Source organism: Neisseria sp. HMSC075C10 (assembly GCF_001815615.1).
Lineage (GTDB): Bacteria > Pseudomonadota > Gammaproteobacteria > Burkholderiales > Neisseriaceae > Neisseria > Neisseria subflava_A.
In genome coordinates, this window is sequence record NZ_KV821264.1 from 71,742 (window position 1) to 129,412 (window position 57,671).

Genomic DNA, 57,671 nt, shown 5'->3' on the forward strand with positions numbered 1-57,671 from the left:
CAGGGTGTCGTCAACGGCAACAGTGTCGCCAACTTTGATTTCAACGGCAATAACGTCTACGTTAGAGTGACCGCCGATATCTGGTACAACAACTTGTACGGTAGCACCACCGGCAGGAGCGGCTGCAGGCGCAGCAGCAGGAGCTTCTGCTGCAGGGGCCGGAGCGGCATCAGCAGCGGCAGCACCGGTTTCAACGGTCAAAATAACGCCGCCTTCAGAGATTTTATCGCCAACTTTAACTTTAACTTCTTTCACGACGCCGGCTGCATCAGCAGGTACGTCCATAGTGGCTTTGTCGGTTTCCAAAGTAATCAGGGTGTCGTCAACGGCAATAGTGTCGCCTACTTTAACTTCTACGGCGATGATGTCGACGTTTTCATGACCGCCGATATCAGGGACTTTGATTTCTACGATACTCATTTGAGTTCCTTTAATATTTTCAGTTTGATGCCATCTAAAAACTGTTTCACACGGCATCGGTACAGTTTGTTCAAACCATTCAAGCATTTGGTTTTCAGACGGCCTGATGTCTGAATGAAGCAAACAGGCCGTCTGAAACATCAATTAGCGTTTCCAGCTAGGAGCTGAATCGGCTTTGATGCCATATTTTTCAATAGCTTGTTGAACGGTTTCTTTGCTGACTTTGCCTTGTTCGGCCAATGCGCTCAATGCAGCAACGGCAACGTTGTAGCGGTCAACTTCAAAGAAGCTGCGCAGGTTGGCACGGCTGTCGGAGCGACCGAAGCCGTCAGTACCCAAGACGTGGTAGTCGTTAGGGATGTAGGCACGGATGCGGTCAGCATAGCTGCGGATGTAGTCGGTAGCGGCAATAACCGGACCGTCATGACCTTGCAGTTGAGAAGTAACAAACGGTACTTTTGCAGTTTCCAATGGGTTCAGACGATTGAAGCGTTCCACTTCGATGGCATCGCGGTGCAGCTGGTTGAATGATGGGCAAGACCAGATGTCTGCTTCTACGCCGAAGTCGGCTTTCAACAATTCGGCACCGGCAATTACTTCTTGCAGGATAGTACCGGAACCCATCAATTGAACTTTCTTGTCGCCTTTGCCGCTGGCTTTCAGCAGATACATACCTTTCAGGATGTTTTCTTCTGCGCCTTCAGGCATGTCCGGGTGAGCGTAGTTCTCGTTCATTAGGGTGATGTAGTAGAACACGTCTTCGTTATTGGCATACATACGGCGCAGACCGTCTTGAACGATAACGGCTACTTCGTATTGGAATGTTGGATCGTAAGAAACACAATTTGGAATCAAATCTGCTTGAATATGGCTGTGGCCGTCTTCGTGTTGCAGACCTTCACCATTCAGCGTTGTACGGCCGGCAGTACCACCCAACAGGAAGCCGCGTGCGTGCATATCGCCGGCAGCCCATGCCAAGTCGCCGATACGTTGGAAACCGAACATAGAGTAGTAGATGTAGAAAGGAATCATCGCAAAGTTGCTGTTGGCGTAGCTGGTTGCAGCCGCGATCCAGTCAGCCATTGCGCCTGGCTCGTTAATACCTTCTTGCAAGATTTGACCGTCGACGGATTCTTTGTAGAACATCAGTTGGTCTTTATCTTGAGGGGTGTATTGTTGGCCTTTAGGGTTCCAAATGCCGTATTGGCGGAACATACCTTCCATACCGAAAGTACGGCTTTCGTCAGGAACGATAGGTACAACGCGTTTGCCGATTTTTTTGTCTTTCAGCAAAGTAGACAGGATGCGTACGAAAGCCATGGTGGTGGAGAATTCACGGTCACCGCTGGATTTCAGTTGGGCATCAAATGCTGACAGTTCAGGCACTTCCAGAACGTCTTGGGTAGGGTTGCGTTGAGGCAGGTAGCCACCCAAAGATTCGCGACGTGCGTGCAGGTATTTGTATTCTTCGCTGTCAGGAGCAAAAGTCAGGTAAGGCAGGTCGCCACTGTCGATTTGCTCGTCAGTTACAGGAATGTCAAAGCGGTCACGGAATTGTTTCAGAGACGCTTTGTCCATTTTTTTGGCTTGGTGGGCAACGTTTTGACCTTCGCCGGATGCACCCATACCGTAACCTTTAATGGTTTTTGCCAAGATTACAGTAGGTTTGCCGTTAGCGTGATTCGCAGCGCGGTCGTAAGCGTTGTAGACTTTTTGAGGGTCATGACCACCGCGGTTCAATGCCCAAATTTCGTCATCAGTCATATCGGCGACCAATGCTTTCAGTTCAGGTGTATTGAAGAAGTGTTCGCGAACGTATGCACCGTCTTTGGATTTGTAAGTTTGGTAGTCACCGTCCAAGCACTCTTCCATACGTTTGCGCAGGATGCCATCTTTGTCTTTTGCCAAGAGGCGGTCCCAACGACGACCCCAGACGACTTTCACAACATTCCAGCCGGCGCCGGCAAAGTTGCCTTCCAGCTCTTGAATGATTTTGCCGTTACCGCGTACTGGGCCGTCCAAACGTTGCAGGTTACAGTTGATGACGAATACCAAGTTGTCCAAGCCTTCGCGTGAAGCCAGAGCAATAGCACCTTGGCTTTCAGGTTCGTCCATTTCACCGTCGCCACAGAATACCCATACTTTACGGCCTTTGGTTTTAGCCAGACCGCGAGATTCCAAGTATTTCAGGAAGCGTGCTTGGTAAATTGCCATCAATGGGCCAAGACCCATAGATACGGTTGGGAATTGCCAGAAGTCAGGCAACAGGTGAGGGTGAGGGTAAGAAGGCAGACCTTTACCGCCAACTTCTTGACGGAAGTTGTTCAGCTGGTCTTCAGTCAGACGGCCTTCAACAAACGCACGTGCGTAGATACCAGGGGCTACGTGGCCTTGGAAGAATACCAGATCGCCTTCTTCGCCTTCGCCTTTAGCTTTCCAGAAGTGGTTGAAGCCGACTTCGTACATAGTGGCGGCTGATTGGAAAGATGCAATATGTCCACCCAATTCCAAATCTTTTTTACCTGCGCGCAAAACGATAGCGGCAGCGTTCCAACGAACGAATGCACGGATGCGGTGTTCGATGTTTTGGTCGCCAGGGATGCCTTTTTCGTCTTCTACGGAAACGGTGTTCAAATATGGAGTAGTGGTGCCGTGAGGCATACGGATGCCTTTGTCACGGCTGTATTTGACCAAACTTTCCAGCAGGTATTGGGCGCGTTCGCTACCTTCATATTCTAAAACAGAGCTTAACGCGTCTAACCATTCTTTGGTTTCAATTGGGTCAACATCGTGTAATTGGGTGGACATAATATCTATCCTTGTGTTGAGTGTTTTTCAATGACGGAGTATTACTCCGATATTTTCGTTTGCGAACAGATGTGAGTTTAAAACGAAAATTCCTAGAGTTAAATTCGAAAAAAGTTTTAATTACTGAAATATTATCAATACGTTATAACCGTTGATAAAAAATCAGAAAGAATTGAACTTTTTACAAACCAGCTAACCTGCAAATGCTATCAGTAATTGGGCAAACTGGCAAATTGTGCTGTAGATATTGATAGGATTTAGAGGTTGAAATTAAGATTTTTTAAAAGAGTTATGTAGCTTGTTTTTAAATCGAGATATTGAGTGGATACAGTAAAAAAGCATCAGATATTTGAGAAAGTTTATTCGAATACGAAAAATATTTTTCAAATTTTGTTGTAAATAGAAAATTAAATTTAGATTATCTGGTTTTTTACAAAGAGAATAGGCCGTCTGAAGACTCTAAAGAGATTAAGGAGAAATGGGATTTGAAGATGGCGATTGTTGAGGAAGGGTAAATGAAAAAAATGACATGTACAGGCTACTTTAGCGCTGACATGTCATTTATGTAGGAAGTTAGAATTTCAGACGGCCTCTAATTATCAGTAGAGCCTTTTTGAGAGAATTGCTTCCATTGAGTCAGAAGCTCTTTGAGAACGTCTTGCTGTTCATGTCCATGTTGGATGGCTTCTTGCAACCAGAAGCAAGCATTGTTGATGTCTTTTTTTACACCCATGCCGTGATAATACAGGCAGGCAAGATTATATTGAGCCATCGTGTCTCTTTGTTTGGCCGCTGCTTCAAACCATTTTGCAGCTTGGGCGTAGTCGACAGGTACGCCTTGTCCGCAGTAATACATCATACCTAGATTGGTTTGGGATTTACTGTGTCCACGTTCTGCGGACTGATGGTATAACTCCAGTGCTTCAGCGTAATTCTGTTTGCGTTTTAAGCCATAGTGCGCTGCAAATGCCAGCTTGTACAGACGCTCGGCTTCCTGACGTTGGAGGGCGATTTCTTTGGTTAGCTCATAGTTTTGCTGGTTATTCAATGCGCTGTCAGACAGAAGTTTTTGGTAAGCGGCAAGATTACCTAAATCAGCCGAGCGTTGATAATATTGGCGTGCGGTGTCAGCATCAACTGCTCGTCCCAATCCGTAGCGATAGATATCACCTAAAAGGCGCAAACCTTCCGGATCATTTTGATCAGCAGCAAATTTAGCGTGCTGATAGGCCTTCTGAGGGTCTCGTTCGGTGTTTTTGCCTAGCAGATAGATTTCGGCAAGTGCTACATTCGCATTGCTGTCACCTTGTGCGGCAGCTTTTTCAAACCATTCCAATGCTTCAGCAGGATTTGATGCGGCTAAGAGTTCCGCAAGAGAAGTTTGCGCTGGAACAATGTCGTAATCGGCGGCAATACGTAAATGTTCGATTGCTTTTTCAGGATTTTGTGCGACACCTTGCCCCAATTTGTATTGGAGACCGAGTTGCCAGTGTGCTGCAATAAATCCCTGTGCAGCGGATTGCTGATAGAGTTTATGGGAATATTCCAAATCAGAAGAGCTGGAATATTGGTAATGTTGGGCTAAGAAGTATTGCGCCTGAGGATTTTGCTGTTCGGCAGCTTTCAATGCCCATTTGACTGCTTCTTGGTCATTGCCATTATCTGCATATAAACGCATGAGGCGTAGTTGTGCTGGGGCTAATCCTTCTTCAGCAAGCTCTTGATAGGCTGCAATGAGTTTTTCTATTTCTATTCCATTATTTTCTTGTAACTGGAGAAGATTATAGCGGGCGTATGGATGACCAGCTCTTGCAGCTTGCTTTAAATATTCAACTGCAATTGCTAAATCTTGCGCATTTTCGTGGTGTTCGATCAGGTATCCTGCTAGCTGAAATGCGGCCTCAATATGCCCGGCTTCTGCTGCCTCGCAGAGCAATGGGATGGCTCGTGCAAAGTCAGGAGGGTCTTGAGTGATTAATTTTTCTGCTAGAAGAAAAGATTCTTCATATTGTTGAGCATTCATCGGTTTGCTTTTATATTTTGCGAAGGATTAAGAATAAAATAATCGGCCGACAGAGTGCGGCCGTTATGATTTTGTAATTTTGAGGTTATTTACAAAAACAGACAACCGTATTTGTATTTTTATGCTTAGAATAATGGAATAAATCATTCCGTACTGCGTAAATACAACAGAAGGATATGATTAAAGTGGGTTGAGAAAATACTTCTGTTGTTTATTTAGTTTAAATTATTCGCCGTCCGGTTTCTTACGCCACAAAACAAGTAATTTGCCAATATGTTGCACCAGTTGAGCACCCAGTGTTTCACACAGGGCATTGCAAATTTCAATACGTTCAGCGCGATCATCGCCAAAAACACGGACTTTAATCAATTCATGTGCTGTCAATGCGGCATCGGTTTCTTTGATGACTGAGTCGGTCAAGCCTTGTTGGCCAACCATAACGACAGGATGGAGGTGATGTGCTTGGGCTTTCAAGGCCAAAATTTCTTTGGTGCTTAATTTGTTGTCGCTCATATTAATAAGTATCCAATTCAAAAGAATAATGGCTATATTGTACGCGATTTAGAACATTTACGGGGGAAATAACGTACAATGCTGATTTTAACTTAAGCATTTCAAATCAAGATGGCTGTACGCTCAAAATCTTCAAAAGCATGGCTGCATGAGCACGTCAACGATCATTATGTCCATATGGCACAAAAGGACGGATATCGTGCCAGAGCGGCTTATAAATTATTGGAAATCAATCAAAAAGACAAATTAATCAAGCTAGGTACGGTTTTGGCGGATTTGGGCAGCGCGCCGGGAAGTTGGTCACAGGTGGCGGCCAAGCTGGTCGGTAAAACAGGAGCAGTGTTTGCTTTGGATATTTTGCCGATGGATGCTATTGAAGGTGTGTCGTTTATTCAGGGCGACTTTAGGGAAGATGCTGTTTTAGAGCAGTTTGAAGCCTTATTGGATAATCGTCCGTTAGACCTTGTAATCTGTGATATGGCACCCAATATGTCAGGCAATGCCGTAACAGACCAGGCACGCAGTTTTTACCTGTGTGAACTGGCTTTGGATTTTGCCTCGCAGCATTTGAAACCCGGAGGCAGTTTTTTGGTGAAGGTGTTTCAAGGCGCGGGCTATCAGGAATATACGGCGGCAATGCGCGAAATTTTTGCCAGTGTACAAACTAGAAAGCCGGATGCTTCCCGCAATCGTTCCAGTGAGATTTACCTATTAGGCAAAAATAAACGCTGACAATGTAGGGTGGGTGCTTTAAAATTCTTTCCCTTGATTTTATTTATTTTGTAACCATGGAGCCTGTTCAGTGGGGAATACCATTAAAAACATATTAGTCTGGGTAGTGGGTGGTGCTATGCTTTTAGCAGCATTCAATGCACTCAGCGATAAGCAGGAAGATAAACAGCAAATCGAATATTCTCAATTTATTCAGCAAGTTAATAGTGGCGAAGTATCCAATGTCAATATTGAAGGATCTGTTGTCAGCGGCTATCTGATTAAAGGTGAGCGCACCGATAAAACTGCCTTCTATACCAATGCGCCTTTGGATGACAACTTGGTTAAAACACTGTTGGACAACAAAGTACGCGTCAAAGTGACTCCGGAAGAAAAACCAAGTATGCTGGCCAGTCTGTTTTACAGCCTGCTGCCTGTTTTGTTGTTGATCGGTGCATGGTTCTACTTCATGCGCATGCAAAGCGGCGGTGGCGGTAAAGGCGGCGCCTTCTCTTTTGGTAAAAGCCGTGCTCGTTTGTTGGATAAAGATTCCAATAAAGTGACTTTTGCCGATGTTGCCGGTTGTGATGAGGCAAAAGAAGAAGTACAAGAAATCGTAGATTATTTAAAAGCCCCCAATCGTTACCAAAGCCTAGGTGGTCGTGTACCTCGCGGTATTTTGTTGGCCGGTAGCCCTGGTACGGGTAAAACATTGCTGGCTAAAGCGATTGCCGGTGAGGCCGGTGTGCCATTCTTCAGTATTTCAGGTTCTGACTTCGTAGAAATGTTTGTCGGTGTCGGTGCGAGCCGTGTCCGCGATATGTTCGAGCAGGCCAAGAAAAACGCGCCATGTATCATCTTTATCGATGAAATTGATGCGGTTGGCCGTCAGCGTGGTGCTGGTTTGGGTGGTGGTAATGATGAGCGTGAGCAAACATTGAACCAATTGTTGGTTGAAATGGATGGTTTTGAAAGTAACCAAACCGTTATTGTGATCGCAGCAACCAACCGTCCTGATGTACTTGACCCCGCGTTGCAGCGTCCGGGCCGTTTTGACCGTCAAGTCGTTGTTCCATTGCCTGATATCCGTGGCCGTGAGCAAATCTTGAAAGTACACGCTAAAAAAGTACCTTTGGATGCATCCGTAGATTTGACTTCTTTAGCACGCGGTACCCCTGGTTTTTCAGGTGCGGATTTGGCAAACTTGGTCAATGAAGCAGCTTTGTTTGCCGGTCGTCGTAATAAAGTTAAAGTCGATCAAAGCGACTTTGAAGATGCTAAAGACAAAATCTACATGGGTCCGGAACGTCGCAGCATGGTGATGCACGAAGATGAAAAACGTGCGACAGCCTATCATGAGGCCGGTCATGCAATCGTAGCGGAAAGCCTGCCGTTTACCGATCCGGTTCACAAAGTAACAATTATGCCTCGCGGCCGTGCATTGGGTTTGACTTGGCAGCTGCCTGAGCGTGACCGCATCAGTATGTACAAAGACCAAATGCTGAGCCAGCTCTCAATCTTGTTTGGTGGCCGTATTGCTGAAGATATTTTTGTCGGCCGTATTTCTACCGGTGCATCTAACGACTTTGAGCGTGCAACTCAAATGGCACGCGAGATGGTAACGCGTTATGGTATGAGCGACAAAATGGGTGTGATGGTTTATGCTGAGAACGAAGGTGAGGTATTCTTGGGTCGCAGCGTAACTCGTTCTCAAAATATTTCCGAGAAAACCCAACAAGATATCGATGCAGAAATCCGCCGTATTTTGGATGAGCAATACCAAGTGGCTTACAAAATCTTGGATGAAAATCGCGATAAGATGGAAACCATGTGCAAAGCACTGATGGATTGGGAAACTATCGATCGAGATCAAGTTTTGGAAATTATGGCCGGTAAACAGCCTAGTCCGCCTAAAGATTACAGCCACAATGTCCGTGATGACAAAGTAGAAGAGCCTAAAGCGCCTGAAGCGCCTGTTGCTGAAGCTGCTGAACCTGTTGAGCAAAATGAGGTTCAGAATGCTGAGTCAGTAGAAGCAGACAAAACAGATAAATCTGTATAAGGCTTGAAACAGAAAACGGTAGCTTTTAAGCTACCGTTTTTATTTTGAGGATAATCTAAAGGCCGTCTGAAAAGCTTCAGACGGCCTGATTTTATTTGGTTAATTACAAAACAGTCAAAGCAGCTTCGTAGTCAGGCTCGTTCGCAATTTCAGATACCAGCTCAGCGTGGAGAACTTGGTTTTGCTCATTCAAAACCACCACTGCGCGGGCAGTCAGGCCGCGTAATGGGCTTTCTGTCAGTGTAACACCGTAATCGTTAGAAAAGCTGCTGCGGAATGTAGAAAGTGTCACTACATTTTCTAAACCTTCTGCGCCGCAGAAACGGGCTTGTGCGAACGGTAAATCGGCAGAAATGCACAAGACGACGGTATTGTCCAAAGAAGAGGCGCGTTTGTTGAAAGTGCGGACGGACTGGGCGCATACGCCGGTGTCAATGCTAGGGAAAATATTCAGCACTTTGCGTTTGCCTGCAAAGTCAGCCAATGATTTCTCAGATAGGTCTGCTGCTACCAATGTGAAATCAGGTGCAACTTGGCCGATGGCAGGCAAATTGCCGTTTGTAGAAATAGGAGAGCCTTGGAAAGTAACTTGAGCCATGATTCAGTCCTTGTGTCAGGGGGAAAATAGGATAGGCAGGATTTTAGTAATGACGGCGACGGAAATAGAACATGCCTTCGCTGTCAATTTCTAAAATATAGCGGCCGTTTTGGACGGCAGCATAACCGCTTTTGCCTTCGGTATAAGGCTGCAAAGCAGCGTGTGAAATCAGATAGTCGGTCAGTTGGCCGCCGTCTTGGGCAATATTGTCCACCATTTTTGCAAAGGCAGTGTGGCAAACTCCGTTGGCTGACCAGCCGGCTGAAACGCCTTTTTCATTTTTTTCCATGCATTGGCCGCTGATGACTTCTAAGTCGGTAGGGTGCTTACCAATCAGATTGATAACACCGCCCTCTATGCCGTTAATCGGATAGGTGCGTTGTTTCTTACCTTCTTTCGTTTCGCCTTCTTGAGCTGTACCTAAATTCAAACCGGCTATGGCTTGTTCATCGATATATTTAACTTTGAAGGTAGGCTTGGGCGCTTTGCCTGAAGCAATATCATTGGCTGTAGTATCTTCAGATTTACCGCCGCAGGCAGCCAATGAAAGGCTGAGCAAGATAAGGGGGAAGGTTTTTTTCATATGAGAAACCCTAGAAAACGATTATATTTCAAATGATAAACGATATTATGGCCGTCTGAAATTTTCAGACAGCCTTACTATTATTATTTCAACGGACGAATACCTACCGCATCGCGTACTTTATCCAACAATTCGCGTGCTTCTTTACGCGCTTTGTGTGCGCCGGCCTGCAAAATGTCTTCAATTTGAGAGGGTTTGGCTGTTAACTCGTTGTAACGCTCGCGCGGTTCTGCGAGCTCGGCATTGATTTTTGCGCCCAAGAGTTTCTTGGCTTCACCCCAAGCAAGGCCTTCGGCCAGCATTTGCGTGAACTCGGCAGTTTCAGACGGCGTGGAGAAGGCTTTGTAGATTTCAAACAAAGGACTTTCATCAGGCTGTTTCGGCTCTCCGGGCTCTTTCATGTTGGTGATGATTTTGTTGACCGATTTTTGGGTTTTCTTGTCGTTTTCCCAAAGCGGAATGGTATTGCCGTAGGATTTGGACATTTTGCGTCCGTCCAAGCCGACCAAGAGTTCGACGTTTTCGTCGATTTTTACTTCTGGCAGGGTGAAGAGCTCTTGGAAGCGGTGGTTGAAGCGACCGGCAATATCACGTGCCATTTCAACGTGTTGGATTTGGTCGCGACCGACTGGAACTTCATGGGCATTGAACATCAGGATGTCGGCAGTCATGAGGATAGGGTAGCTGTACAGGCCCATTTCCACGCCATGATCCGGATCTTCCTGACCGTTTTCGGTATTTGCCTGTACTGCAGCTTTATAAGCGTGAGCGCGGTTCATCAGGCCTTTTGCAGTGATACAGGTCAGAATCCAGTTCAACTCCATCACCTCGGGAATATCGCTTTGACGATAGAAAGTGGTCTGTTCCGGATTGAGTCCGCAGGCAAGCCATGTGGCGGCAACAGCTTGAGTAGATTGATGAATCATTTCTGGTTCATGACATTTGATGATGCCGTGATAGTCGGCCAAAAAGAGGAATGATTCGGTATTGGAATCTTGCGCCGCGCGGATGGCCGGGCGGATGGCACCGACGTAGTTGCCCAAGTGTGGAATACCTGTTGTGGTAACGCCTGTTAAAACTCGTTTTTTGCTCATGAAAGTATCCTTCGGCACAAAGGCCGTCTGAAAATAAATATGGTGCCGATTATACCTGATTATTCTTGATTTTTCAGACGGCCTTTTGAGTAAAGAGTAGATAGATAATAAAAGTTATACACATAAAATCATAAAAATAAAACGTTATAAAACAATAATATATTAAAAATTGTTGATTAATGGGGTAAATGGCTCTTGAGTTATCCACATTTGCGCTTATATAGACTCTAACAGAATATATTTGAAGAGGAACGTAAAATGAGATTTGATAAATTGACTGCCAAATTTCAGCAAGCTTTGCAAGAAGGTCAAAGTTTGGCTTTGGCTGCGGACAGTAGCTACCTTGAGGCCGGCTTTATCTTAAAAGCGTTGCTTGACGATCAAAACAGTGGTGCCGCTGCGTTACTTGCTCATGCAGGTGTGAATGTGCCTCAAGTAAAACAACGTTTGCAGCAACATTTGAGCAGCTTGCCAAAAGTATCCGGTCAAAGTGGCGATATTATGCCTAGCCGTGAGCTGCAAGCTGTATTGAACTTGATGGACAAGGCTGCAACCAAACGTGGCGATGCCTATATCGCCAGCGAACTTTTCCTGCTGGCTTTGGTTCAGCAGAATGATGCGGCCGGCAAAATCTTGAAAGAAGCTGGTGCGACCGAACAAAATATCAATGCCGCAATTGATGCGGTACGAGGAGGACAAAACGTGAACGATGCGAATGCTGAAGACCAACGCGATGCTCTGAAAAAATACACGCTCGATCTGACCCAGCGCGCCCGCGACGGCAAACTTGACCCCGTTATCGGCCGCGATGATGAGATTCGTCGTGCAATTCAGGTATTGCAACGCCGTACAAAAAACAACCCTGTGCTGATTGGTGAGCCTGGTGTGGGTAAAACCGCTATTGTTGAAGGCTTGGCGCAACGCATTGTCAACGGCGAAGTGCCTGAATCCCTGCGCAACAAACGCCTGCTGGTTTTGGATTTGGCGGCATTGATTGCCGGCGCGAAATACCGCGGCGAATTTGAAGAACGCTTGAAAGGTGTGTTGAACGACTTGGCTAAAGACGATGGCAACACTTTGATTTTCATTGACGAAATCCATACTTTGGTTGGCGCGGGTAAAACCGACGGCGCGATGGACGCGGGTAATATGTTGAAACCGGCCTTGGCACGCGGCGAACTGCACTGCATCGGCGCGACCACTTTGGACGAATATCGTCAATACATCGAAAAAGACGCGGCACTCGAACGCCGCTTCCAAAAAGTATTGGTTGGTGAGCCAAGCGTAGAAGATACCATCGCTATTTTGCGCGGTTTGCAAGAGCGTTATGAAATCCACCACGGTATCGATATTACCGACCCTGCTATTGTTGCCGCAGCGGAGTTGAGCGACCGTTATATTACCGACCGCTTCCTGCCTGATAAAGCGATTGATTTGATCGATGAAGCAGCCAGCCGCATCAAAATGGAGCTGGATAGCAAACCTGAGCAAATGGATAAACTTGACCGTCGCATTATCCAGCTCAAAATGGAAAAAATGCACGTTGCCAAAGAAACCGATGATGCCAGCAAGAAACGTCTGGAATTGATAGACGAAGAAATCGACGGATTGCAAAAAGAATACGCCGATTTGGACGAAATCTGGAAAGCAGAAAAAGCCGCCTCTTCCAGCACTGCCGACATCAAAAAACAGATGGACGACATCAAAGTCAAAATCGAGCAGGCCAAACGTCAAGGCGATTTTGCCCGTGCGTCCGAACTCGAATACGGTGAGTTACCGAAATTGGGCGCACAGTTGCAAGCTGCGGAAAGTAACCCCGACGGCAAAAAACAAAACAAACTTTTCCGTACTGAAGTCGGGGCGGATGAAGTGGCCGAAATTGTTTCCCGTATGACCGGCATTCCTGTGTCAAAAATGATGGAAGGTGAACGCGATAAGCTGCTGAAGATGGAAGAAGTATTGCACCGCCGCGTGGTTGGTCAAGATGAAGCCGTGCGTGCCGTGTCCGACGCTATCCGCCGAAGCCGCTCAGGCCTTGCCGATCCAAACAAGCCTTACGGCAGCTTCCTGTTCCTAGGCCTGACCGGTGTGGGTAAAACCGAATTGTGCAAAGCTTTGGCAGGCTTCCTGTTTGACAGCGAAGATCATCTGATTCGTATCGATATGTCCGAATACATGGAAAAACATGCTGTTGCCCGCTTAATCGGTGCGCCTCCCGGCTATGTTGGCTACGAAGAGGGCGGTTACCTGACCGAACAAGTCCGCCGCAAACCGTACAGCGTGATTCTTTTGGATGAAGTGGAAAAAGCCCATCCGGACGTATTCAACATCTTGCTGCAAGTATTGGATGACGGCCGCTTGACCGACGGACAAGGCCGTACCGTAGACTTTAAAAATACCGTTATTGTCATGACTTCCAACATCGGCAGCCAACATATCCAACAAATGGGTACTCAGGACTACGAAGCAGTAAAAGAAGTCGTGATGGAGGATGTGAAAGAACATTTCCGTCCTGAAATGATCAACCGTATTGACGAAGTTGTCGTGTTCCACGGTTTGGATCAGGCTAATATCCGCAGTATTGCGAAAATCCAGCTTAAAGGTTTGGAAAAACGTTTGGAAGCGCAACATCTGCATCTGAAAGTCGATGATGCTGCCTTGGATCTGATTGCCAAAGCCGGTTTCGACCCTGTGTATGGTGCCCGTCCGCTCAAACGCGCTATTCAGTCTGAAATCGAAAATGCGCTGGCAAAAGCCTTGCTTGAAGGCAAATATGCGCCCGATAGCACAATCCATGTTAAAGAAGAGGGTGGTAAGCTCTTGTTTGCATAAGTTTAAAACAATGTAGTATGTTGTTGTAAAAGGCCGGCTGAAAGAATTCAGACGGCCTTTCTTAGTTATTGATTCACATCATATATTTGTTATGTAATTTGATTATTCATTGAATTTTAGAGAATATTAATTGAAAATCTTGTGACATGGGTTGATAAAGAATGCGATATAATCCGACCTGTTTGCCAAGGTTCTTGCTAAATATCTCATTTTATGTACTAATACTACAATGCAAAAACTGACTAATCAAAATCTTCACATTATTTTGTCGGAACGCTTAAATGATACCGACTTTGTTCTTATTCTCAATGCATTAATCAAATTTTTGCGCCGAGGAGGCAAAAAACAGGCTTCCGAACGTTTCGATTTGATTTTATCTACTTTAAAACAAGACGATGCTTTATGCCGTCAATTCAGTCTGCGCTTCTATGCCTGGCTGTCCAAAGTTCACATCTATCCTGCGCTGATTAAGCTGGGTATTTTCTCGCGCCATAGTTTTACTCGGGAGATGGGCATACGGATTTACGAACGTTTCAGCCCGTCTTATAAAGATTTTTCCAATCTGCGCGAAGTATTTTTATATCTTTTTCATTCGAAAAACGATGATAAATGGTTGCAAACCCTGAGTTTGCGCCAATGGTTGAGCATGTATGAATTGTTGCAGGGCAAAGCGGATCCTGCTTTGCTTCAGACGGCCAGCCGACAGTTGGCAGATGCCCGTTTGCGAGCGGTGGAAATGCTGTCTATTTGGATTGCTTCCGAAGCGATTGAGCCGGATTTAATACGGATTGCCCCCCGTTTGTTGGAGGCAGATTCAGCATTTGTTGCTTTGCAACGTGAAATTGCAAAATTGGTAGAACACTATCGCCACAGTGAAGAAACTTATGATACGGCGCACTTGGAGGTCATGTTTGACCAGTGCGACAAGCAAATTGAGTATCTGCGTCGGCGTGGTACAGGAGCGGGGTCTGGCTCGTCAGTGAAAGTGGCGCACTTGTTGGAGCGCCTGCAACAAACCATAGACCGTCTGAAACTGTTGACTAATATTCAAATCGAAACCGGCAGCCGTACTCGCTTAACCATCAATCTGATGAATGCGATGATTTACGCGGCGGTAGAGCAATATAGTACCAGCCACTTGCGTAAAAGCAGTATCCGAATGCTGGCACGCAGTATTACGGAAAACAAAAGTCATCATGGCGAGCATTACATTACGCGCAACCGTAGCGAATATTTCAAAATGTTTTATTCCGCAGCGGGCGGCGGCGTAATTATTGCTTTGATGGCATTGAATAAAATCCATATCGCGTCTTTGGGATTCGGTGAGTTTACTACTTCATTCTTGGCCGGGCTCAATTATGGTTTGGGCTTTATGCTGATTCATATGCTGCATTGCACTGTTGCAACCAAACAGCCTGCTATGACGGCGGCGAGCTTTGCTGAACAGGTGGACTCAAATGAAGGCAGCAAAGCGGTGGACAATAAATTGGCTAAACTGCTGATTGACGTATGCCGTTCGCAAAGTGTTGCCGTGTTTGGCAATGTATCGATTGCGGTATTGTTGGCAGCAGGGATTGCTTTTGGCTATGCCTACACGCATGGTCAGCCTTTATTAAACGAGGCGGTTACAGCCTACCAGCTTAAATCTATTGAGATTTTTACTCAGCCGACCTTATGGTATGCCGCTATTGCCGGGGTATGGCTGTTTTGCTCGGGGATTATTGCGGGCTTTTTTGACAACCGTTCCGATTATCTGAACCTGCGTCAGCGCCTGCCGTTTAATCCGTTTTTACGAAAAATCATGCGTCCTCAGCCGCGCCGCCGTTTGGCTGCTTATATTCATAAGCATTACGGCTCGCTTATGGGCAATTTTATTTTCGGTATGCTTTTGGGGATGACCGGCTATTTTGGCCATCTTTTCGGCTTGCCGCTGGATATTCGCCATGTGGCGTTCTCTTCGGCAAATTTGGGTTATGCCGCGATTAGCGGTCATGCAGATATATTCACTTTTATGCTTGGCTTGGCCAGTGTATTGGCAATCGGCATGGTGAATCTGGTGGTCAGTTTTTCTTTGGCTTTGGCTGTTGCGCTCCGTTCTCGCGGTACGCGTTTGGGTAGTATGCGTAATCTTCTGAAGAGCTTCTGGAGTCAAGTGAAAGCCAATCCTTTGATTTTGCTGTATCCGGTTCAAGTGAATAATAAAGACAACGCGAAGTAAGATTGAAGAAAGGCCGTCTGAATATATATTTTTCAGACGGCCTTTTAATTTAAAATCGATAAAGATTAGGCTTGCAGAGAGGCGCGGTTTTCCAAAACTTGGTCAATCAAACCATATTCTTTAGCTTCATCGGCAGACATATAATTATCGCGGTCGGTATCGCGTTCCAAGTCAGCCAAATCGCGATCACAATGTTTGGCGAGTAAGCGGTTCAGTTTCTCTTTGATTTTCAGCAGCTCTTTAGCGTGAATTTCAATATCGGAAGCCTGACCGGCCAATCCGCCGCTGATGAGCGGTTGGTGAATCATGATGCGGCTGTTTGGCAGGGCAAAGCGTTTGCCTTTTTCGCCTGCGGACAACAGGAATGCGCCCATACTTGCTGCTTGACCCAAGCATAAGGTAGAAACATGAGGCTTGATGAAGTTCATGGTGTCGTAAATCGACATACCGGCAGTAACCGAACCGCCCGGAGAGTTGATATAGAAGAAGATATCTTTATCAGGGTTTTCACTTTCCAAGAACAGTAATTGCGCAACAACCAAGTTGGCAGATTCGTCTGTCACCGGGCCGATCAAGAAAACGATGCGCTCTTTCAAAAGGCGTGAGTAGATGTCGAATGCGCGCTCGCCGCGACCGCTTTGCTCGATAACGGTAGGGACAAGGTAATTATTGAAATCGAAGGACATTTTTGTCTCCTGTTAATGATGGAAAAGCACCAAAGCATTTAAAGCGCTTCGGTGCTTTTGATTGTCTGTTTCAGACGGCCTTGGAGCAATTAAGCTTGTGCGCCCATTACTTCGTCAAAAGACAGCGCTTTTTCAGTTACTTTAGCTTTGCTCAGAACGAAATCAACAACGTTGCTTTCTACTGCCAAAGAAGTCGGGCCTTGCAGGCGGGAAGGCTCTGCGTAGTACCAGTCGATAACTTCTTGAGGATCTTCGTAGCTTTCAGCGAAGTTGGCAACAACGGCTTTGATTTGGTCTTCAGTTGGCTCAAGTTTGTTTTCTTCAACCAATTTAGCCAAAATCAGACCCAAAGAAACGCGGCGTTCTGCTTGTTCTTTGAACATATCCAAAGGCAGATCCAAGTTGGCAGCGTCAGCCATACCTTGGTTAACGAAGTTTTGTTTCATTTCGTTTGCCAAGCGAGCGGCTTCTTCGTTGACCAAAGCAACAGGAACTTGCAAATCGGCTGCTTTGAGCAGGGCGTTCATGACAGATTCTTTAGTTTGTTCACCGATGCGGCGCTCAACTTCGCGGCCAACGTTTTTCTTCACTTCTTCACGCATTTTGGCAACGTCGCCGTCTTCAATACCCAAAGCTTTAGCGAAGTCTGCATCAACTTCAGGCAAAGTAGCTTCAGAAACGTTGTTCAGAGTGATGGTGAATACGGCAGATTTACCGGCAACATCTTTACCGTGGTAGTCTTCAGGGAAGTTTACGGTAACATCTTTGCTTTCGCCGGCTTTCATGCCGACGACACCGGCTTCGAATTCAGGCAGCATTTGACCTGCGCCCAATACGAAAGCGTAGTTTTTAGACGCGCCGCCAGCGAAAGGTTCGCCGTCGATTTTGCCTTCAAAGTCGATGATGACGCGGTCGCCGTTTTGGGCTTCGCGGTCAACATGGTTGAAGCGGGTGCGTTGTTTACGCAGGATTTCTACAGTTTGGTCGACTTCGGCATCGCCAACAGTCGCAGTTACTTTTTCTACTTCTTGGGTTGACAGGTCGCCAATAGTTACTTCAGGGAAAACTTCAAAAATAGCGGCAACTTTGAAAGACTCTTGATCGTCTTGTTCTTCAACGGCTTCAAAACGTGGGTAACCGGCAACTTTCAATTCTTGAGCAACGGCAACTTCGTAGAATTCGCGTTGTACCAATTCGTTGATAACGTCGTTTTGTGCGCTTGCGCCGTACATTTGGGCAATCATTTTGAACGGTGCTTTACCCGGACGGAAGCCGTCAACTTTTGCACGGCGTTGGGTTTGTTTCAGTTTTTTCTCAGTTTCTGCGTTGATTTTGGACCAAGGCAGAGACAATACTACTTTGCGTTCCAGATTTTCTAAAGTTTCAACAGTTACGCTCATCGTAAGCCCTTAAATTTGTTGTGTTTAAACGGTTATCCTTCTGCTCAGTATTCCGAAGAACTTCGGAAGCGTGCATAAGGTCAAAATTTAGCTGCTTAGTATAACACAATGTTTCACGAATAACATAAAAAGGCCGTCTGAAAAGTGGGAAATTCTTTTCAGACGGCCTTTGCGTTTCGATATTGTTGTTTTTTACAGCTGGTCTTTTTGCGCCAGAATCCGTCGGCTGCCGTTGATGTCTGCCGGAGAAAGAACACCGGCATTTTCAAGCGCATCTACCAAATTGGCGGCACGGTTGTAGCCGATGCGTAATTGGCGTTGGAGTGCGGAAATGGAAGTTTTCCGGCTTTCCAATACGAAGGCAACGGCTTGATCAAATAACTCATCGCTGTTTGCATTCGGATTGACAATATTGGTGGTTTCGATGGCCGCTTCACCACTGAGCAGGCCTTCTACATAATTGGTCGGAGCCTGTTCTTTGACGAAATTGACGACCTGATGCACTTCATCATCGGAAACAAACGCACCTTGCAGGCGTGTCGGTTCTGCGCTTCCCGGTTGCAGGAATAATGAGTCGCCGTATTTGAGCAATTCGTCTGCACCCATTTGGTCAAGAATAGTGCGGCTGTCGATTTTGCTTTGTACGGTAAAGGCCATACGTGTCGGAATGTTGGCTTTAATCAGGCCGGTAACCACATCAACGCTTGGGCGTTGGGTGGCGACAATCATGTGAATGCCTGCTGCACGCGCTTTTTGGGCAAGGCGTGCGATTTGTTGCTCAACGGATTTGCGTTCGGTCATCATCAAGTCTGCCAATTCGTCAATGACGACTACAATCAACGGCAGTTTTTCCAGAGGCTCAGGATCGTCAGGATTTAAGCTGAACGGATTGAGTAATGGCTTACCTGCTGCTTTGGCTTGTTCGACTTTTTGGTTGAAACCGTCCAAATTACGCACGCCGGCATGGGAAAGTAAGCGATAACGTTTTTCCATTTCGGCAACACACCAGTTCAACGCTTGTCCTGCCTCGCGCATATCGGTCACAACCGGACAAAGCAGGTGCGGAATGCCGTCGTAAATGCTCAATTCCAGCATTTTAGGGTCAATCATAATGAAGCGGACTTCGTCGGGCGTGGCTTTGAAGAGCATGGACATAATCATGCCGTTCACGCCGACGGATTTACCCGAGCCGGTCATACCAGCGACCAAAAGATGCGGCATTTTTGCCAAGTCGCCGACAACGGGCGTACCTGCAATATCTTTACCCAAGGCAACGGTCAGTTTGGATTTGGCGTCGGTAAACACGGGTGAAGAGAGGATTTCGCTCAACATCACGTCTTGGCGTTTCTCATTGGGCAATTCAATGCCCATGGTGTTTTTACCGGCAATGGTTTCTACGATGCGTACCGCTTGCAGAGACATCGAGCGCGCCAAATCTTTGGACAGGGCGACAATTTGACTACCTTTGACACCTTGTGCCGGTTCGATTTCGTAGCGGGTAATCACGGGGCCGGAAGTGGCGGAAACAACCTGTACGCCGATGCCAAATTCAGCCAGCTTGGCTTCGATCAATTCTGCGGTTTGTTGCAATTCATCCGGATTGACGGCAACCGGTTCTTCAGACGGCATACGCAACAGGTTCATATTGGGTTTGTGGTATTCGCCGTTGTTTTTAGGTTCAGTATCGTCAAACAGGGAAGTTTGGATTTTAGGGGGCGGCGCAACGGATACGGCAACGGTTTTACGGTTGCTGCTGCTGCCTGCCAACGGAGTAACCGGAGTGGCGGTAATGGTTTTGGCTTCTTTAACCATGCGGCGCGTATTTTGGGTTTCCAAAGCTTCGGAGCAGACATCTTCTTTTTTATTTCGGAACTGAGACAGTTTTTTCATCAGGTTGCCAAACAGACCACCCATATGGCTGCCGGATTTGGCCATGACTTCCAACCATGACACCTGAGCCAGCAGGGAAATGGATAAAAGCAACATCACCAGCATAATCAACAGACTGCCCGACTTACCCAACAGCCAAGCCAAGCCTGAACCCGCCAGCAAGCCGACCAAGCCGCCTGCACCGACGGGAAGGGATTCGCTCAATGCATTGTCAAACAGGAAATGTTCGATAATCGGGCTGCACACCAGCAGGAGAAACAATGCCAAAGCGGCTACGCTGTGATTGTAGGGCTTGTGGTTTTCCTGCTTTTTCATGGGGCGGAAATTTTTGTAGAGGAAAACGCAAGAGGCAGCTATCCACCACCAAAACGATAGGCCGAACAGATAATATCCGACATCGGAAAGATAGGAGCCAAAGAGGCCGCCGAGGTTGGCGACATCGTTGCTTTTGGGAACGCTGCGCGACCATGCAGGGTCGTCCATGCTGAAGCTGGCCAGGGAAATGGCCAGATAAATGGTGATAACCAAGCCAAACAGCCATAAAGCATCATTAATCAAGTTGACGACATGCTCGGGACGCGCTTTTTTTTCTTCGTTTTTTTGCAGCTCTTTGGCGGCCTTGAGGCGTTGGGAGACTTTATTGTCGGCTTGAGTTTGTGCTTTGGTGGATTTGCGTGTGGTCGGTTTGGCTGCCGGTTTGGTAGAGACGCGTTTTTTTGTTTGGGTTTTAGAAGATTTTGCAGTCATGAGATAAAGGCCGTCTGAAAAGACCGGAGGTAATGTGCGTAAAGGGCAAATTATACCGTATTTACTAGGCACAAGAAATTGAAACGGGCGTAATCATTATAGGATTCAGGCCGTCTGTTTGGCATGACGAAAATTTTGGATTTCGTTTCCACCTATTCAGAAGGCCTGATGTTTTGATTGATTTGGACTTACATTCTGCCCAGTTCGCGCTGGAGGGCTTGAATGTTTTTCTCTCTATCCAAAACCGCACCTTGCAGCGTACTGATGGCCTGTTGATTGACGCTGCCACCTTTGGCTGTCCGCGCTTGGCTCAGTTGCTTTTTGGCATCGGCCAAAGCCGCGCGTTCATTGGATAACTCGGTTTCCAGAATAGAGCGGCGACTGTTGACACCGGAGGATTTTGGAACCGGAGGAGGAGCCGTTTCAGAAGCAGTGCGGATAGGGGCAGGTTTGGGCGTTGCTTTGTGGTTGGATTTTGCTGCTGTGTTTTTGCTTTTTGCCGGAGCCGTTTGTGATGTCGGTGCGTTGAGTGTAGGCGCATCGCTAACCGGGGCGTCGTATCGGCTGCTGCTGTATTTGCCGACAATCGGCAAATCGTTGACGGCTTGGCAGTTGCCGCTTGGGCGCGAGGTATAGACAATCGAGCCGTTGACTTCACAGGTGTAGATTTTTGCGGCGTGGGCTTGGCTATTGAAAACGGCAAGCGGCAGCAGGGATAGGGTAAGCAGATATTTTTTCATGATTCAGGTAGGGCCGATTCGTTGCAGTTGAGCATTTTATTCTTGTTCAGACGGCATGGGCTGCTGTTTTTTAGCTTTTGTACCGTTTTTGTTTTTGCTCGGTTTGTCGGCTTTTTTCTCTTGTTTATCGGATTTTTCCGCGCGTGCCTTTTTCTTAGGCTTTGCACTTGCGCGTTCATTAGAGGCATTGAGGCTGCGGATGTTGAGGTGGTAACCGCTGCCTTGATGGCCGCTGATTTTAGGCAATTGTGCCTGTGCGCAGGAGGATTTGGGTTCGGAAGTATAGCTGCCGTTGCCGCAGGAATAAACTGCGGCGGCTGCGTGAAGAGAAATGCCCAAGACGAAAGAGGATACGAGGAAGTATCCGGCTTGTTTGATGGTTGAAGTCATGTTTTTCCGTATTGTGTTTTATTTCAGACGGCCTGATGGCTCTATTTTTATTGGGAAAACTCGGCTTCGACATCCACTTGGATTTGCTCAAGCTCTTCCTGCCATTGCAGCCAGTTTTCTTCCAGTTGCGTTAATTTTACTTTAGTTTCTGTTAATTGTGCGAGTGTCTCTTGCAATTTGGGTTTATTTTCTTCTGAATAAGCAGATTCTTGTGCCAAAAATGCTTCACAGGCCGTCTGAATATCAGTCAATCGCGTGATTTCTTTTTCGGCTTTGTCGATTTTCTGCTGAATCGGTTTGCTGCGTTTGGCTTTTTCCTGACGGATTTGTGCCTCGATACGCTTGGTGTCCTTGCGGCTTTGGCTTTGTGCAGATGCGGCGGGGGCTGCTGCGGCGTTTTCTTGTGCCAACCGCCATTGACGGTAGTCGTTCAAATCGCCGTCGAAGTTGTTCAGACGGCCTTTGTCAATCAATAGGAAGCTGTCGGTAGTCGCTTCAAGCAGGCTGCGGTCGTGTGATACGACAATCAATGCGCCTTGGAAACTTTGCAGAGCAAGTGTCAGGGCGTGGCGCATATCCAAGTCTAGGTGGTTGGTCGGTTCGTCAAGCAGCAGCAGATTAGGTTTTTGCCAGATAATCATGGCAAGGGCGAGCCGCGCTTTTTCGCCGCCAGAAAAGGGCTCGGTCTTTTGAACCGCCATATCGCCGATAAAGTTGAAACCGCCTAAAAAGTTACGGATTTCCTGTTCGCGGACTTCGGGCGAAAGCTGCTGGATATGCCAAACCGGACTTTGATCGGCGCGCAATGTGTCTAGTTGGTGTTGGGCAAAATAGCCGATATTGAGCTTCTCGGAGCGTACGATGCTGCCGGAAAGTAAATCGATTTTTCCTGCCAATGCTTTGATAAATGTAGATTTACCGCTGCCGTTAACGCCCAATAGGCCGTAACGTGCGCCGCTTTCCAAAGACAAGGTGATATCGTGTAAAACGGTATTGTCGCCATAACCTAAGTCGGCATGGTCGAGTTTCAATAATGGATTAGGCAGATGGGTCGGATTGGCAAACTCAAAGGAAAACTCGCTATCCAAATGCGCAGGAGCGATGCGCTCAAGTTTGGCTAATGCCTTCATGCGGCTTTGGGCTTGTACGGCCTTTGTGGCTTTGGCTTTGAAACGGTCGATAAAGGATTGCAGATGTTTGATTTGCGCCTGCTGTTTGACGTAGGCGGCTTGTTGTTGCGCCAGACGTTGGGCGCGTTCGGCTTGATAGAAATCGTAATTGCCGCCGTATTGGGTCAGTTTTTGTTGCGACAGCTCGATGGTGTGCGTTGTGGTGGCATTCAAGAAGTCACGGTCATGGGAGATGATGATTTGCGTACAGGGCAGGGAAGCGAGATGGTTTTCCAGCCATAACACGGTTTCTAAATCCAAGTGGTTGGTCGGTTCGTCCAAAAGCAACAAATCGGCACGACAAATCAGCGCTTGGGCAAGGTTGAGGCGCATACGCCAGCCGCCGGAGAAGGATTTGACGGGGCGCGTATGTTCTTCTTGTGCAAAACCTAAGCCGTTAAGCAGTTTGGCGGCACGTGCCGGAGCAGTGTAGGCATCGATTTCTTCAAGTTTGGCGTGATATTCGGCTTGCTTCATGCCGTCGTTTTGCGCTTCTGCTTGAGCCAAGGCCGTCTGAAAAGCCTGCAATTCGGCATCGCCTTGTAAAACGTAGTCTAAAGCGGAAATATCTAAATCAGGTGTTTCTTGAGAGACGGAAGCAAGGCGCCATGTTTTGGGAATAAGGATTTCGCCGCCATCTTGAGTGATTTCACCTTTTATTAGCGCAAACAGGCTGGATTTGCCCGTACCGTTTTTACCGATTAAACCAACGCGTTGGCCAGGGTTGATTACGGCATCGGCTTTATCGAGCAGGACTTTCAAACCGCGTTGTAAGGTGAGTTTTTTAATTTCTATCATGATGGCAGGCAAGGGGATGAGTAAAACGAAAGGCGTTATTTTACCTGAAAAGACATATAAAAGGCCGTCTGAACAAGTATGAAAACGAAATCAACGATTTCTATTTCACTTATTCAGACGGCCTTTATGAAATGACGGTCGGAAATGCTTTCAAATTGTCTGTCGTTTCAATTAAATTTGAAGATCGGCATTGTCTGCACGGATTTGGCGCAGGAATTTTTGTGTCCGCTCATGTTTGGGATGATTGAACAAATCTTGCGGGCTGCCTTGTTCGACAATAACGCCGCCGTCCATCACGACAACGGTGGTTGCCACTTCCAAGGCGAATTTGATTTCATGCGTAACGACAACCATGGTCCAGCCTTCTTGTGCCAATTCCTTCATGGTATCCAAAACATCTTGCACCAATTCAGGGTCAAGCGCGGAAGTCGGTTCGTCAAACAGCATCAATTCAGGCTGAATCGCCAATGCGCGGGCAATGCCGACACGCTGCTGTTGACCGCCGGAAAGCTGGTAGGGGTAGAGGTCAATCTTATCGCCCAAACCGACTTTTTCAAGCAATTTGACAGCCTCTTCACGCGCTTGAGCGACAGGCTTGCCTTGTACGGCAACCGGCCCTTCCATGACGTTTTCCAACGCAGTTTTGTGAGGAAAGAGGTTGTATTGTTGGAACACCATGCCGGATTTGCGGCGCAGTGCCAAAATATCATGTTTGCTTGGTTTTTTGGAAAAATCGATGCTTAACGGCTGCGCATTGTCAAACTCGATCTGACCTTGTTCAGGCATTTCTAAAGCGTTTAAACAGCGTAAAAACGTGGTTTTGCCTGATCCGGACGGGCCTAGGATAACCACCACCTGTCCTTTGCCGACATCCAAATCGATGCCGCGCAAAATGGTATTTTCGCCAAAGGTCTTATGGATATTGCGGATTTTAATCATGACAACTCCTTATTTGGCGACATAACGGTCGAAACGTTTTTCCAAACGCGCCTGAATCAAAAACAGCACTTTACAGAAACACCAATAAACCAATGCGGCTTCGATATAAACCGGTAGATAGTCATAGGAGCGATTCGCAATCTGTTGGGTAACTTGGAATAATTCAGTTACCGTTACAACAGCTGCAAGCGAGGTATTTTTGAATAAACCGATAAATTCATTGCTCAAAGGCGGTACGGCAACGCGGAATGCCTGCGGAGCGACAATGCGGTGGAAAGTCTGCATATAGGTCATACCGATGGAGAAACCGGCTTCCCATTGGCCTTTAGGTACGGACAAAATTGCCGCGCGTATGGTTTCGGAAGCGTATGAGCCGACATTGAGCGAAAAGCCGATGATGGCGGCAGGAATCGGGTCGATATAAATACCAACAGATGGCAGACCGTAGAAGACCACTGCTAGTTGTATTAAAAGCGGTGTTCCACGAATGACCGAAATATAGAATTCAACCACTTTAAGTAGAATTTTTTGAAGAATTCCACCTGGTGGCATGATTCTTACCAAAGCAACGGCTACGGCAATAATCATACCGATAACGAAAGAAGCAATCGCCAGAGGAAGAGATACTATAAAGCAGGCTTTGACCATAGGCCAAAACGCGCTGATGAACATATCAGCGCGTGTTTCCGTCATAAACGGCAGAGAAGCAAGAAAATTATTTAACACTGATGTCTTTTCCGAAGAATTGTTCGCCCAGCTTTTTCAGCGTGCCGTCGGCTTTCAGCTCAGTCATGGCTGTGCTGAATTTGGCCAATGCCTCATCATTGCCTTTATTGACAATCAAGCCGGAGCCGACTTTTTCATCAGCCGGGGCAGACCAAACGATTTTTACACCAGCATCAGGTTTATTTTTCAGGTAGTCCAATACTGCCAATTCGTCGTTCAGGGTTGCGTCGGCACGTTTTTGTTCAATCAGGGTCAGAGATTGTGCCAAACCATCTACCGGTACGAGTTCTGCGCCTGCAGCTTTGGCTTTTTCACCATAGTTACTGGTCAGGGATTGTGCGGTTTTCACGCCTTTGATGTCATCTATGGATTTGATGTTGCTGTCTTTGCGTACAACCAATACAGCACCGCTCCAGCTGTAAGGTTCGGATTTGTCAAAAGTCGCTTGACGCTCAGGGCTGGTCAGGCCAACTTGGTTGGCGACTACGTCAAAACGGCCGGCTTTTAAACCTGCCATCATGGAGTCCCAACGTGTTTCTTTAAATTCAACTTTGATGCCCAGTTTGTCGGCAACTGCGCGGGTTACTTCGACATCATAGCCGGTCAATTTGCCGTCTTTGTCGTGATAGGTGAATGGTGCGTAAGTACCTTCCGTACCGACAGTGATGGTACCTTTGTTGTTGATACGCTCAATCAGTGAGCCGGAGGCCGCACCGGATTGTGCCGGAGCAGAAGAAGCTGAGTTGCTGCCTTCTCCGCCGCAAGCAGCCAAAACTACTGCAGCGATGGTACCGAGTACGAATTTTTTCAACATGGATTTTTACTCCTGACTTTAAGTGTGTCATTTGGTATTAAAGCGTGCATTCTAAGCGAAACTGCCCAAAATACAAAATACATCTTATGCCTTAAAAGGCCGTCTGAATGCTGATTTGTTCAGACGGCCTTGAATGATGTATAAAAAATTCAGCTTATGCAATTTCAAGCCACATGACTTGATAGGGTTGCAGGACCAAATCCTGATTCAGAGAAACGGTTTGACCGCTGATCAAATCGTGCGCTTTAAACGGCATGGCCTGCAGGGTGTGCGCACTGATGGTTTGCGCATGTTCGCTGAAGTTGCCGAATGCCAAAAGCGCGTTGTTGCGCATATAGCCGATGATGTGTTTGTTGTTGGTGTTGAAGGTGACCAGCCTGCCGCCATTAAAGCGCGGATTGCTTTGGCGGATGGAAATCATATGGCGCAAACCTTGGAAGATTTGACCGGCAGTGGTCGAGCCGTCATGGCGTTGGTTATATAACTCTTCATCATAACGAGGACGGTGTGCCCAGCGGCTGTCGTCACTCTTGTTGCTGTCTTGCGACCAGTCATCGTCATTGAGCGTACCGACTTCGTCGCCTAGGTAAATCAGCGGCAGGCCGCCGGTACTCAAAGCAATGCTGTACAAAAGTTTGATGCGGTCAACGGCATATGGATCGTTTTGTGCCAAGCCGACCAATGCTGCGGCTGTACCGCTGACACGGCAGTCGCCTGTGCTTGGGTTGTATTGGAACGGTACACCGCGCGCGAAGCTGCCGTCGAAATGGTTGACGAAGAAGCGGTTGAGGAATTGTCGGTGGTCGTAGCCGTGGATGCCGAACTTCCATGCGTCCTCATCGGCAAACGTCCAGCCGATGTCATCATGACTGCGGACGTAGTTGACCCATGCCGTGTGGTCGGGCAGGTTGTGGCGGTAGGTCAGTGCCTGATGGAGCAGGTTGACTTCGCGCGTGGCAAGCGTGTTCCACAACAATGCCATTTGAAGAGGATTGTAGCCGATTTGACATTCGTCTTGGCTGATGTATTGGACAACTTGGTCAGGATGGACAATGGCTTCAGATTTGAAGAACACGGCTGGCGCTGCGATACGCATTACAGAGTTAAACGCGCGAATCAGAGCGTGTGCCTGAGGCAGGTTTTCGCAGCTTGTGCCCATTTGCTTCCAAATAAAGGCAACGGCGTCCATGCGCAGAATATCAACGCCCAAGTTGGCAAGGAACATCATTTCGCCTGCCATGGCACGGAATACCCATGGGTTGCTGTAATTTAAGTCCCATTGGAAGGAGTTGAATGTTGTCCATACCCAGCGTCCGTCTTCCAGTTGGGAGAAACCGCCTGGATGTTGGTCAGGGAAGATTTCGCGTAGGGTGCGGTCGTATTGGTCGGGCATCCAGCGGTCAGGGAAAATATAGTAGAAGTTGTCGTAGAGTGGATCACCGGCAGCGCAGCCTTTTGCCCATTCGTGTTCATTAGAAGTATGGTTAAAGATGAAATCGACGACGGCGGAAATGCCTGCTTCGTGCAAGGCGGCAATGACATCGCGCAAGTCGTCTATTGTGCCCAGTGCCGGATTGACATCGCGGTAGCTGCTGACTGCATAGCCGCCGTCGCTCTTGCCTTCAGGGCATTTAAACAGGGGCATCAGGTGCAAATAGGTTAGCCCCAATTCTTGAAAATAAGGGATTTTGGCTTTTAAGCCTTGTAGATCGCCTGCAAACAAATCGACATAGCACACGCCGCCAACCTGTTTGTTGGACAAAATCCAGTCAGGATCGTTTTCGCGCGCGATATCAATATCTTTTAAAGATGCGTTGCGTTGGGAATAGCTTTGCCATGCTTGGGCAATCAGTTGCTCCAGCATGGGGAGGACGGCTTCGTTGTTGTTGTATACGTTGTCCAGCTCGTGCATCAGTTTTGGGAAGTGTTCCTCAAGTCGTCTGTCAAACTGTTTCCAGTCTTCAGATGTCTCGATGCTTGCACGCTGTTCGGGGGTATAAATCGATAGGGTGCGTTCTTTAAGGTGATGCAAGGTCAAATCAACCTGTTGAGTCTGGGTCAACATAATGCCTACTCCGAAGTTAAGGTGAAATTGTTTTGAAGCTTGGTTTCACTTCTTTTGCAAATTCATGCCGATTGTGGGCGGCTAAGACTGTAATTTTGCGTCAAGAAACTGTATCAATGATACTGGAAGTGCTTGAGTGTGCAAAGGGTTTTCAAGGTTAGGAACGATGATTTTTCAAGTGTTTGATTTTGATTAAAAGTAGGGTTGAGCATACGGAAAGTGGACTTTTGACGAACTTATCTTTCAGAGGGGCTGAGTTTGTGAGAAAAACTTTTATTTTTATTATCTTAGATATCTTTTTATTCCAATATGGCCGTCTGAAACATATGTACAGCATAGCGGGTTGCTTGTTTCGTCTAAAAACGTGTCATAGCGATTAAATTCATGACTTCTGATGTAAATCAAGATTCAATAAAGAGATAGTTATTCTGATTTGAAGAGAGAGAGGGAGTAGTTAAATTTCATTTATTAAAAAATGAATTCATTAGTTTTCTTATTGATAGTGGTTATTATATAGATTATCAAGTTAATAAGGGAAAGCCCTCTGTCTGATTTGTCATGCTTGTTTAATATTATTTTTTAAAATTAGACTTGACCCATTACAAGCAATTACTTAAAGTATCCATCTTATTTTTACACAAGAAAACGGGTTGTCCCGTTCCAAAAAAATGAGCGCAATCAAACCACCACAAATCACCGTATTCGACAGCAAGCCAACCGATGCTTATTTCTTCGGTACTTGCGTTCTCGACCTTTTCATGCCGGAAGCAGGCATGGATGCCATCACTTTAATCGAACAACAAGGCATCCGTATCCATTATCCAATGGAACAAAGCTGCTGCGGTCAACCGGCCTATTCGTCAGGCCATCCTAAAGAAGCCTTTGATGTTGCCAAAGCGCAACTGGATTTATTCCCTGAAAATTGGCCGATTGTCGTGCCTTCCGGTTCTTGCGGCGGCATGATGAAACACCACTGGCCGACTTTGTTCAAAGGCACCGAGTACGAGCAAAAAGCGATTGATTGTGCCAACCGTATCATTGAATTTACCCACTTCCTGCTGGCGATTGGTTACAAACCTGAAGATAAAGGCAAGCCGGTTAAAGTGGCCGTTCATACTTCTTGTGCGGCGCGTCGTGAGATGAATGTCCATTTGTCAGGCTGGCAGCTGATTGACGGCATGGAAAATGTTGAACGTATCGTTCACGACCATGAAAGCGAGTGCTGCGGTTTTGGCGGTACATTCTCTGTGAAACAAGCCGATATTTCCGGCGCGATGGTAACCGACAAAGTTGCAGCCTTAAAAGAAACAGGCGCAACTGAAATCATCAGCGCGGATTGCGGCTGCATGATGAATATCGGCGGCAAAATTGCCAAAGACGAACCCAATATGCCACGTCCGAAACATATTGCATCTTTCCTGTTGGAACGTACCGGAGGTAAAGCATGAGCGCGCGCGAAAATATTTTAGCGAAACTGAAAAAAGCCGATGCCTTACCGATGGAAGAACCGCCTGTTTTTGATTATTACCGTGAAATGGGTGTTTCTTGGGCAAACGATGTCGAACGCTTGAAACATTGGGCAGCTGCCATGCGTGCCGTTAAAACTGAAATCTATTGGGTTACCAAATCAAACTGGCCGCAAGTATTCCGTCAAGCAGCCGAAGGCAAAGGCTTGAAAAACATTCTGCTTCCCTTGGAAACAGAACATGGTCAGCTGGCCCGTGCAGCTTTGGCCGATACCAATATTGAACCGCGTGGTTTTGAGCGAAAAATCGACGACTGGAAAAACGAATTCTTTACCGATATTGAGGCTGGTTTTAGCGGCTCTAAATGCGGTATTGCCCGTACCGGTACGATTATGCTGGAGTCCAGCCCTGTCGAGCCGCGCAGCCTAAGTTTGGTTCCGCCTGTGCATTTTTGCCTGTTTGACACCAGCAAAATGTACAACGAATTCCATAATGCTGTTGAAGGCGAAAAACTGGTAGAAAAAGGCATACCTACCAACGTTATTTTGATTTCCGGCCCGTCTAAGACTGCCGATATTCAATTAACTTTGGCCTATGGTGCACACGGCCCGCGCGATTTGGTGGTTTTGGCCGTTCTGCCTGATCATATTTCCCCTGCCGATTTGGAGGAAAAAGCATGAGTTCCCAAACCATTAAATTCCATATGAAGCCGGAAACATTCAAGCAAAACGCTGCGATTTCTTTGCAAGACAAGCCTCTGCGTAAAAGCTTGCGCACAGCGATGGATATGCTGATGACCAAGCGCAAAGCCGTTTTGACAGATGAAGAAGAGCTGCAAAGCCTGCGTGACTTGTGTGAGCATGTCCGTCAACGTTCGTTGTCCAAATTGCCTGCATTATTGGAACAGCTGGAAGAAAACCTGACCAAGCTGGGCGTTAAAGTTCACTGGGCGGAAACACCTGCCGAAGCCTGCCAAATCATTCACAGCATCATTACCGATAAAAATGGCAAGCTGATGGTGAAAGGCAAATCTATGGTCAGCGAAGAGATTGAGCTGAACCATTATCTGCAGGATCAAGGCATTAAAGCAGTTGAGAGCGACTTGGGCGAGTTTATCGTTCAAATGGCCGGCGAGAAACCAACCCATATCGTGATGCCTGCCATTCACAAGACCAAAGAGCAGGTTAGCGAGCTTTTCCATCAAAACCTCGGTACTCCATTAACAGATGATGTAGACCAGTTGACTGGATTTGCGCGTAAAGCATTGCGCGATATTTATAGCACTGCCGATGTCGGTTTGAGCGGTGTGAACTTTGCCGTTGCGGAAACAGGCACTTTGTGTCTGGTCGAAAACGAAGGCAACGGCCGCTTGAGTACCACCGTGCCGCCTGTGCATATCGCCATTACCGGTATTGAAAAAGTGGTTGCAAAGCTGTCGGATGTTCCGCCTTTGTACAGTCTGCTGCCGCGTTCCGCCATCGGTCAGAACATTACCACTTATTTCAATATGATTACCGGCCCTCGCCGTAGCGAAGAGCTGGACGGCCCTCAAGAAATGCACTTGGTGCTGCTTGATAACGGCCGTAGCCAAGCTTATGCAGAAGATCAAATGCGCCGCACCTTGCAATGTATCCGTTGCGGTGCGTGTATGAACCACTGTCCGGTTTATACCCGTATCGGTGGTGCGGCCTACGGTACGACTTATCCCGGCCCGATTGGCGAGATTATCTCTCCGCATTTGTTGGGCTTGGATGCGACACGCGATCTGCCGACTGCGTGTACCATGTGTGGCGCCTGTGTTGAAGTTTGCCCGGTACGCATTCCGATTACCGAACAAATGCAACGTCTGCGTGTTGAAGCGCAACGTTCGCCAACAGAAACCGTTCCGCATCCTATCCGTGGTCAAGGCGCATCGCATACTTTCGGCGAACAACTGGCATGGCGTACGTTTAACGGTATTTTCAGCGGCAGTAAAGCTTACCGTGCATTCGGTTGGACAGCCTCTAAATTCCGTGCATTGACGCCTAGCAAGCAGCTGGGTTGGACGGATAACCGTGTTCCGATGAAACCGGCTAAGAAAACGCTGCATCAAATGATGGTAGAGAAACTCCAGAAAGAAAAAGCATAAGGCTTGATAAATAAAACCTGAGGAATAAAAGGCTTCAGGTTTTATTTTTTATTGAATGCTGCTGGTGTGGCATCGCTATTTGTAAAGGCGTTTGATTTGATGATTTTATCTTGATTCTTTTGAATAAAAAGGCCGTCTGAAAGATTTTCAGACGGCCTTTATTACAGCCAAAAGTTTTTGTCTAAGTCCTTAGAGCAATACTTTTTCTACACCGCCGTTATTGGCTTTTTTCACAAACTCATCCAGCCAGTTTTCACCGAGGATGTGTTTTGCCATTTCGATGACGATGTAGTCTGCAGGCATATTGTTGTCGTCGGCGTAGCGGCTCAAGCCTTGCAGGCAGGCTGGGCAGGAGGTAAGCATTTTGACAGGTTCGCCCTGCGGCAGCTCTTTGAGGTTTTTCTCAATTTCCTCTTGTTTGCGGAACTTGACCTGAGTGGCAATGTCTGGCCGTTTAACGGCAAACATACCGGACTCGCCGCAGCAGCGGTCGCTTAAGACGACTTTCTGTCCCATCAGGCTGCTGGCCATTTGGGTGGCGTTCATGGTTTTGATCGGGGTATGGCAAGGGTCGTGGTAGAGGTATTGCTGACCTTGCACGCCGTTCAGTTGTACCCCTTTTTCAAGCAGGTATTCGTGGATGTCGATGATACGGCAGCCTGGGAAGATTTCCTCAAAACGGTATTTTTCAAGCTGGTCGTAGCAGGTGCCGCAACTGACGACGACGGTTTTAATGTCGAGGTAGTTGAGGGTGTTTGCCATACGGTGGAAAGCCACGCGGTTGTTGGTGCTCATTTCTTCGGCTTTAGCCTTATTGCCGCCTGCGTCTTGCGGATAGCCGCAACACATATAGCCCGGCGGCAGGACGGTTTGTACTCCGACATGCCAGAGCATGGCTTGAACGGCAAGTCCGATTTGGCTGAACAGACGCTCAGAGCCGCAACCTGGGAAGTAGAACACGGCTTCGGCATCTTCAGGCGTGGCAGGGTTGCGGATGATGGGAATACTCTTGTCGTCTTCTATACCCAGCATGGAGCGCGGAGTTTTGGCAGGCACACTTTTCGGCAAAGGACGGTTGATGAAATGGATAACCTGTTCTTTGATTGAAGCGGTACCGACGGTGGCTTTCGGTTCGGCTTTTTGCTTTTTAGTGCCAATCGGAAGAAGCTTGCCGATTTTGTAGGCAAAGTTTTGCGCAGGGAAGCCGGTCTGTATCATGGCGGCGCGAAGGGCTTTGATGGTTTTTGGGCCGGTGGCGTTCAAAAATGCCATGCCCATTGAAGCCGCAGGCGCAAAGCGTTTGTGGCCGGAATCGGCAAGGTAGTTGCGGACGGCTACGGTAACATCGCCAAAGTCGATATTGACAGGGCAAGGTTTAACGCAGCGGTGGCACACGGTGCAGTGGTCGCCGATGTCCATCAGTTCTTCAAAATGTTTAATGGAAACGCCGCGACGGGTTTGTTCTTCGTATAAGAAGGCTTCGGTCAGCAAGCCTACGCCGAGGATTTTGTTGCGTGGGCTGTACAGCAGGTTGGCACGCGGAACGTGAGTAGAGCAAACAGGTTTACATTTGCCGCAGCGCAGACAGTCTTTGACGGAATCGGCGATGGTGCCGAGGTCTGATTTTTCCATAATCAGCGATTCCGCCCCCAAAAGCTCGAAAGATGGCGTGTAGGCGTTGCGTAAGTCCGAGCCTTTCATCAGTTTGTGACGGTTGAAGGTGTGTTTGGGATCGACTTGGTTTTTGTAGTTCCAAAACGGTTGCAAATCTTCATCGGTCAGGAATTCGAGCTTGGTGATGCCGATGCCGTGTTCGCCGGAAATCACACCGCCGAGCGAGCGGGCGATTTTCATGATGCGTTCCACAGAACGGTAGGCCGTCTGAAGCATTTCAGCATCGTCTGAGTTAACCGGAATATTGGTGTGAACGTTACCGTCGCCGGCGTGCATATGCAGGGCGACGAAGACGCGGCTGCGTACGGTTTTGGCGTGGATTTTGCCCAAGCCTTGGATAATTTTGGTATCGGTTTTGCCGCTGAAGATTTCTGAAAGTGGCTTCATTACGTCTGCTTTGACAGACACGCGCAGGCGGAAATCGCGGAAGGCAATAAAGCAGCTTTCATTGTCTTTGGCTTCGGGCGCGGCGTGGACGGCTGCGCCGTAGCGGGCTTTGTAGTCGGCAAGAGGCGTATCGAGATTGGCGAGCAACCATTCCCAACGCGCTTTGACAGCGGAAACGTGGGCAAGGGCGTGTTTGCCGCGTTCGCCCAAAAGTTCGGCGGTCGGCAGGTCCGTGCCCATTTTGTCGATGGGGAGTTTGCCGGACAGATATTGTTCCAAAGCGGCACAGAGTTTGAGTTTGTTTTGGATGGAAAGTTCAATGTTGATGCGTTCGATGCCGTCTGAATACTCACCGAGTCTTTCGAGTGGGATTACTACGTCTTCGTTGATTTTAAAGGCATTGGTGTGTTTGGCGATGGCAGCAGTGCGGCTGCGGTCAAGCCAGAAGGTTTTACGGGCTTCGGGAGATATAGCGATAAAGCCTTCGCCGTCGCGGGCGCGGGCAAGTTCGCAGATGTGTTCGGCGGCTGTCTCTACGGCGGCTTCGTCGTCTGAAACCACGTCTGCCAGCAAGACCATTTTTGGCCGGCCTTTGCCTGCTGCTTTGGTGGCATAGCCGACGGCGCGGACGTAACGCCAATCTAAATGTTCCAAACCGGCCAGTCGTACGCTTTCATGGGTAAGCAGGAAATCGCGGATTTCGACAATGGACGGGGTAGCGGTGGCGACCGTACCGAAAAACTCCATACACACGGTGCGCGTGTATTTCGGCATTTTATGCAACACGAAGGCGACGCTGGTGATGATACCGTCCGTGCCTTCTTTCTGCACGCCGGGCAGGCCGCTCAAGAATTTATCGGTAACGTCTTTGCCCAAACCGACTTTGCGGAATTTGTGACCGGGAATTTCCAAACGTTTGGTATTGACGATATTGCGGCCGTCTGAATCCAGCGTATGTACGTCAAACACGGCGGTTTCTTCATCGTGGATTTTGCCGAAATTGTGGCGCACGCGCTCGATACGCAACCATTCGCCTTGAGGGTTGACCATGTTCCAGTAGGCGAGGTTATCCAAGGCAGTACCCCACAGTACGGCTTTTTTGCCACCTGCATTCATCGCCACATTACCGCCCACGCAAGACGCATCGGCGGAAGTCGGATCAACGGCGAACACCAAACCTGCCTGATGCGCGGTTTCTTCCACTCGGCGGGTTACTACGCCTGCGCCGCAATGGATAATCGGATGTCTGCCGTCCAAGCCTGCCAGCTCAACGTATTCGACGCCGCGATGCTTGTCGAGTTTTTCGGTATTGATGACTGCGCTGTTTGCGTCCAAAGGTACTGCGCCACCGGTATAACCCGTACCGCCGCCACGCGGGATAATAACCAAGTCCAACTCGATTAAGGCGCGCACCAAAGGCGCGATCTCTGCCTCGGTATCAGGATTGACAACGACAAATGGATACTCCACGCGCCAGTCGGTCGCATCGGTAACGTGCGTTACGCGCGCCAAGCCGTCAAACATGATGTTGTGCGGCTTGGTGATTTTGCTTAAGCGTTCCAAAATCTGATGGCGTTTTTGGCTGGTTTCATCAAAACTGCTATCAAAACGCTCGACTGCTTTTTCTGCTGCGGCAACCAAGACATCCACTTGCCGATTATCGTCGCGGCGTTTGCGGATTTCATTTAAGCGGTGGCGCATTTCGCGTACCAACGCGGCGCGGCGTTTTGGGTGCTCCAGCAAGTCATCGACCAGATACGGATTGCGCACGACCACCCAAATATCGCCCAATACTTCAAACAGCATTCGTGCCGAACGTCCTGTTTTCCGTTGACCGCGCAGGTCTTGCAGGATTTGCCACGCTTCGTCGCCCAACAGTCGGATGACGATTTCGCGGTCGGTATAAGAAGTATAGTTATAGGGAATTTCTCGAATACGCTGAGGGGCAGTAGTCGTGGTCATGGTTGTGTTCCGTTGATGGATGTAATGTTTTTATATTAAAGGCCGTCTGAAAAATGCAATTTCTTCTTGATGGCGTAAGGTGTTAATGTAGTGTAATTTTCGATATTTTTCAACGGAAAAGACGATAAACATTTCAATGGGAATGATTTGCAACTAGGTAATATTGTTTACAATCTTGTCGTGTAAATGGTTTTCAGACGGCCTGAAAGATTTTATCACTTGAGTTTTTCTGTAAAACCGCTATAATGCGTCTCTTCTACGGCGGGGCTCCCCGCATGGTAATTCGGAACACCGGGTCAGGGGCGGAAGCCAGCAGCCCACTCTGATGAGCCAGTGCCGGGGGTTCGGCTCGCCACCTTATTCAAAAATGCCGGAGATAGTTAAGTCTCCGGCATTTTTCATTGTATAAAGCGTAATAAAAAGGCCGTCTGAAATCTTATTTTCAGACGGCCTTTGAGTTTATGAGCCAGCTATTTATGCTTCTTCTGATTTTGTATTGGGCAAAACGCAGTTCAGGATAATCGCCAATACGGCGCACAAACCTACACCGGCGAAGCTCAAAGTACCTACTTTGATAATCATGCCGCCGATGCCGGTCGTCAATACGGAGCTGACGATAACCAGATTTTTCGGCTGCATCAAATCGACTTTCGCATCAATCAATGTTTTGATGCCCAAAGAGGCGATTGTACCGAACAGCAGCAACATAATGCCGCCCATAACCGGCATGGGAATCGAAGCCAAAAACGCGTTGAACTTACCGAAAAACGCCATGAAAATCGCAAAAATTGCCGCCCAAGTCATGATAACGGGGTTGCTGTTTTTGGTAATCATCACCGCGCCGGTTACTTCACCGTAAGTGGTTACAGGAGGGCCGCCAATCAAACCGGCTACGCACACGCCCAAGCCGTCGCCGGCGAGGGTTTTATCCAAGCCCGGGTCTTTAGTGTAGTTTTTGCCGGTTACATTACCGATGGCCATAATGCCGCCGATGTGTTCGATGGCAGGGGCAATGGCGACGGGCAACATAAACAAGGCAGCCTGCCAATTGACTTGAGGCGTTTCAAAATGAGGGACGGCAAACCAAGGGGCGTTGACGATGGCGCTGGTATCGACCAAGCCCATGATCAAAGCCAACACATAGCCAGAAGCCACGCCGATCAAAATTGGAATCAGCTTCATCATTTTGCTGCCGAAGACAGAAACAATGACGGTTACCGCAAAGGTAAAGCCAGAGAGAATCAGCGAGTCGATATAGTCGATGACCTGTTTTCCATCTGCCTGACCCATGGCCATGCTACTGGCTGCAGCGGCCACGGACAAACCGATTACCATAATCACCGGGCCGATAACCACGGGCGGCAATAGCTTGTGTACCGCATCCAGACCGCGCCATCTGATCAACGCGGCAAAAACAAAGTACATGAAGCCGGCCGCAAACAGACCGAACATGGTAGATGGCAGACCCCATTCGCCGATGGAGTAGATAATCGGTGCAATAAAGGCAAAAGAAGAGCCGAGGAAAATCGGCACTTTACGTTTGGTAACCAATTGGAACAACAAGGTGCCCAAGCCTGCGCCCAATAATGCCAAAGCCGGGTTCAGTCCCGTCAGAAGCGGCACAAGCACCATGGCACCGAATGCGACAAACAAAATCTGCGCACCGGCTACCGCCGTTTTAAGCTGATTCATAAAAGCTCCGAAGAAAATTCAAACGGCGCAGATTATACTGATTTATCCTAGTCATGAACATTTATTTACAAAAGGCCGTCTTAACAAATGTAACGATGACACCTGTTCAGACGGCCTTGTTCGATAACGAATGGTTAATAACTTATCAAAATCGATTAGGAAAATTTTCAGCCGCGTGTTTCGCGCCAAACCAAATAATCGCGCAGGGGTGGCATGGGCGGATTGATGCAGTGCGGACAGATACCGGTTGTGTCTTCATCGTCGCTGTCGATATGGTAGTCGTTTGGATCGAAGCGCACCTGCTGCATCACAGCTTGCGCCAATGCTTGTTCCTGTACGACATCAAATTCAAATTTTTCCAAAATCTCATTCAATAGGCAGATTTCGCCGTCGCTGAAAGATTCGCTGTGTTTGACAATGAGGCGTTGATAATCTTCATTGCTGATTTTTTCGTGAAGTAAATCGGTCTGGATGGTCATGATTTTTATTGTTGAAATAAGATGGTCAAGGTGCGTATTATAGCGGATATTGTGTCGGCTGTTTCAAAGCTTGTCTATACCATCAATAGCCTCCTATTTTTTCAGCCTGATACGCTTTTTGCAGCGGCCTAATTTGCGCCAAGCGTGCATGATCGATTTGTTCGGCAATTAAATGGGCTTTTCCTTGTGTGCGGCACTCGGCGGCAATTTTGCCTGCATCTACTTGGTTGGCGGCCTCAAGTAAGGCCAGCCAGTATTCGCGTTGCGGATAGGGGGCGTCTTCAAGGTTCAGACGGCCTTGTTTGTCGGCCACGCAAACGTTTAAGGCCGTCTGAAAACGTTCGGGGCGGCGGAATGCGTCGGTTTTTTTCAAAACATTCAAAATGGTTTTGCTTTTGAACTGCCCGACTTGATGGAGCATGATGTGCCAACGGCAGACGAGTTCGGCAAGCTCGGCGCAGTGTTTCGGTGTGCGCAGCCGTTGATTGACTTCGCGGACGGGTTCGACGCCGTTGACGTCGTGTCCGTAGTGTTTCGGCAGTATATCGGCCGGTGTTTTTGCCTTGCCCAAGTCGTGCAATAAGGCGGCATAGCGTTCGGCGAGGGAGAGGTTCATCTCGGCGGCTCGTTGTACAACCATCAGCGTATGAATACCGCTGTCGATTTCGGGATGATAGTCGGCGCGTTGCGGTACGCCGAAAAGGGCATCGACTTCGGGCAGTAAAACTTTGAGTGCGCCGCATTCGCGCAAAACTTCAATCATTCGGCGCGGATTTTTTTCCATCAAGCCTTTGGCCAATTCCTGCCAGACGCGTTCGGCGACTAAAGCGTCCGCTTCGCCGTTTTCTACCATTTTCCGCATCAGCGACATGGTTTCATCGGCAATTTGAAAACCATAACGCGCGGCAAAACGGGCAATACGTAAAATCCGCACGGGGTCTTCGGCAAAGGCAGGCGAAACGTGGCGCAGGATGCCGGCCGCCAAATCTTGTTGTCCGCCAAAGGGGTCGATGATCGTGCCGTCTGAATCCTGCGCCATGGCATTGATGGTCAGGTCGCGGCGCATCAGGTCTTGTTCCAGCGTAACGTCTTTATCGGCATGAAAGCTGAATCCGGCATAACCTTTGGCGGTTTTGCGCTCGGTACGGGCGAGGGCGTATTCTTCGTGGCTGTCTGGATGGAGAAAGACGGGAAAATCCTTGCCGACAGGTTGATAGCCTTGAGCCAGCATGGTTTGCGCATCTGCACCGACGACTACCCAGTCGCGGTCCTTAACGGGTAGGCCTAAAAGATGGTCGCGGACGGCGCCGCCGACAAGATAGGTTTTGATGGTTTGTGTATTCATATAAAAATCGAACGATATAAAAAGGCCGTCTGAAAAGCCGTATCGGGTTTTCAGACGGCCTGGGTCAGAACGCTATTATGAGGCTTTAGGCTTGTTGCCGTCGATGATTTTCAAACCGGCGGAGACCAAGCTGCCGATGTCGGCGACGTTGGCAGGCATAATCAGCGTGTTGCTTTCTTTTGCCAAATTGCTGAAGGCGGCGACATATTGCTCGGCAACTTTCAGGTTGACGGCTTCGGAACCGCCCTCTGAGCGGACTGCCTCGGCGATTTTGCGGATGGCGTCGGCGTTCGCTTCGGCCACCAGGCGCAGGGCTTCGGCTTCACCTTGTGCGCGGTTGATGCGGGCGATTTTTTCACCGTTTGACGCGTTGATGGCGGCTTGCGCTTCACCTTCGGATTGTTGGATTTCTGCTTCGCGCTGACCGCTTGCAAGGTTGATCTGCTCGATTTTACGGCCTTCGGATTCGGCAATGCGCGCGCGTTTTTCACGTTCGGCGGTAATTTGCGCCTGCATTGAGCGCAGAATTTCTTGCGGCGGAACCAAGTCTTTGATTTCGTAACGCAAGACTTTCACACCCCATGCGCCTGCGGCTTCGTCCAAAGCAGCAACGACAATGCTGTTGATTTCATCGCGCTCTTCAAAGGTTTTATCCAATTCCATGCGGCCGATGACAGAGCGCAAAGTTGTCTGCGCAAGCTGGGTAATCGCCATGATGTAGTTGCTGGAACCATATGAAGCGAGTTTAGGATCGGTAACTTGGAAGTAGATGATGCCGTCCACAGTCAGCTGAGTGTTGTCGCGGGTAATACAGACTTGGCTGGGAACATCCAAAGGAACTTCTTTCAGCGAGTGACGATAGGCGACACGGTCGATAAATGGGATAAGGATGTTCAGGCCTGCAGTCAGCGCTTTGTGAAAACGGCCTAATCGTTCGACTACATAAACTTCCTGTTGCGGTACAACGATAAAGGATTTGAAACCAAAAACAACAACGACGATGAGGATTAGGACGGGGAGGCTGAGCAGAAATTCCATAATGTTTCCTTATGATGATGGTTGGGAGAGTGTGCGGATAATCAGTAGATTACCGTTTCTGGCAGTAATGACTGCGCTTGAGGCCGTCTGAAAAGTATCTTGAGGCCGTTCGGCTTGTGCTTGCCAATGTGTACCGCGGTAGGCGACTTCGTAAATATTGTCATGCAGGTGGCGTAGAATGCGGACGTTTTGTCCAATATCCAAATCATCGTTGAGCGCTTGGGGAGCCAAGCGGTTTTTCAGACGGCCGTGTACCAGCCAGATACCGAGTGCGCTGATGATGGCCGCGGTCAAAACGGCGGTAGAGAAGTGTCCGCTTAATCCGTACATGATTCCGGCGGCGGCCAGCGCTACGCTGACCACCAAAAGATAAACCGTTCCGATAAACAATTCGACAATCAGAACAACGGCAGCGGCAACAAACCATATCGTCATGCGGCATATCCTTTTAATAATCTTTTGATAATCCTTATCATAATGGCAAGGGCTTAAAATGAAAAGGCTAAGGTTGAAATTTATTTCAGTTATAATTAAGTCCATTCAAATACGGAGCGGCAAATAATGCAGACTTGGCACGAGGCAATTGGTGCGGAAAAAGAAAAGGCGTATTTTCAATCGATTTTGGAGAAAGTACGCAATGACAGGCAGGCGGGGATAACCGTTTATCCGCCTGAGCGCGACGTATTCAATGCTTTTCGGACGACTGAATTCGGAAATGTAAAAGTAGTGATATTGGGGCAAGACCCGTATCACGGTGCGGGTCAGGCGCATGGTTTGGCGTTTTCCGTCCAGCCTGAAATTGCGGTGCCGCCGTCGCTGGTCAATATTTATAAAGAGTTGGCGACGGATATTGAAGGCTTTCAGATTCCGCAACATGGCTATTTGCAGCATTGGGCGGAACAGGGCGTGTTGCTGTTGAACACAGTATTGACTGTCCGTGCCGGTGCGGCGCATTCCCATGCGACCTTCGGCTGGGAGGCGTTTACCGATGAAGTCATCCGACAATTGGATAAGGAACGCGAGCATTTAGTCTTTATGCTGTGGGGCAGCCATGCGCAGAAGAAAGGCGCGTTTATCGACCGCAACCGTCATTTGGTGCTGACCGCGCCGCATCCTTCTCCCTTGTCTGCTTATAGAGGTTTTTTCGGCTGCAAACATTTTTCGCAGGCAAACGCTTATTTGCAGGCACATGGTTTAGAGCCGATTGATTGGCAGGTTTAAATAAGATGAAAGGCCGTCTGACAGCAGATTTTCAGACGGCCTTATGATTTAGTCTCAAATCGAATATTCAATCAGTTCGTTTTGAGAAAAGACATAAACCTGTTTCGGAATCAGCTTCAATTCTTTGCCTTCGGCAATTTGGTAACGCGCGGCATCGCTGCCAGCCAGCGTGATATGTACGTCCTGTTTGTCGTGTTTGACCAAAATATGCGTCAATGCGCCGACGGCGTGGATTTTTTCGATTTTGGCACGGATCATCGGTGTTTCGTTTTCGGCGGCAAGCTGCCATTCGTGCGGACGGATGTAGCCGATAGCGGTTTGTTCCTGCCATTTATAGTGCGCGTCCAATTTCCACGCGAAGCCGTGGTAATGCCAGATGCCTTTTTCGATGCGTCCTTCAAATGCGTCGGTTTCGCCGAGAAACTCGGTAACGAAGGCGTTTTCGGGTTTGCGGTAAATGGCTTCGGCGCTGCCGGTTTGTTCGATTTTGCCGTGGTTCATGACGACGATTTCGTCGGAAACTTCGAGGGCTTCTTCTTGGTCGTGTGTTACCAGAATGCTGGTTACGCCTAGGTTATGATGAATGTCGCGCAGCCAGGTACGCAATTCTTTGCGCACTTTGGCATCCAGCGCGCCGAAGGGTTCGTCCAAAAGCAGGAGTTTCGGTTCGACCGCAAGCGCACGGGCGAGGGCGATGCGCTGGCGTTGGCCGCCGGAGAGTTGGTGCGGATAGGATTTGGCGAGGTGGGAGAGCTGCACGAGTTTGAGCAATTCTTCGACTTTGGCGCGGATTTGTTCTTTGGACGGGCGTTCGGACTTGGGCAATACGGTCAAACCGAAGGCGACGTTGTCAAACACGTTCATGTGGCGGAAGAGGGCGTAGTGTTGGAATACGAAGCCGACTTTGCGCTCGCGCACATGCTTGGCGGTTACGTCTTGGCCGTCAAAGAGAATATTGCCACCGTCGGCGTTTTCCAGTCCGGCGATAATGCGCAGGAGAGTGGTTTTGCCGCAGCCGGAAGGGCCGAGCAGGGAAACGAGTTTGCCGGTGGGGACGTTGAGGTTGATGTTTTTCAGCGCGTGGAACGTTCCGAAGTGTTTGTTTAGGTTTTGAATAGTAATGCTCATGCTGCGTTCCTTTCGGCGGCGGCGAGTTTTTTGTCTTGTAATTTTGTGATGATATTTTGCACCAGCAAGGTGGCCAAGGCTAAAAGTGCCAATACGCCGGAGAGGGCGAATGCGCCGGTGAAGTTGTATTCGTTGTAGAAGATTTCGACCAAAAGCGGGATGGTGTTGGTTTCGCCGCGGATATGCCCCGATACCACGCTGACCGCGCCGAACTCGCCCATCGCACGGGCGTTGGTGAGGATGATGCCGTAGAGCAGCGCCCATTTGATGTTGGGCAGGGTAACGCGCCAAAACATCTGCCAGCCGCTTGCGCCGAGAATCAGCGCGGCCTGTTCTTCGCTGTCGCCCTGCGCCTGCATTAAAGGAATGATTTCACGTGCGACAAAGGGAAAGGTAACGAACAGCGTCGCCAAAATAATGCCGGGGATAGCGAAGATAATCTGTATGCCTTGCGCTTCCAGCCAGCCGCCCAATGCCGTGTGCGCGCCGAACAATAAGACGAACATCAAACCGGCTACCACGGGCGATACGGAAAACGGCAAATCGAGCAGGGTAGTCAGCAACTGCTTGCCGCGAAAATCAAAACGGGTCAACAGCCACGCCATCGCCACGCCCAATACGGCATTGACAGGAACGACAATCAGCGCGGTAATTAGCGTTAATTTGATGGCAGACCATGCTTCGGGATCGGTCAGAGATTGCAGGTACAAATCCCAACCGCCTTTTAAGGCTTCGTAAAACACGGCAACCAAAGGCACGACCAGCATCAGCAGCAGAAAGCCCAAGGCGGTAGCGGTCAGCAACACGCGCAGCCAACGCGGTTCGCTCAGGTTTGGATTAGTGGAATGGGTTCTCATGTTAGTGAAGTCTCTATTTATTCTTGTATCCGTTTAGGCCGTCTGAAAAATTTTTGCTTGATGTTTCAGACGGCCTGTTGTTTGTTAAACCCTCGCTCCGGCGCGGCGGCTTAAAGTCCATTGCATAATGTTCAAAATCAGCAGGATGACAAACGAAATCATCAGCATAAACAGAGCAACGGCAGACGCGCCCTGAGCATCGTATTGCTCCAGCTTGCCGGTAATAATCAAGGGCAGGATTTCAGACACCATCGGAATATTGCCTGCGATAAAAATGACCGAGCCGTATTCGCCGGTAGAGCGGGCAAACATCATGCCAGCTCCGGTCAACAGGGCTGGTGTAATTTCAGGCAAAAGGACGCGGCGGAACGTAGTCCAACGGCTTGCGCCCAAAGTCGCCGCCGCTTCTTCATACTCGCCCGACAATTCTTCCAATACCGGCTGCACGGCGCGGACGATAAAGGGCAGGCTGACGACAATCAGCGCAATCCAAATACCGATGGGCGTAAAGGCGATTTTGATGCCCAAAGGCTCGAAAAAATGGCCTATCCAGCCATTGGGCGCATACAAGGTTGCCAACGCAATGCCTGTTACCGCCGTCGGCAGCGCAAACGGCAAATCGACCAAAGCGTTTACCAATCCTTTGCCCGGAAATTCATAGCGCACCAATACCCAGGCAACCAACGTGCCGAACACGATATTGGTCAACATCGCATAAAACGACATCCGCAAGCTCAGCCAGACGGCCGCCAAGACATTGGGTTCGGTAATTGTGTTCCAAAATCCGCTCCAGCCGATTTCCGCCGCTTTGGCCGCCATCATTGTAAACGGCAAAACCACCAAAAGCGACAGGCATAAAACCGTCAAACCCAGGCTGAGCTTGAAACCCGGCAATACAGAAGGCGTTTTGAGTAACAACATAATGGCAACCGTCAGAATTTAATACACGCTTACTTTAACAAGGCCGTCTGAAAACTGGAAAGAATGCTTTGTTTGGTATAAAGACGATTTTGTTATATTGAAAAGCTGAAAAGGCCGTCTGAAAACCAAATTTCAGACGGCCTTGCTGGTGTGGTAAGAATCAATAGGCAACAGGATCTTGATATGCAGGCTGGCGTTGCGCCGCGTCATAGTTTTCCTGAGCCGAGCGGACGGCTTTTTCCAAACCGTTGATCCGTTCGAGATAACGGGCATAGTTGCGTTCATTGCCATAACGCACTTTTTTGCCTTCTTCCAAATTTTTCTTGGCGGTATCTAAAGCACGCTTGGCCGCGCCAACGTCAGCCGGATTGATCGGGGCGACAGCTTCTTCCGCCTGCTCGGCTTTGCTTGGGGAAGTCGGCGTTGCCGGTGTTGAAACAGGCGCAGAAGTATATACGGACGGTTTGCCGATATTGCTGGTTTTGCAGTTTTTGCCGCCGGCTTGGGTATAGATTTTGCGGCCGGCAGAATCGGTACATTCAAAAATAGGCGCGGCGGAAACCGCAGTTGTCAAAGCGAGCAGTAATGTGCTGATCCAAAGTTTGTTCATTTTTATTTTTCCTTAAAACCATTTCCACCAAACAAACAAAGCCGCAATCATGATGATGTTGGCGAATAGGATGGGTTTCCACTGTCTGGGTGCGCGCCGCAATTCGGCGCCCGAGCGCGTGCGGCGGATATAGAAAAACGGGCTGAGCAGCATGGAAGCGGCACATACTAAAATAATCACGGCGTAATAGATTTTGTGCGTTTCCATATCGTTTCTCCGTTTCAGACGGCCTGAAATGCTGCCTACAACGCATTTTTGCGTGAAGCGTTGCCTGTTTTCATCTTGCATCGAAATTGGGCGCATTTGCCATGGCCTCAATCCTGAGGTCTTTGCAAAAATATGCTACAATCGCGTCCGATTATAACATTCTATTTATAAAGGTTTTACGAATAATGATTTCTACCAACGGCATCACCATGCAGTTCGGCGCAAAGCCGCTGTTTGAAAACGTATCCGTCAAATTCGGCGAAGGCAACCGTTACGGCTTGATCGGCGCCAACGGCTCAGGCAAATCCACCTTCATGAAAATCCTCGGCGGCGATTTGGAACAGACTGCCGGCGAAGTAGCGATTGAAAACGGCGTGCGTTTGGGTAAATTACGCCAAGACCAGTTTGCCTACGAAGACATGCGCGTGCTGGACGTGGTGATGATGGGGCACACCGAAATGTGGGCGGCGATGACCGAACGCGACGCGATTTACGCCAACCTCGAAGCCACCGAAGACGACTATATGAAAGCTGCCGAACTGGAAGCCAAGTTCGCCGAATACGACGGCTACACCGCCGAAGCGCGCGCTGCCGAATTATTGAGCGGCGTGGGCATTTCCGAAGATTTGCACAATGCGACCATGGCAGAAGTCGCTCCGGGCTTCAAACTGCGCGTATTGCTGGCGCAAGCCCTGTTCTCCAAACCAGATGTATTGCTCTTGGACGAACCGACCAATAACTTGGACATTAATACCATCCGCTGGCTGGAAGGCGTGTTGAACCAATACGACTCCACCATGATCATCATCTCGCATGACCGTCACTTTTTGAACGAAGTCTGCACACACATGGCGGATTTGGACTACAACACCATCACCATCTATCCGGGCAACTACGACGACTATATGCTCGCTTCTGCCCAGTCGCGTGAGCGCGCCCTGAAAGACAACGCCAAAGCCAAAGAGAAACTGCAAGAGCTGCAAGAGTTTGTCGCACGCTTCTCCGCTAACAAATCCAAAGCCCGTCAGGCAACCAGCCGTCTGAAACAGGCAGACAAAATCAAATCGGAGATGGTCGAAGTCAAACCTTCTACCCGTCAAAACCCATATATCCGTTTTGAAGCCGACGAAAAAGCCAAGTTGCACCGTCAGGCGGTGGAAGTTGAAAAACTGGCTAAACGTTTTGAAACTCAGTTGTTTAAAAACCTGAACTTTATCCTTGAAGCAGGCCAACGCCTTGCCATCATCGGCCCGAACGGCGCAGGTAAATCTACCTTGCTGAAACTCTTGGCCGGCGCGTACAACCCCGAATATTCAGACGGCCTGTTGCCGGACGAAGGCACCATCAAATGGGCGGAAAAAGCTAGCGTCGGCTACTATCCGCAAGACCATGAAAATGACTTCGACGTCGATATGGACCTGAGTGAATGGATGCGCCAATGGGGTCAAGAAGGCGATGACGAACAAGTCATCCGCGGCACTTTAGGCCGCTTGCTCTTCGGCAGCAACGATGTTGTGAAAAAAGTGAAGGTTCTCTCCGGTGGCGAAAAAGGCCGTATGCTTTACGGCAAACTGTTGCTGTTGAAACCTAATGTTTTGGTCATGGACGAACCGACCAACCACATGGACATGGAAAGCATCGAATCCTTGAACATGGCGCTGGAAAAATACAACGGCACGCTGATTTTCGTATCGCATGACCGTCAGTTTGTATCTTCATTGGCTACCCAAATCATCGAATTGGATGGCAAAGGCGGATATGAACACTACTTGGGCGATTACGAAAGCTATCTGGAGAAAAAAGGCTTAGTTTAAGCCCATACTGATAGCCTATTAAGGTATTGAAATGCCGTCTGAAAATCTTTATGTTTTCAGACGGCATTTTTTTGAAGCGTTTCATATTGTCAATCACTGAAACTGCTAAGATTAAAATGGATAAATTTCTTATTAGGAATTTTTATTAAAGCCATAAAACAGATATACAAAAGGTCGTCTGAAAATTTCAGACGGCCTTTATTTATGTTTTGATAGAAAGAGGATTAACTGAATAAACCTTTAAACCACAACACAATCGCGTCCCACATACGGCGCAACCAGCTGCCTTCTTCCACGCCGGTCAGGGCGACGACGTCTTTTTCGGCAATGATTTTGCCGTCTTTCATGACTTTCAGCTTGCCCAATACTTGGCCTTTTTCAATCGGGGCGAGGACGGGCTGAAGCGTTTCTAAGATTGGTTTGACGTTTTTGCCGGTATCGTGGGGAATGGTAATGTAAACATCGTCCAAGAAACCGATATCTACGGCTTTGGTACCGCCTTTGTAAACTTTGACTTGGGAAATCACTTCTCCGCCGTTGTACAGTTTAGGTGTATCAAATGCCTGCAATGACCAGTTGAGCAATTTGCTGCTTTCGCTGGCGCGCGCTTCGGTGGATTCGGCACCGGCAAGGATGGAAACAATGCGGCGGTTGTTGCGTTTGCTGGAAGCAGCGAGATGGTAGCCTGCGCCTTCGCTATATCCGGTTTTCAAACCATCGATACTGCTGTCGCGATAGAGCAGGAGATTACGGTTGGGCTGCTCGATGTTATTGTATTTGAAAGATTTGTTTGCAAACAAAGGATAGTATTTCGGATAGTCATTGATCAGCGCGGCTGCCAAAATGGCCAAGTCGCCAACGGTTGAAACATGGCCGTTAGAAGAAATACCGGTCGGGTTGTTGAAGTGGGTATGCTTCATGCCCAAGCGTTTGGCTTCTTCGTTCATTTGTTTGACGAATTCGTCGATAGAGCCGTTGCCAATAGCTTCGGCAAGGGTAATGGCGGCATCGTTGGCTGACTGGATGGTTGTACCCTTAATCAAATCGCTGACGCTGACAGGAACTTTGGGGGCGAGGAACATACGAGAACCTTCGACTTTCCAGCCGACGTTTGAAACTGTCAGCATTTGATCTGCTTGGAGCGTACCGTTTTCCAGTGCTTTAAAGGCAAGGTAGGCGGTCATCATTTGTGTCAATGCGGCAGGCTCGATAGGCGTGTCGGCATTGTTGGATGCCAAAGTTTGCTTGCTGTGCAGGTCGGTAACGATGTAGGCAGTCGCCGCAATTTCCGGCGGTGTTGTCGGGCTGTTGATGCTGCGCAGCAGCGGCTGCGTTTGAGCCTCGCTTTGTACGGCAGGTGCGGAAGCAACCGGGTCTGCAGCAAGGGCAGGAGTATTCAGGAGGGCAGCAAAAATTAAGCTAAGTAGCGTTTTTTTCATCATTATGTGTGGATTTGAATATGAGTGGACACTGTTTCAAAGTAAACAGTTTGGCATATTAAATAGATATTAAGCGGACATTATACCGTCTCATTTAGGCTTTGCTAAGATTTTTCTTGCCTTCAGACGGCCTCAGGGGTATGGTTTTAACTTTTTCCTCCGGTCGATTTGACCGAATTGCAATTTATTTCCGAACACTAAAATACCATGAACCATTCCCTTCCTCTTTCTGATTATCTAACCCGTATTTTGACCGCTTCCGTTTATGATGTGGCCGTAGAAACGCCCTTGGATTTGGCGCGCAGTCTGTCAGGCCGTCTGAACAATCAGGTTTTGCTCAAACGTGAAGATTTGCAGCCGGTGTTTTCGTTCAAAATCCGCGGCGCGTACAACAAAATGGCGAAACTGCCTAAAGAAGCCTTGGATTGCGGCGTGATTGCTGCCAGTGCGGGCAACCATGCACAGGGTGTGGCTTTGTCGGCGCAGTATTTGGGTTGCCGTGCGGTGATTGTGATGCCGGAAACTACGCCGAAAATCAAAATTGATGCGGTCAAGAGCCGAGGCGGCGAAGTGGTATTGAAAGGCGTGTCTTACAACGATGCCTATGATTATGCGATGGAGTTGGCAGAAAAGGAAAAACTGACTTATATCGCGCCGTTTGATGATCCTGATGTGATTGCCGGTCAGGGAACTGTCGGCATGGAAATTCTCCGACAACATCGCAATATCAATGCGATTTTTGTCCCGATTGGCGGCGGCGGTTTGGCAGCGGGTGTAGCGGCGTTTATCAAACAGGTTTGCCCTGAAATTAAAGTCATTGGCGTGCAAACCGATGATTCTTGCTGTATGAAACAATCGGTTGAGGCAGGGGAAATCGTACATTTGAAAGATGTAGGCCTGTTTTCAGACGGCACGGCGGTCAAGGTTGTCGGTGATGAAACCTTCCGCCTGTGTAAAGAGCTGCTGGACGAGATTATTACGGTCAATACGGATATGTTGTGCGGCGCAATTAAAGATATTTTTGACGATACGCGCAGCATTACCGAACCTGCAGGCGCATTGGCGCTTGCCGGCTTGAAGGCTTACGTTGCGAAAAACAATATCCAAGGTCAAAACCTGGTTGCCGTTACCAGCGGCGCCAACATGAACTTCCACCGCCTGCGCCATGTTTCAGAACGCAGTGAACTGGGCGAGGGCAACGAAGGTATTTTTGCCGTTACCATTCCTGAAGAAAAAGGCAGCTTCCTCAAGTTTATCAATGTATTGGGTAGTCGGAACATTACCGAGTTCAACTACCGCTACGGCAACGACAACAATGCTCATATTTTTGTCGGCCTGCAAACCGCCGGTGCGCAAGACTTGGCCGTCATCAGTGAACAACTGACTGAAGCAGGCCTGCCCAATGTCGATCTGACCAATGACGAAATCGCCAAAATCCATATCCGTTACATGGTCGGCGGACGTACGGAAAAAGTATCCAGCGAACGCTTGGTCAGCTTTGAATTCCCAGAGCGTCCCGGCGCATTGTCCCGCTTCTTGAACCATATGCGTGCCGAATGGAATATTACCTTGTTCCATTATCGCAATCATGGTGCGGACTATGGCCGTATTTTGGTCGGTATCGATGTACCTGAAAGCGACAATGAAGCCTTTACCGACTTCTTGGAGAGCTTGGGTTATGTTTATAAAGAAGAAACCGATAATCCGGCTTATAAACTTTTCTTAGCTTAATCAGTAAGATAAAAGGCCGTCTGAAATTTTTCAGACGGCCTTGTGTTTTATGTTCGGCTATTTCTTACGGAACACCAAGTCCCAAACGCCATGACCCAATCGTTTGCCTCGGGCTTCAAATTTGGTTTCAGGACGATAATCAGGCGTAGGGGCGTAATCGGCAGCCGTGTTTTGCAAAGCGTCAAAACTGCTCAAAACTTCCAGCATTTGCACGGCGTATTCTTCCCAGTCGGTTGCCATATGGACATAGCCGCCGCTTTTGAGTTTGGGCAGCAGCTTTTCAACAAACGGCACTTGTACCAAGCGGCGTTTATTGTGACGTTTTTTGTGCCAAGGGTCAGGGAAGAAAATATGAATACCGTATAAAGAACTGTCTTCCAGCATCTTTTCCACTACTTCCACCGCATCATGACGCATCACGCGGATATTGGAAATGTGTTCTTCCTCAATCAGCTTCAAGATATTGCCGACGCCCGGGCCGTGAACATCAATTGCTAAAAAGTCGGTATCGGGCAGACGTTTGGCGATTTCCACTGTCGCAACGCCCATACCGAAACCGATTTCCAAAACTTTAGGATTATCCCGTCCAAAAGCGTGGTTCAAATCCAAAGGAGCCTCTTGGAAGTCCACACCGAATTGCGGCCACATCGTATCGATCGCGCGCTGTTGGGCCGCGGTCATATGGCCTTGGCGCAAGACGAAACTGCGGATGCTGCGTTTGTGTTCTTCAGGAACGGTATTTTCGGGTGTATTTTCTGGAATATTTTCGGACATGTTGTTTTAAATCAGTGGGAAATCAAATAAAAAGGCCGTCTGAAAGAATCAGACAACCCTGCATATAAATCGGCGTGATTATAGCGAATAAACGCTTTTCCTGAAACCTTTTAAAAAGAAGGTTTCAGACGGCCTTTTTAAGACAATACCGGTTGCGGTACTTTGTGTTGCACCGCATAAACCGCTGCTTGGACGCGGCTGCTTAGGTTCAACTTGCGCAACAGGTTTTGCACATGCACTTTGACGGTTGACTCTGCCAGATTCAAATGGCGGGCAATGATTTTGTTGCTGTGTCCGGCGGCAAGATAGCCCAAGATTTCCATCTCACGCGGGGTCAGTTGCTCCAGCAGATGGTCGGAGCGGGAAGGAGATGGAGAAATCAGCGATTGCACCAAGCGGCTGGTCATTTCTGGAGAGAATACATTGTCGCCATCGACGGCTTTGCGGATGCTTTCCAACAGGAAGTCGGCATTGATGTTTTTCAGCAAAAAGCCTTTTGCACCCATACGCATACATTCGGTCAAATCATCGCTGTCTTCAGAAACGGTCAGCATGATGACGGTCAGCTGCGGATTGATACTTAAAATTTGGGCCAATGCTTCGCGGCCGTTCATGACCGGCATATCCAAGTCCAGCAAAACCACATCAGGCTTGAGCTGCTCAACCATTTTTACGCCGGCCAGGCCGTCTGAAGCTTCGCCGACGACTTCAAAATCAGGCTGGCGTAAAAGTAAGGCCTTGATACCGCTGCGAAATAGGGTGTGGTCGTCAATAAGGGTAATTTTAATCGTCATGATGCTGTTCTCATTTGTTGCGGCAACGTCAGCATAACAACTGTACCTTGCCCAATCTGCGATGTAATGGCCAATTCTGCGTTAATCCGTTGGGCCCGTTCCTGCATAATGCCCAAGCCGACATGTTCGCCTGAAGGCCGGTTTGATAGGTGTTCTTTATTAAAGCCAGCGCCGTCGTCACGAATCGTCATGACAAAATCGCCGTGGTTGGCAATTTCGACGCTGACATGTTGCGCACGCGCGTGCTTACGGATATTAGACAGGCTTTCCTGCAAGATGAAGATAATCTGCAAATGCTCATCATAATTCAAAGCCTGCCCGTCGTCCTGCCATTTTAAATCAACTGGAATACCGGTTTGTCGTTCAAAACGCGCCAGCAGCGATTCTACCGCTTCAGGAAAATCTTTATTACTGATTTTGGTGCGGAAATTCATTAAAAGTTCGCGTACGTCCTCGTAGCATTCCTGCACGCCGTCTTTGATGAAGCCGATATTTTCTTCGGCCTGCTCGCGTTGGTCTGAGGCAAACGCGCTTTCCAGCATTTGTACCTGCAAATTCAAAAAGGTCAAAGCTTGCGCGATGCTGTCATGTAAACCTTGCGCAATCAAGTTACGCTCCTGCAAGACTGCAAGCAGGCGGCGCTCTTGTTCCATGCGGTTGTTGGCGATGGAAATGCCCAGCTGTCCGCTTAAAGTATGCAGCAGTTTTTCGTCTTGCTCATCAGGCATATGGCCGTCTGAAAAATATAGGGTCAGTACGCCGAGCTGTTCGTCTTGATAAACGATCGGAAATTCTACACGATTTCCTTCTTCGGTTTCACCGACGCTTGCCGCCAAATCAGAACGTTTCCGCTCCTCATCGGAAAGATATACCGTACCTCCTAAGGCTGAAAACGCCGGCAGAATCTGAGTTAAAAATTCTTCTGCCGCCTGTTGGGGCGTAAAAGTTTGGTGCAGATTGCGCGTGGTTTGGTAGAGCAGGGTTAAATCACGGTTTTGCCGCGCCAAGTCTTGGGTTTGTTTGGCAACTTGTCCTTCCAAGTCTGTATAAAGCGTATGCAGACGGCGGCTCATTTGGTTAAAACCCTTGCTTACTTGGGCAAACTCACGGATCTGGTCTGTCTCGATTTGAACGCCGAAATGCCCTTTGCTGATGGTTTCTACGCCATCACGCAGTTTTTCCAAGGGCCGGATAATCCATGAATAATGCCAAACAATCATCAAGCCTGCGGCCACAACAATCATCAGCATCATGGCCATTTGAAAGCGGCGCAGCCACAAGGTATTTTGCTCGTTGGCATTTTCCATCGCCTGTAAAAACAGCTCGATGTTGCCGGCAAAACGATACAGGCCGATTTGGGTTGGACGCTCGTAATGTTGCAAAGACGGCTTGATGTTGGATTCCCAATCAATCAACAGCATCGATTGAATCAAGTCGTAAGCCAACGGCGTTTGAGACGGAATCAGCGGATGAATGGCATCACTTTGCGTCACATTGGCCAGCGTACGCTCAAATTCTTTGATTTGGTTATCAATTTGCGCATTGGGCGTACGGACGCTTGCCATATAAGCCAAACGATACACCTGCATTTTCAAACTGCCTGCATCTTCAATCGTTTTAGCCGCGTTTTCCAAACGCCAAGAAAGCAGAAGGGTAAAGACAATCGACAAAAATGCCGAACTGACCCATAAAAAAGTCAGCAGTTTTAAACGCGAAGACAGGCTCAGGCCGTCTGAAGATCCGGAGAATAAACGCATAAAGCACGCAGGGGAACTAATCCGATAATCTTATAAAAATATCATTCTTTTGGTCTATAAACAACCTGTCTAAAATAATTGTGTGGTTATGATAAGAAAAAACAGGGGTTTAATGTAAAATCATGTTATGATAAAATTCATCTCAAGTGAATTAAATCATGAAAATAAGGTTTCAGACGGCCTGAAACCTTGAAACTTATCCAATAAACACAACATCTTGAACCACACTCCATACTCTGCTTCGCAAAGGACTACCAAAATGAAAATTTTCGCACTGATATTGGCCGGCGGGCAGGGAAGCCGGATGGGAGGTGTCGATAAGGGGTTGGTGCAATGGCACAACAAAGCCTTGATAGATCATGTTATCGAAAAAATCCGCCCCCAAGTCAGCCACATCGCCATCAGTGCCAATCGCAACCTTGAGTCTTACGCCCAACGCAGCGCGCACGTTTTCTCTGATGCGCGCCAATGGCAGCATTACGGCCCTTTAGCCGCCTTGTGTACAGCCGCCAACGATTTGCAAATTGCCACTGCCGATTGGCTGCTTATCGTATCCTGCGATATGCCGCGTTTGCCGGAAAACTTGGTTTCCCAGTTTGAAACCATCGCGCGGCGCACGCCATTGTGTAATGCATTCTATGTGGAGACCCCTGCCAGACCGCATTACAGCGTGATGTTTATCCGGCCGCAAATCCTGCAAAGCACCGTGCCATACCTTTATTCAGGAATGCGCAGCATCCGCGGCTGGCTGCAGCAACAGCGCGCGCGGATCGTCCATTTTCCTCATGAACAGGATTTTATCAGCTACAACACGGAAAACGATTTGGCCCAGCCTTTGTAGTTGGATCAGTAAGGGGACTAATGTTCAGGTAGAGATAGGCTGACTTGATGATTATTTAATATCTTTCAATAGGTAATAACTATCTTGTAATTAGTTCCCTTAGAAATTCATCAATCCGTATATTTAAATAAAATATACGTTCTTCGTTAAAATAAGCTTTGGCTTTTTCCCTATCGACTGTTTCTTTTAGGTCATTTAGTCTGCCTAAGTCCAAATTTTCGCTGGTATATTTTCTTGCCAGCAGTGCACGTAGCAAATCTCCATCCAGCCCTAAACCTTTAATTACTTTTAGCACCTTATCATTGGCATCTTTTTGTTTATACGTGGTGATGTAATCACTTAATGCTAAATTTGGATCAAGCTTGATATCGCCGGATTGCACATCATGTAAAAACAACTCAGCAAATTTTTGATCTTCCTTAGAAAGCGTAGCAAAAGAGTGGTGTAGCTCCTCAAGTGCAGCAGCTTCTTCTATGCCGCCGATGGTTTTAAGCCATTTTTCAAAACGGGCATTCATATAATTTTGATCAATTTTATCGGTTTCGATTTCGTTGATGTGCGAACGCAAATCAAATGGCACATCATCGCTACCGCCACCATTGCCTGAACTTTCTTTAAACAAATCTTTATAACGAGCCAGCAGTTTATCGTAGGTCTCTTGATCGAAATTGAGTGTGGCAGTGATCACGCTGTCGTCTTCCTGTACCACGTCATAGCTTGATTTTTCCCAAGAAAAACCCAAGAGCCGAGCAGCTTGTAAGTGCTCATTGAGCTGATTGAATAGTTTGACAAACTTTGCGCATGAGGTTGTATCATCAGGGTTTTTTGAAAAATCCTCTAATCCTGCCCATTTGAAAATATCGGCAATATCGGAAAAACAGACATTCATTTTGTCGATAACCTTATCTAAATTATCGACAAACAGCCCCATTGGACGGTCGCCCGAATAAAGTTTTACGGCTCGCTCAATATTGCGTTGCATCGTATGCGGCTTGCGGTAATAGCGGATTAAACCAAAAGGCTTATCGGTTTTGTCGCATACGCGGTTAGTGCGGGAAAACGCCTGAATCAAGTTGGCGTAATCCAAAATTTTGTCTAGATAGAGCGTATTGAGCCATTTGCTGTCGAAGCCTGTCAGCATCTGATCGACTACAATCAACAAATCCAGCTGCTCGTCGGGCTTGATTCTCTTATACGCATTGATATGCGACAACCTATCCGACAAATCCGTTTTAAATCGGGAATAAGTGGCATAGCCGAGGCTTGTGCCGAACTGGGCGTTGTAATCTTCCAAAATTTCGGCAATCCATTTTTCCTTATCGTTGCCTTGCCCATCGTTAAGAATATTCGGATCAAAAAGGGCGGTCAGTTTCGGCAAGGAATTTTTAGCTTCCTCAGAATCTTTAGCTTCCTCAGCAATTCTGGCTTTAATTAGGCGGTAATAATTGACCGCTTCGGGAATAGAGCTGGTGGCAAAAATGGCATGATATTTTTTGCCTTGGCTGAGGCGTCGCCAATTTTCCAGTATGTCGTCGATAACTGCATTCACATGTTCCGGCGTTTGATATTGCACATTGGGTATATAATCTTCAATGCCTTTTTGATATTTGCCGTCTGAAGTATATTCTCCCGCCATCGGCACATCATTCATAAATTGATTGTAGATTTTTTTCTTTTGATCATCGGCAAATACTTCGCTTTCATCTGTTGCTTTGGCTTCTTGCAAAGCGACAGATCTGCGTAAGTCGCTGTCTTTAAAGGTACGGATATGGAAGGGGTGAAAGCCCAGCACATTTTCATCGCGAATGCCGTCTGCAATCGAATAGCGGTGCAATTCATTGCCGAAAACCGTGGCAGTGGTTGAATTTTTCTTAGCGTTTTCTTCTTCAATCGGCGTGCCGGTAAAGCCGAAGAAAATCGCATTGGGGAAGGTGTGCTTAATGGTGAGCAACATATCGCCAAAAGTAGTGCGGTGGGCTTCATCAATGATAAACACTAGCCGCTTGCCACTGATTTGCTCGATGTCAGCCTCATTTACCCCTTCTTCCGCCTTGATATTACTCATTTTTTGAATGGAGGTAACGATTAAGCGGTCGCGGTCTTGTTTGCTTTTCAGCTTGGCGAGCAAAATGGCGGTGTTTTCCGTTGCCTGCACATCATCTTTACTATCGGCAAAATTCTGATATTCCTCCAGCGATTGCTTGCCCAGCTCAATACGGTCGAGCAAGAAAATCACCTTATCCGCATCTTTACGGCGGCTGATTAACTGTGCCGATTTAAAACTCGACATCGTTTTGCCCGAGCCTGTGGTATGCCAAATATAGCCGCCGCGCTGATTGCCCAAAGTCCAATCTGTTTTTGCCACCGTGTCGGCAATTTTGTTGACCGCATAATACTGATAGCTGCGCAACACTTTCAGCTGCTCGTCTTTCGCATCGGCAATGGTGTAATCGCCGATAAACTGGTGCGCCATCGGAATCGAGAGGAAATGCGTCGCCACCTTATTCCAATCGTTCATATACACATTATTGAAATCCGCCCAACGGAAATAAAACGCAGGATTTAATTGACCACCGGTATTGGCAAAATAGCGGCATTCTTCCGGCGTCATAGCCACAAACACCTGCACCAGGCTAAAAATGCCCGAAAACGCGCCTGCCTTATGGTATCGCTCAATTTGATTGGTTGCTTGGCTGATGGGTACGCCAGAGCGTTTCAGCTCAATATGAAACATCGGCATACCGTTGATTAACAACATCAAATCGCCTCGCTGCTTAGGGTATAAATCCGAACGAGGAGTAAATTGGGGCTGCTGGGCAATTTGATAGCGGCTTTTGCCGGCAGAAATTTCCTCACGGTCGAAAATATCCAGCGACACTTCCTTGCCGAAATGACGGCTTTCCTCATTTTCACGCTTGATTGCTACCGTTTTGCCATTGATAAAGCCGTTTAGCGCATAAGGCGTTTTTAATGCCTGCACCTGCTCCAAAATCTGGTTCATTTCCGTGCGAAGCAACGGCACATCGAGCTTGTCGATATGTTGGTTGGTTTTATTCAAATGCGCCTGCCAGTTGGCAATCAACTCTTCTTCGGTAGGATAGCGCAACACTTCCTTTTCCCAGCTTTTGGTGGCAAGCAAGGCAATCAGTGCGTTTTCAAAATCAGCTTCTTTATTAAACA

At 48.1% G+C, this 57,671-nt stretch carries 44 protein-coding genes and 1 other RNA gene (1 of these 45 only partly in view); 12 read left to right on the top strand and 33 right to left on the bottom strand.

The window, feature by feature from the left end:
* The 4 genes from HMPREF3047_RS07125 to yhbY form a co-directional block, all read right to left on the bottom strand.
* The coding region (locus HMPREF3047_RS07125) for a biotin/lipoyl-containing protein (RefSeq protein ID WP_349267141.1) at positions 1 to 420 on the bottom strand (420 nt) is incomplete at its 3' end.
* A gap of 144 nt (positions 421 to 564) precedes the next feature.
* On the bottom strand, positions 565 to 3,228 hold the full coding sequence (gene aceE, locus HMPREF3047_RS07130) for a pyruvate dehydrogenase (acetyl-transferring), homodimeric type (protein ID WP_070585369.1): 2,664 nt from the start codon (positions 3,226 to 3,228) through the stop codon (positions 565 to 567).
* Between the two features lie 592 nt (positions 3,229 to 3,820).
* The gene (locus HMPREF3047_RS07135) at positions 3,821 to 5,251 is read right to left on the bottom strand and encodes a tetratricopeptide repeat protein (RefSeq protein WP_070585367.1); all 1,431 of its coding nucleotides are present in this window, start codon (positions 5,249 to 5,251) and stop codon (positions 3,821 to 3,823) included.
* Between the two features lie 225 nt (positions 5,252 to 5,476).
* Positions 5,477 to 5,764 (bottom strand): ribosome assembly RNA-binding protein YhbY, encoded by a 288-nt coding sequence (gene yhbY / locus HMPREF3047_RS07140; RefSeq protein WP_070585365.1) that lies wholly within the window; start codon positions 5,762 to 5,764, stop codon positions 5,477 to 5,479.
* 111 nt (positions 5,765 to 5,875) lie between these two features.
* Here yhbY and HMPREF3047_RS07145 point away from each other — a divergent pair, with 111 nt between their 5' ends.
* Both HMPREF3047_RS07145 and ftsH read left to right on the top strand, forming a co-directional pair.
* Positions 5,876 to 6,496, top strand: a complete 621-nt coding sequence (locus HMPREF3047_RS07145; RefSeq protein WP_070712890.1) for an RlmE family RNA methyltransferase — start codon at positions 5,876 to 5,878, stop codon at positions 6,494 to 6,496.
* 70 nt (positions 6,497 to 6,566) lie between these two features.
* The gene (ftsH, locus tag HMPREF3047_RS07150; RefSeq protein WP_070712893.1) at positions 6,567 to 8,537 is read left to right on the top strand and encodes an ATP-dependent zinc metalloprotease FtsH; all 1,971 of its coding nucleotides are present in this window, start codon (positions 6,567 to 6,569) and stop codon (positions 8,535 to 8,537) included.
* A gap of 103 nt (positions 8,538 to 8,640) precedes the next feature.
* On the opposite strand, the gene tpx is transcribed toward ftsH, so the two are convergent.
* The 3 genes from tpx to trpS all read right to left on the bottom strand — a co-directional run bounded on the left by tpx (position 8,641) and on the right by trpS (position 10,812).
* Positions 8,641 to 9,135 carry a thiol peroxidase gene (gene tpx, locus HMPREF3047_RS07155; protein WP_070712895.1) on the bottom strand — a complete coding sequence of 165 codons (495 nt, stop codon included), beginning with the start codon at positions 9,133 to 9,135 and terminating at the stop codon, positions 8,641 to 8,643.
* A gap of 43 nt (positions 9,136 to 9,178) precedes the next feature.
* Positions 9,179 to 9,718, bottom strand: coding sequence for a hypothetical protein (locus tag HMPREF3047_RS07160; protein ID WP_070712898.1), 540 nt, complete (start codon positions 9,716 to 9,718; stop codon positions 9,179 to 9,181).
* Between the two features lie 83 nt (positions 9,719 to 9,801).
* The gene (trpS, locus tag HMPREF3047_RS07165) at positions 9,802 to 10,812 is read right to left on the bottom strand and encodes a tryptophan--tRNA ligase (RefSeq protein ID WP_070712900.1); all 1,011 of its coding nucleotides are present in this window, start codon (positions 10,810 to 10,812) and stop codon (positions 9,802 to 9,804) included.
* A gap of 258 nt (positions 10,813 to 11,070) precedes the next feature.
* On the opposite strand from trpS, the gene clpB reads away from it, so the two are divergent.
* Both clpB and HMPREF3047_RS07175 read left to right on the top strand, forming a co-directional pair.
* Positions 11,071 to 13,644, top strand: coding sequence for an ATP-dependent chaperone ClpB (gene clpB / locus HMPREF3047_RS07170; RefSeq protein WP_070712903.1), 2,574 nt, complete (start codon positions 11,071 to 11,073; stop codon positions 13,642 to 13,644).
* Positions 13,645 to 13,873: 229 nt separating this feature from the next.
* Entirely contained in the window at positions 13,874 to 15,862 is a 1,989-nt protein-coding gene (locus HMPREF3047_RS07175) for a site-specific recombinase (RefSeq protein WP_070712906.1), read from the top strand.
* 65 nt (positions 15,863 to 15,927) lie between these two features.
* Here the strand turns inward: HMPREF3047_RS07175 and clpP are convergent, their stop codons facing one another.
* The 10 genes from clpP to HMPREF3047_RS07225 all read right to left on the bottom strand — a co-directional run bounded on the left by clpP (position 15,928) and on the right by HMPREF3047_RS07225 (position 28,226).
* On the bottom strand, positions 15,928 to 16,548 hold the full coding sequence (clpP, locus tag HMPREF3047_RS07180) for an ATP-dependent Clp endopeptidase proteolytic subunit ClpP (protein ID WP_003683589.1): 621 nt from the start codon (positions 16,546 to 16,548) through the stop codon (positions 15,928 to 15,930).
* A gap of 89 nt (positions 16,549 to 16,637) precedes the next feature.
* Complete coding sequence (gene tig, locus HMPREF3047_RS07185) at positions 16,638 to 17,948, bottom strand: trigger factor (RefSeq protein WP_070712908.1); 1,311 nt, start codon at positions 17,946 to 17,948, stop codon at positions 16,638 to 16,640.
* Between the two features lie 192 nt (positions 17,949 to 18,140).
* Positions 18,141 to 20,585 carry a DNA translocase FtsK gene (locus HMPREF3047_RS07190; RefSeq protein ID WP_070585348.1) on the bottom strand — a complete coding sequence of 815 codons (2,445 nt, stop codon included), beginning with the start codon at positions 20,583 to 20,585 and terminating at the stop codon, positions 18,141 to 18,143.
* 188 nt (positions 20,586 to 20,773) lie between these two features.
* Entirely contained in the window at positions 20,774 to 21,325 is a 552-nt protein-coding gene (locus tag HMPREF3047_RS07195; protein WP_070585346.1) for a hypothetical protein, read from the bottom strand.
* A 36-nt stretch (positions 21,326 to 21,361) separates the two neighbouring features.
* On the bottom strand, positions 21,362 to 21,715 hold the full coding sequence (locus tag HMPREF3047_RS07200) for a nucleolar protein (RefSeq protein ID WP_070585344.1): 354 nt from the start codon (positions 21,713 to 21,715) through the stop codon (positions 21,362 to 21,364).
* 47 nt (positions 21,716 to 21,762) lie between these two features.
* Positions 21,763 to 23,682 carry an ATP-binding cassette domain-containing protein gene (locus tag HMPREF3047_RS07205; protein ID WP_070712911.1) on the bottom strand — a complete coding sequence of 640 codons (1,920 nt, stop codon included), beginning with the start codon at positions 23,680 to 23,682 and terminating at the stop codon, positions 21,763 to 21,765.
* A gap of 171 nt (positions 23,683 to 23,853) precedes the next feature.
* Positions 23,854 to 24,621, bottom strand: a complete 768-nt coding sequence (locus tag HMPREF3047_RS07210) for an amino acid ABC transporter ATP-binding protein (protein WP_049333845.1) — start codon at positions 24,619 to 24,621, stop codon at positions 23,854 to 23,856.
* A gap of 9 nt (positions 24,622 to 24,630) precedes the next feature.
* Positions 24,631 to 25,347: an amino acid ABC transporter permease gene (locus tag HMPREF3047_RS07215; protein ID WP_049333847.1), complete on the bottom strand. Its 717-nt coding sequence runs from the start codon at positions 25,345 to 25,347 to the stop codon at positions 24,631 to 24,633.
* A complete protein-coding gene (locus HMPREF3047_RS07220) occupies positions 25,337 to 26,161 on the bottom strand; it encodes an amino acid ABC transporter substrate-binding protein (protein ID WP_049333849.1) in 825 nt (274 codons plus the stop codon). The genes HMPREF3047_RS07215 and HMPREF3047_RS07220 overlap by 11 nt, the downstream gene beginning before the upstream one ends.
* A gap of 154 nt (positions 26,162 to 26,315) precedes the next feature.
* Positions 26,316 to 28,226 (bottom strand): alpha-amylase family protein, encoded by a 1,911-nt coding sequence (locus HMPREF3047_RS07225; protein WP_070712914.1) that lies wholly within the window; start codon positions 28,224 to 28,226, stop codon positions 26,316 to 26,318.
* 668 nt (positions 28,227 to 28,894) lie between these two features.
* Here HMPREF3047_RS07225 and HMPREF3047_RS07230 point away from each other — a divergent pair.
* The 3 genes from HMPREF3047_RS07230 to HMPREF3047_RS07240 are packed head-to-tail and all read left to right on the top strand — an operon-like array spanning position 28,895 to position 31,820.
* A complete protein-coding gene (locus HMPREF3047_RS07230; RefSeq protein ID WP_070713000.1) occupies positions 28,895 to 29,674 on the top strand; it encodes a (Fe-S)-binding protein in 780 nt (259 codons plus the stop codon).
* Positions 29,671 to 30,372, top strand: coding sequence for a LutC/YkgG family protein (locus HMPREF3047_RS07235; RefSeq protein ID WP_070712916.1), 702 nt, complete (start codon positions 29,671 to 29,673; stop codon positions 30,370 to 30,372). Before HMPREF3047_RS07230 ends, HMPREF3047_RS07235 begins: the two co-directional genes overlap by 4 nt.
* Entirely contained in the window at positions 30,369 to 31,820 is a 1,452-nt protein-coding gene (locus HMPREF3047_RS07240; protein ID WP_070585336.1) for a LutB/LldF family L-lactate oxidation iron-sulfur protein, read from the top strand. The genes HMPREF3047_RS07235 and HMPREF3047_RS07240 overlap by 4 nt, the downstream gene beginning before the upstream one ends.
* A 189-nt stretch (positions 31,821 to 32,009) precedes the next feature.
* Here HMPREF3047_RS07240 and HMPREF3047_RS07245 read toward each other — a convergent pair whose 3' ends face one another.
* Positions 32,010 to 35,843, bottom strand: a complete 3,834-nt coding sequence (locus tag HMPREF3047_RS07245; RefSeq protein ID WP_070712919.1) for a DUF3683 domain-containing protein — start codon at positions 35,841 to 35,843, stop codon at positions 32,010 to 32,012.
* Between the two features lie 260 nt (positions 35,844 to 36,103).
* Between HMPREF3047_RS07245 and ffs the strand changes: the two genes are divergently transcribed.
* Positions 36,104 to 36,200, top strand: an RNA gene (gene ffs / locus HMPREF3047_RS07250) — signal recognition particle sRNA small type.
* 117 nt (positions 36,201 to 36,317) lie between these two features.
* Here the strand turns inward: ffs and HMPREF3047_RS07255 are convergent.
* From HMPREF3047_RS07255 to HMPREF3047_RS07275, 5 genes are all read right to left on the bottom strand, one after another.
* Complete coding sequence (locus tag HMPREF3047_RS07255; RefSeq protein ID WP_070712921.1) at positions 36,318 to 37,535, bottom strand: uracil-xanthine permease family protein; 1,218 nt, start codon at positions 37,533 to 37,535, stop codon at positions 36,318 to 36,320.
* 167 nt (positions 37,536 to 37,702) lie between these two features.
* Positions 37,703 to 38,014, bottom strand: a complete 312-nt coding sequence (locus tag HMPREF3047_RS07260; RefSeq protein ID WP_070712923.1) for a hypothetical protein — start codon at positions 38,012 to 38,014, stop codon at positions 37,703 to 37,705.
* A gap of 82 nt (positions 38,015 to 38,096) precedes the next feature.
* A complete protein-coding gene (locus HMPREF3047_RS07265) occupies positions 38,097 to 39,359 on the bottom strand; it encodes a multifunctional CCA addition/repair protein (RefSeq protein ID WP_070712926.1) in 1,263 nt (420 codons plus the stop codon).
* A gap of 75 nt (positions 39,360 to 39,434) precedes the next feature.
* Positions 39,435 to 40,397, bottom strand: coding sequence for an SPFH domain-containing protein (locus tag HMPREF3047_RS07270; protein ID WP_070712929.1), 963 nt, complete (start codon positions 40,395 to 40,397; stop codon positions 39,435 to 39,437).
* A gap of 9 nt (positions 40,398 to 40,406) precedes the next feature.
* On the bottom strand, positions 40,407 to 40,832 hold the full coding sequence (locus tag HMPREF3047_RS07275; protein ID WP_070712932.1) for an NfeD family protein: 426 nt from the start codon (positions 40,830 to 40,832) through the stop codon (positions 40,407 to 40,409).
* 126 nt (positions 40,833 to 40,958) lie between these two features.
* Here HMPREF3047_RS07275 and ung point away from each other — a divergent pair, with 126 nt between their 5' ends.
* Positions 40,959 to 41,618, top strand: a complete 660-nt coding sequence (gene ung, locus HMPREF3047_RS07280) for a uracil-DNA glycosylase (protein ID WP_070712934.1) — start codon at positions 40,959 to 40,961, stop codon at positions 41,616 to 41,618.
* Between the two features lie 54 nt (positions 41,619 to 41,672).
* Here ung and HMPREF3047_RS07285 read toward each other — a convergent pair whose 3' ends face one another.
* The 5 genes from HMPREF3047_RS07285 to HMPREF3047_RS07305 all read right to left on the bottom strand — a co-directional run bounded on the left by HMPREF3047_RS07285 (position 41,673) and on the right by HMPREF3047_RS07305 (position 45,341).
* Complete coding sequence (locus HMPREF3047_RS07285) at positions 41,673 to 42,746, bottom strand: sulfate/molybdate ABC transporter ATP-binding protein (protein WP_070712936.1); 1,074 nt, start codon at positions 42,744 to 42,746, stop codon at positions 41,673 to 41,675.
* Positions 42,743 to 43,603 (bottom strand): sulfate ABC transporter permease subunit CysW, encoded by an 861-nt coding sequence (cysW, locus tag HMPREF3047_RS07290; protein WP_070712938.1) that lies wholly within the window; start codon positions 43,601 to 43,603, stop codon positions 42,743 to 42,745. The genes HMPREF3047_RS07285 and cysW overlap by 4 nt, the downstream gene beginning before the upstream one ends.
* 84 nt (positions 43,604 to 43,687) lie before the next feature.
* Entirely contained in the window at positions 43,688 to 44,524 is an 837-nt protein-coding gene (gene cysT, locus HMPREF3047_RS07295) for a sulfate ABC transporter permease subunit CysT (protein ID WP_070712940.1), read from the bottom strand.
* Between the two features lie 160 nt (positions 44,525 to 44,684).
* A complete protein-coding gene (locus tag HMPREF3047_RS07300; RefSeq protein WP_070712942.1) occupies positions 44,685 to 45,134 on the bottom strand; it encodes a DUF4124 domain-containing protein in 450 nt (149 codons plus the stop codon).
* 12 nt (positions 45,135 to 45,146) lie between these two features.
* Complete coding sequence (locus tag HMPREF3047_RS07305; protein WP_036491242.1) at positions 45,147 to 45,341, bottom strand: hypothetical protein; 195 nt, start codon at positions 45,339 to 45,341, stop codon at positions 45,147 to 45,149.
* Positions 45,342 to 45,526: 185 nt separating this feature from the next.
* Between HMPREF3047_RS07305 and HMPREF3047_RS07310 the strand changes: the two genes are divergently transcribed.
* A complete protein-coding gene (locus HMPREF3047_RS07310) occupies positions 45,527 to 47,155 on the top strand; it encodes an ABC-F family ATPase (protein ID WP_070712944.1) in 1,629 nt (542 codons plus the stop codon).
* Positions 47,156 to 47,379: 224 nt separating this feature from the next.
* Here HMPREF3047_RS07310 and HMPREF3047_RS07315 read toward each other — a convergent pair whose 3' ends face one another.
* Positions 47,380 to 48,597, bottom strand: coding sequence for a D-alanyl-D-alanine carboxypeptidase family protein (locus HMPREF3047_RS07315; protein WP_070585314.1), 1,218 nt, complete (start codon positions 48,595 to 48,597; stop codon positions 47,380 to 47,382).
* 204 nt (positions 48,598 to 48,801) lie between these two features.
* Between HMPREF3047_RS07315 and ilvA the strand changes: the two genes are divergently transcribed.
* Positions 48,802 to 50,325 carry a threonine ammonia-lyase, biosynthetic gene (gene ilvA / locus HMPREF3047_RS07320; RefSeq protein ID WP_070585312.1) on the top strand — a complete coding sequence of 508 codons (1,524 nt, stop codon included), beginning with the start codon at positions 48,802 to 48,804 and terminating at the stop codon, positions 50,323 to 50,325.
* Positions 50,326 to 50,382: 57 nt separating this feature from the next.
* Here ilvA and trmB read toward each other — a convergent pair whose 3' ends face one another.
* The 3 genes from trmB to HMPREF3047_RS07335 form a co-directional block, all read right to left on the bottom strand.
* Positions 50,383 to 51,099, bottom strand: coding sequence for a tRNA (guanosine(46)-N7)-methyltransferase TrmB (trmB, locus tag HMPREF3047_RS07325; RefSeq protein WP_070712947.1), 717 nt, complete (start codon positions 51,097 to 51,099; stop codon positions 50,383 to 50,385).
* Between the two features lie 137 nt (positions 51,100 to 51,236).
* On the bottom strand, positions 51,237 to 51,893 hold the full coding sequence (locus tag HMPREF3047_RS07330) for a response regulator (RefSeq protein ID WP_070712950.1): 657 nt from the start codon (positions 51,891 to 51,893) through the stop codon (positions 51,237 to 51,239).
* Positions 51,890 to 53,650: a histidine kinase gene (locus HMPREF3047_RS07335; RefSeq protein WP_070712952.1), complete on the bottom strand. Its 1,761-nt coding sequence runs from the start codon at positions 53,648 to 53,650 to the stop codon at positions 51,890 to 51,892. The genes HMPREF3047_RS07330 and HMPREF3047_RS07335 overlap by 4 nt, the downstream gene beginning before the upstream one ends.
* A 259-nt stretch (positions 53,651 to 53,909) precedes the next feature.
* On the opposite strand from HMPREF3047_RS07335, the gene mobA reads away from it, so the two are divergent.
* Positions 53,910 to 54,491 (top strand): molybdenum cofactor guanylyltransferase MobA, encoded by a 582-nt coding sequence (gene mobA / locus HMPREF3047_RS07340; RefSeq protein WP_070585308.1) that lies wholly within the window; start codon positions 53,910 to 53,912, stop codon positions 54,489 to 54,491.
* 79 nt (positions 54,492 to 54,570) lie between these two features.
* Here the strand turns inward: mobA and HMPREF3047_RS07345 are convergent, their stop codons facing one another.
* Positions 54,571 to 57,671: the 3' portion of a type I restriction endonuclease subunit R gene (locus HMPREF3047_RS07345; RefSeq protein WP_070712954.1), read on the bottom strand. 1 nt of this gene lie beyond the right edge of the window; the window shows 3,101 of its 3,102 coding nt (coding positions 2-3,102); only part of the start codon is in view: it crosses the right edge, with 2 bases visible at positions 57,670 to 57,671; its stop codon occupies positions 54,571 to 54,573.

What these genes read in the sequence shown, in the direction of transcription:
- aceE (WP_070585369.1), bottom strand. Translation starts at nt 3,228, where the DNA reads ATGTCCACCCAATTACACGATGTTGACCCAATTGAAACCAAAGAATGG.
- HMPREF3047_RS07135 (WP_070585367.1), bottom strand. Translation starts at nt 5,251, where the DNA reads ATGAATGCTCAACAATATGAAGAATCTTTTCTTCTAGCAGAAAAATTA.
- yhbY (WP_070585365.1), bottom strand. Translation starts at nt 5,764, where the DNA reads ATGAGCGACAACAAATTAAGCACCAAAGAAATTTTGGCCTTGAAAGCC.
- HMPREF3047_RS07145 (WP_070712890.1), top strand. Translation starts at nt 5,876, where the DNA reads ATGGCTGTACGCTCAAAATCTTCAAAAGCATGGCTGCATGAGCACGTC.
- tpx (WP_070712895.1), bottom strand. Translation starts at nt 9,135, where the DNA reads ATGGCTCAAGTTACTTTCCAAGGCTCTCCTATTTCTACAAACGGCAAT.
- HMPREF3047_RS07160 (WP_070712898.1), bottom strand. Translation starts at nt 9,718, where the DNA reads ATGAAAAAAACCTTCCCCCTTATCTTGCTCAGCCTTTCATTGGCTGCC.
- trpS (WP_070712900.1), bottom strand. Translation starts at nt 10,812, where the DNA reads ATGAGCAAAAAACGAGTTTTAACAGGCGTTACCACAACAGGTATTCCA.
- clpB (WP_070712903.1), top strand. Translation starts at nt 11,071, where the DNA reads ATGAGATTTGATAAATTGACTGCCAAATTTCAGCAAGCTTTGCAAGAA.
- HMPREF3047_RS07175 (WP_070712906.1), top strand. Translation starts at nt 13,874, where the DNA reads ATGCAAAAACTGACTAATCAAAATCTTCACATTATTTTGTCGGAACGC.
- clpP (WP_003683589.1), bottom strand. Translation starts at nt 16,548, where the DNA reads ATGTCCTTCGATTTCAATAATTACCTTGTCCCTACCGTTATCGAGCAA.
- tig (WP_070712908.1), bottom strand. Translation starts at nt 17,948, where the DNA reads ATGAGCGTAACTGTTGAAACTTTAGAAAATCTGGAACGCAAAGTAGTA.
- HMPREF3047_RS07190 (WP_070585348.1), bottom strand. Translation starts at nt 20,585, where the DNA reads ATGACTGCAAAATCTTCTAAAACCCAAACAAAAAAACGCGTCTCTACC.
- HMPREF3047_RS07195 (WP_070585346.1), bottom strand. Translation starts at nt 21,325, where the DNA reads ATGAAAAAATATCTGCTTACCCTATCCCTGCTGCCGCTTGCCGTTTTC.
- HMPREF3047_RS07200 (WP_070585344.1), bottom strand. Translation starts at nt 21,715, where the DNA reads ATGACTTCAACCATCAAACAAGCCGGATACTTCCTCGTATCCTCTTTC.
- HMPREF3047_RS07205 (WP_070712911.1), bottom strand. Translation starts at nt 23,682, where the DNA reads ATGATAGAAATTAAAAAACTCACCTTACAACGCGGTTTGAAAGTCCTG.
- HMPREF3047_RS07210 (WP_049333845.1), bottom strand. Translation starts at nt 24,621, where the DNA reads ATGATTAAAATCCGCAATATCCATAAGACCTTTGGCGAAAATACCATT.
- HMPREF3047_RS07220 (WP_049333849.1), bottom strand. Translation starts at nt 26,161, where the DNA reads ATGTTGAAAAAATTCGTACTCGGTACCATCGCTGCAGTAGTTTTGGCT.
- HMPREF3047_RS07225 (WP_070712914.1), bottom strand. Translation starts at nt 28,226, where the DNA reads ATGTTGACCCAGACTCAACAGGTTGATTTGACCTTGCATCACCTTAAA.
- HMPREF3047_RS07230 (WP_070713000.1), top strand. Translation starts at nt 28,895, where the DNA reads ATGAGCGCAATCAAACCACCACAAATCACCGTATTCGACAGCAAGCCA.
- HMPREF3047_RS07235 (WP_070712916.1), top strand. Translation starts at nt 29,671, where the DNA reads ATGAGCGCGCGCGAAAATATTTTAGCGAAACTGAAAAAAGCCGATGCC.
- HMPREF3047_RS07240 (WP_070585336.1), top strand. Translation starts at nt 30,369, where the DNA reads ATGAGTTCCCAAACCATTAAATTCCATATGAAGCCGGAAACATTCAAG.
- HMPREF3047_RS07245 (WP_070712919.1), bottom strand. Translation starts at nt 35,843, where the DNA reads ATGACCACGACTACTGCCCCTCAGCGTATTCGAGAAATTCCCTATAAC.
- HMPREF3047_RS07255 (WP_070712921.1), bottom strand. Translation starts at nt 37,535, where the DNA reads ATGAATCAGCTTAAAACGGCGGTAGCCGGTGCGCAGATTTTGTTTGTC.
- HMPREF3047_RS07260 (WP_070712923.1), bottom strand. Translation starts at nt 38,014, where the DNA reads ATGACCATCCAGACCGATTTACTTCACGAAAAAATCAGCAATGAAGAT.
- HMPREF3047_RS07265 (WP_070712926.1), bottom strand. Translation starts at nt 39,359, where the DNA reads ATGAATACACAAACCATCAAAACCTATCTTGTCGGCGGCGCCGTCCGC.
- HMPREF3047_RS07270 (WP_070712929.1), bottom strand. Translation starts at nt 40,397, where the DNA reads ATGGAATTTCTGCTCAGCCTCCCCGTCCTAATCCTCATCGTCGTTGTT.
- HMPREF3047_RS07275 (WP_070712932.1), bottom strand. Translation starts at nt 40,832, where the DNA reads ATGACGATATGGTTTGTTGCCGCTGCCGTTGTTCTGATTGTCGAATTG.
- ung (WP_070712934.1), top strand. Translation starts at nt 40,959, where the DNA reads ATGCAGACTTGGCACGAGGCAATTGGTGCGGAAAAAGAAAAGGCGTAT.
- HMPREF3047_RS07285 (WP_070712936.1), bottom strand. Translation starts at nt 42,746, where the DNA reads ATGAGCATTACTATTCAAAACCTAAACAAACACTTCGGAACGTTCCAC.
- cysW (WP_070712938.1), bottom strand. Translation starts at nt 43,603, where the DNA reads ATGAGAACCCATTCCACTAATCCAAACCTGAGCGAACCGCGTTGGCTG.
- cysT (WP_070712940.1), bottom strand. Translation starts at nt 44,524, where the DNA reads ATGTTGTTACTCAAAACGCCTTCTGTATTGCCGGGTTTCAAGCTCAGC.
- HMPREF3047_RS07300 (WP_070712942.1), bottom strand. Translation starts at nt 45,134, where the DNA reads ATGAACAAACTTTGGATCAGCACATTACTGCTCGCTTTGACAACTGCG.
- HMPREF3047_RS07305 (WP_036491242.1), bottom strand. Translation starts at nt 45,341, where the DNA reads ATGGAAACGCACAAAATCTATTACGCCGTGATTATTTTAGTATGTGCC.
- HMPREF3047_RS07310 (WP_070712944.1), top strand. Translation starts at nt 45,527, where the DNA reads ATGATTTCTACCAACGGCATCACCATGCAGTTCGGCGCAAAGCCGCTG.
- HMPREF3047_RS07315 (WP_070585314.1), bottom strand. Translation starts at nt 48,597, where the DNA reads ATGATGAAAAAAACGCTACTTAGCTTAATTTTTGCTGCCCTCCTGAAT.
- ilvA (WP_070585312.1), top strand. Translation starts at nt 48,802, where the DNA reads ATGAACCATTCCCTTCCTCTTTCTGATTATCTAACCCGTATTTTGACC.
- trmB (WP_070712947.1), bottom strand. Translation starts at nt 51,099, where the DNA reads ATGTCCGAAAATATTCCAGAAAATACACCCGAAAATACCGTTCCTGAA.
- HMPREF3047_RS07330 (WP_070712950.1), bottom strand. Translation starts at nt 51,893, where the DNA reads ATGACGATTAAAATTACCCTTATTGACGACCACACCCTATTTCGCAGC.
- HMPREF3047_RS07335 (WP_070712952.1), bottom strand. Translation starts at nt 53,650, where the DNA reads ATGCGTTTATTCTCCGGATCTTCAGACGGCCTGAGCCTGTCTTCGCGT.
- mobA (WP_070585308.1), top strand. Translation starts at nt 53,910, where the DNA reads ATGAAAATTTTCGCACTGATATTGGCCGGCGGGCAGGGAAGCCGGATG.